Genomic DNA, 41,042 nt, shown 5'->3' with positions numbered 1-41,042 from the left:
CTCTTGATAAGATGTAACACCTTCAAATGAAGATATTAAAACCACCGAAAGACTTAGAGAATGTGGACAACTTTTAGGTATTGATTTATTAGACCATGTCATTATAGGAGACCATGAATATTTAAGTATGGTAGAAGAAGGATATTTTGATTAAACTATGTTAGTTTAAATGGAGTTAATATTGCTGATGATATTGAATGGCTCTGTCATTATATACTAAATAGTTATTTTATATCCGAGACATCAAATTAGCTGGTTAAGCAGTAGGCAATATACTTTTAGTTGCGCTATTATTACCTGTGATTTATTAAATGCAAATGATTATAATGCATTTATATAGTACTATTTTGATTTTGACAGTTGGCGGTATAGTTTCATCAACGCGTCTTAATTTTTGAAAGATTAGGCTTATTCATTTTTAGTACGGTCGTCGTTAGATTAATTTGGGTGTTATTATTGTGTGCTTGTTATTAATGTAAGCGTGTAATTGCGAAAAACAGTCATATGAATAAAAAAAGGCGCTTATTGGACATCAATGTCTATAAGCGCTAAAATTTTAATTTATAAAACTGAAAAATTGATTATAATTTTCCATTAACCAAAGAATGCCTTGGTATCCTAGGTAAATACATAATACAATTATGCCAACATAGATTAAAAATCTTAAAATAGATAAACCTACTCTAAATAATAAGATAACTAAGAGTGCAAGCAGGATTATAGATAAAATACTCATTGTCTATTCACTCCTTTTAATATAGTTTAATATTAATGCATGAAACATACATCGGTCTATAGTTAAAATATAAATACACCTATAGTCTGATGATAAACTTTATTAAACATACTATAATTTTGATGAATAAAATAGGAGGATGGTTCATGCGTTTCATATTTAGCATTATAAAGAATATTATAGCTATTATTGCCATTATAGTAATTGTATTTTTCGCACTCAAATACGCGCCTTTTTTAAAAGACCAAGATTGGAATCCAATGCACAATGATGAATCATCCTTAAATAATAGCGCAAATAAAGGGCACCTAACAGGTGGACAAAGATATTCAGTGGAAGATAATGATATTTTAAATAACGTTCCACTTAGTCAAACGAAGAATATGTTTAATTGGATTGATAAACGAGAGTTTATGTCAGTAACTGGTATTGAAAGAATGGGATATAACGACTCTTATTTGGCTGGGCAACGTGGCGATGAATTTATTATATATAAATTTGGTTCTGAATCTATGAGAGTTTATAAAACTGAAATAGAGATGAATCAAGACCTTAATCAATTAGGTGAACATATAGAATTAAAGCCAGCATCAAATTATGAGTAATGGATTTGAATTCTTTTAATAAATAAGTTAGCCTTATATAAGTAATAAGAAAAGGTTGGTGTTTATAATGAGTGAAAAATCTAATGAAAAAAAAGCAGACGAACAAGCAAAAGCACAAAATTTATTTGCACGTTGGCGTAAAGAAGAAACGCTTTATAAAGAAGATGAAAAAGAATCTAGTAAGTCTAACGACTCTAAAACATCATCAGATGAAGAAAAAAATTAGATTTATTTAATCAAGTACTAAAAGTTAATCGAATGTGTATGTAAGAGCAGTTTACACTGCTTCTAAGCATTTCTTAGATTTTTAAAAATAAATAGGATAAATAAGCAGGACGAGTTTTAAAGTCGATTTGGATATGATTGATTTTGACTCGTTCTTTTTTATGCGGTTGGATATTTATTGAAATGAATAATGGGTTACCTTGACGTTATTTTTAGTTGCCTATTATAAAAATTAATTGATGTGTTAAAATCAATACTAAATAATACACTATTCTATATAATTACTGCTATAATACAAGTTATCACAATGTTTGAATATAAAATATAATAAACTTATCTTCATATTTAAATCCGTAAATAAATTTTGTTCTATATTCTTTATGTTCGTGCTTTATTTCGTTTTAGTAGTAATATAAAATGATAAGAAGAAGATAAAATAGTTGGTTAATAGAGGTGTTTAGGTTGTCAAAGTTTTTTAGAAACAACAAATTGATTGTTATATTATGTGCAATCATTGTGTTTATAGCCTTGATTGGTGTGTCATTACGCTCACAATCACAATCACATGTTGAACAATATGTGGGAGATACGGTTGCTTTTGGCCAAAAAGCTGTGAGTTATCCAGTCCACTTTGTTACTGGATCTATCAATAGTATTTTTTCTAATGGCGACTCCAAAAAGCAATCAAGTGAAATAAAACAGTTAGAAGCAGAAAATCAAAGGTTAAAATCAGAAAATAAAAAGTATAAAAAAGAATTAGATATTGAAGATATATCTAAATTTGATCCAATTTCAAGCACAGTTCTTTCAAGAAATCCTGATCAGTGGATGAATACATTAGTGATTAATCAGGGTGCAAAAGATGGCATCAAAAATAATATGGCAGTAATGACTTCTGATGGATTAGTTGGACGTATCTCTAAAGTGAATCAATTCTCTTCACAAGTAGATTTAATATCAACAAATACAAGGGCGAATCGCTTATCTGTCAATATTCAACATGATGACAAAAATGTGTTTGGTCTCATAGACCATTATGATGCTAAAACTGAAGAGCTAGTAATATCTGATATAAACAATAAAGACAGTATTAAAAAAGGAGATAAAGTAGTTACAAGTGGATTAGCTGATCAGCTTCCAACAGGGTTATACATAGGTGAAGTAGCAAAAGTTGAAAATGATGAGTATGGCTTATCTAAAGAAGTTAGAGTGAAAACTGGTACTGATTTAGCTGATTTAAGCCATGTTTATGTTGCTAAAAGAGACCCTAATACGGTGCCTGATACTGAAAGTGGTGATAATTAATGCGTACGTTTTACTACTTTCTTATTGGTATCATTCTTTTTTATATTGATACTGCAATTGCACTAGTGATACCTATGCAAATTTCTGGAAACGAAATCATCTTCGTGCCTCATTTAACGATAATGTACATCTTAATCATGAGTGTCTATAGAGGTTTTGGTGTAGCAATGGTTTTCTCAATTGTCTTAGGATTAATTACGGATTTATATTATGGAAGTTTTTACGGACTATATTTATTTGGTTATATTTTATTAGTTGTCATCATGGATTTTTTCTTCAAAGTATTTTATCGAGATCATTCGATGTTATTTACAATCGTATTGTTGAGTACACTCGTGTTAGAGATTTATGTAGCAATTATATATAGTGCTTTAGGATTAGTTCAATTTAATTTATTTGAATTTGTGATTTTTAGAATGTTACCGACGTTTATACTAAACTTTATTTTATTAATTATTTTGTATCCGCTAATAACAAAATTTCTCAAAAAAATCCAATTGAAGATTGACAGTAAAAGATTGTAATGCTAAAATGCAGTAGTTGAGTAGTTTCTAGCTACATACAACCGCTCAAATTCAGGTTCAAGTACAGTGATGTCACCTGATTTTGGCGTGACTTAAATTATAGGAGGTGCAAAGTATGTTTGCTATTATTGAAACAGGTGGAAAACAAGTAAAAGTTGAAGAAGGACAAGAAATTTTCGTTGAAAGATTAGACGTAAATGAAGGTGATTCTTTCACTTTTGATAAAGTATTATTTGTAGGTGGAGATTCAGTTAAAGTTGGTGCGCCAACAGTTGAAGGTGCAACAGTTACTGCTACTGTAAACAAACAAGGTCGCGGTAAAAAAATTACTGTATTCACTTATAGACGTCGTAAAGACTCTAAACGTAAAAAAGGTCATCGTCAACCATACACTAAATTAACAATCGACAAAATCAACGCATAATTATGATTAAAGTAGATGTTACATTAAATGATTCGGGCCAAGTAACAGACGTTGTCATGGATGGTCATGCCGAACATGGTGAGTATGGTTATGACATTGTATGTGCAGGAGCATCTGCAGTTATTTTCGGTAGTGTTAATGCTATAATGGGATTAACAACCGAGAAACCCGACATTGATTATAGTGATGACGGTGGATACTTCCATGTTAGAAGTGTCGATACACATAACGAAAAAGCGCAATTAATTCTTCAGGCAATGTTAGTCTCTTTGCAGACAATTGAAGAAGAATACAAAGAAAATATTAGATTAAATTATAAGTGAGGTGCAACCAAATGTTAAAATTAAACTTACAGTTCTTCGCATCTAAAAAAGGGGTAAGTTCTACTAAAAACGGACGTGACTCTGAATCAAAACGTTTAGGTGCTAAGCGTGCGGATGGTCAATTCGTTACTGGCGGTTCTATTTTGTTCCGTCAACGTGGTACTAAAATTTATCCTGGTGAAAATGTTGGTCGTGGTGGCGACGATACATTATTCGCTAAAATCGACGGCGTTGTAAAATTCGAACGTAAAGGTCGAGACAAAAAACAAGTATCTGTATACGCAGCTGCTGAGTAATTTTTGTTAATGTTAACACCAGAAGTGATGACTTCTGGTGTTTATTTTTGTCTTTATTTTCTAGTTATCTAGAAAATGCTATAATATACAAGATATGTAAATTAAATTTAGTAAAAAAGAGGTGAAATCATGTTTGTTGATCAAGTTAAAATATCACTTAAAGCTGGTGATGGTGGTAATGGCATAACTGCATACAGAAGAGAAAAATACGTACCATTTGGTGGACCAGCTGGTGGTGATGGTGGTAACGGAGCTTCAATTGTGTTCGAAGTAGATGAAGGTCTAAGAACGTTATTAGATTTCAGATATCAAACACATTTCAAAGCTAAAAGAGGTGAAGGTGGCCAAAGTAGTAATATGCACGGGAAAAACGCTGAGCATTTAGTATTAAAAGTGCCACCAGGTACAATCATTAAAAGTGTTGAAACTGAAGAAGTATTAGCAGATTTAGTAGAGAATGGACAGCGTGCTACAGTTGCTAGAGGCGGTCGTGGTGGTCGTGGGAATTCACGCTTTGCTTCTCCACGAAACCCTGCACCAGATTTTAGTGAAAATGGTGAACCAGGTGAAGAAATTGAGGTTACTTTGGAATTAAAACTACTTGCAGATGTTGGTTTAGTCGGTTTCCCAAGTGTTGGGAAATCTACATTACTATCAACAGTTTCTAAAGCAAAACCAAAGATTGGAGCTTATCATTTTACGACTATTAAACCTAACTTAGGTGTTGTCTCTACCAAAGATCATCGAAGTTTTGTGATGGCGGATTTACCTGGTCTTATACAAGGCGCTTCTGAAGGTATCGGATTAGGTCATCAGTTTTTAAGACACGTTGAGAGAACCAAAGTAATTGTGCATATGATTGATATGAGTGGTTCAGAAGGTCGAGATCCTTACGAAGATTATCAAATTATTAATGAAGAATTAAAAGCTTATGAACATAGATTAGAAGATCGACCACAAATAGTTGTTGCTAATAAAATGGATATCCCCGATGCAGAAGATAATCTAACTATTTTTAAAGAACAATTAAATGATACCAGTGTACGTATTATTCCGTTGTCTACAGTAATGCACGACAATATTGATGAATTATTATATGCTATTGCTGATACACTAGAAGAAGTTAAAGATGTAGATTTTAATAAGGAAGAAGAAGATTTGGGTGTTAATAGAGTTGTCTATAAACACACGCCTAGCCAGGATGCATTTACGATTACAAGAGACGATGATGCTGCTTACGTAGTGAGTGGTAAAGCCATAGAAAGAATGTTCAAAATGACTGACTTTAATAGTGATCCAGCCGTTAGACGTTTTGCGCGTCAAATGCGTTCAATGGGTATTGACGATGCACTACGTGAACGTGGTTGTGAAAATGGAGATATTGTAAGAATACTTGGTGGAGAATTTGAATTTGTTGAATAGGAGTGCTTGATATGGACAAAAATGAAAATAAAAAGTTTTATTTAATTCGTGAAGATGTTTTACCTGAATCAGTGGTTAAAACTTTACAAATCAAAGAAGTTTTGAAAAATGACCCATCATTGTCCATATTTGAAGCAGTGAAGCAATTCGATTTATCCCGCAGTGCGTTTTATAAATATCGAGACACGATATTTCCAGTTGACGAAAAATTAGAGGAAACAAGAGAATTTACATTGATATTGTATGTAAATGACATCATAGGTATGTTAGCTAAAGTTTTAAATACACTTTCTAAATTAGATTTGTCAGTGCTGACGATTCATCAAAGTATACCTATGGACGGTAGAGCTACCATTACACTATCATTAGATGGTAAAGACACAGATTTAGAAATAGATGAAGTTATAAATTCATTGAAAAAGATTGAACATATTTCTAATGTTGAACTCATTAGTATGACTATATAAGGAAGTGTGACTGTGTACGCATATATTAAAGGAACTTTAACTGTTTTAAATCCTACTCATGTAGTGTTAGAAGCTTCAGGTGTAGGTTATGAGATTCAAACGCCAAACTCATATCGATTTCAAAAATATAAAGATCAAGAGATTTTGATCCATACTTCATTGATTGTAAGAGAAGATGCACAGCTGCTTTATGGCTTTATTAATCAAGAGGAAAAAGACATGTTCTTAAGTTTAATTAAAGTGACAGGCATCGGTCCTAAATCAGCATTAGCAATTTTAGCTAGTAGCTCACCAAATGAAGTGAAAGTTGCAATTGAGAATGAAAATGATGCTTATTTAACAAAATTCCCAGGTATAGGTAAAAAAACAGCGCGTCAAATTGTTTTAGATCTTAAAGGTAAAGTACAAATAACTGAGGAAGATAGCAGTCACTTATTTAATGTAGAACATGATGATCAGCAAAATTCTGCTATTGTTAAAGAAGCGTTACTAGCTTTAGAAGCGCTAGGTTATTCTAAGAGAGAGTTAAATAAAGTTGAAAAAACTTTAAATAAAGAATCTTTTGACTCAATAGACGATGCAGTGAAGCGTGGTTTACAATTGCTCATAGCTTAAGTTTGTTGAAATTTTAAGAAGGGGGAATTACAAATGGATGATAGAATGGTAGATCAATCTATGCATGAAGATGAATCATCATTTGAGTTATCTTTAAGACCAGAAAGATTACGCCAATATATAGGACAGTCAACGATTAAATCAAATTTAGAAGTTTTTATCAAAGCAGCTAAAATTAGGAAAGAACCGTTAGATCATGTGCTATTATTTGGCCCCCCTGGATTAGGCAAGACAACTTTATCCAATATCATCGCGAATGAAATGGAAGTTAATATTAGAACCATATCTGGCCCATCTATTGAAAGACCGGGTGACTTAGCAGCCATTCTGTCTAGTTTACAACCTGGAGACGTGTTGTTTATCGATGAAATACACAGGTTAAGTAGTGTTGTGGAAGAAGTTTTATATCCAGCAATGGAAGATTTCTTTCTTGATATTGTAATAGGTAAGGGAGAAGAAGCGCGAAGTATACGTATAGACTTGCCGCCTTTTACATTGATAGGTGCTACAACCAGAGCAGGAAGCTTAACTGCGCCTTTACGTGATCGATTTGGTGTTCATCTGAGATTAGAATATTATAGAGAAGATGAATTAAAAGAAATTATAATACGCACCGCAGAAGTATTAGGTACGACTATTGATGATGAAAGTGCAATTGAACTTGCGAAAAGAAGTAGAGGTACACCGAGAGTTGCGAACAGACTGTTAAAACGCGTAAGAGATTTTCAACAAGTTAAAGAAGATGAATTGATTAGTATTGATACGACAAAACAATCACTAGCATTGTTACAAGTAGATGATGAAGGATTAGATTATATTGATCATAAGATGATGAACTGCATCCTAGAACAATATAAAGGTGGCCCAGTAGGTTTAGATACAATTGCTGTTTCTATTGGAGAAGAACGTGTCACAATAGAAGATGTTTATGAACCATTTTTAATACAAAAAGGTTTTATTGAACGTACACCAAGAGGGCGTAGAGCGACAGCTTATGCTTATGAACATTTTAGTAAGAATGGAAAGAAGGAATAGTTTTGGATATTGAAGCATTTGATTATCATTTGCCAGAATCATTAATCGCTCAAACGCCTCTAAAAACTAGAGATGAGAGTAGATTGCTTGTGCTTGGTAGAAAAACTGGAAATATTGTGCATAAACACTTTAAAAATATCATTGATTATTTAGAAGCAGGAGATACATTAGTACTTAATGACACAAAAGTCATGCCTGCACGCTTATTTGGTTTGAAAGAAGAAACAGGTGCAAAAGTGGAAATGCTGATGCTAACGCAACTCGAAGATAATGACTGGGAAGTCTTATTGAAACCAGCAAAAAGAATTAAAGTAGGAGACAAATTGTCTTTTGGTGAAGGCAAAATAGTAGCTGAATGTATCGAAACATTAGATCAAGGCGGAAGAATCATGCGTTTAAACTATGAAGGTATATTACAAGAGCGCTTGGATGAATTAGGCGAAATGCCCTTACCTCCTTACATTAAAGAGCGTTTGGATGACCCAGATCGTTATCAAACCGTTTATGCAAAAGCATCCGGATCGGCGGCGGCTCCTACAGCTGGACTTCACTTCACCGATAAACTACTTGAGCAATTGCAAGCTAAAGGTGTTAATATCGCATTCATTACTTTGCATGTTGGATTAGGTACATTTAGACCTGTGAGTGTTGAAAATATAGATGATCACGAAATGCATAGTGAATATTATCAGATGGATCAAGATACGGCAGATTTACTAAACCATACAAAATCAAATGGGCATCGTATCATTTCAGTAGGTACGACTTCTACTAGAACATTGGAAACAATCATGCAATCACGTAACAATTTTGTAGCAGACAGTGGATGGACTGATATTTTTATCTATCCTGGCTTTAAATTTAAAGCGATAGATGGATTAATTACCAACTTTCACTTGCCGAAATCCACATTAGTTATGTTAGTTTCTGCATTTAGTTCAAGAGATTACATACTGAACGCCTATCAACAGGCAGTCAAATTGGAATATAGATTTTTTAGTTTCGGCGATGCAATGTTAATTTTATAGGAATGAAACGAAAGGAGTTTTTGTATGCCAGCTGTAACGTATGAACATATAAAAACATGTAAACAATCTGGAGCAAGATTAGGAATCGTGCATACACCTCATGGATCGTTTGAAACACCAATGTTTATGCCTGTTGGAACCAAAGCCACAGTGAAAACGATGAGTCCTGAAGAATTGCATCAGATGGAAGCAAAAATAATATTAGGAAATACATATCATTTGTGGTTGCAACCAGGAAATGATATTATCAAAAAGAGTGGGGGATTACATCAGTTCATGAACTGGAATGGTCCAATACTGACAGATTCAGGTGGTTTTCAAGTATTTAGTTTAAGTAATTTAAGAAAAATTACTGAAGAAGGTGTTGAATTCCGTCATCATACTAATGGTTCGAAATTATTCTTGAGTCCTGAAAAATCAATGCAGATTCAAAATGACCTTGGTTCAGATATTATGATGGCATTTGATGAATGTCCACCTATGCCAGCTGAATATAAATATGTAAAAGATTCAATCGAAAGAACAAGTAGATGGGCTGCTAGATGTTTACAAGCGCATCAAAGACCCGAAGATCAAGCTTTATTTGGTATTATCCAAGGTGGAGAATATAAAGATTTACGTCAACAAAGCGCTGAAGAGTTAGTGGCGTTGGATTTTCCTGGATATGCAATTGGAGGTTTATCTGTTGGAGAACCAAAGCCAGTAATGTATGATATGGTCTCGCATACACAACAATTTATGCCTAAAGACAAACCGCGCTATTTAATGGGTGTGGGTTCGCCAGATGCATTAATAGAATGTAGCATTCGAGGTATGGATATGTTTGATTGTGTATTACCTACGCGTATTGCACGTAATGGTACATGTATGACTTCACATGGCCGTGTTACTATAAAAAATGCTAAATATGCTGAAGATTTAGGTCCACTTGATGATAATTGTGACTGCTATACTTGTAAAAATTATAGTAGAGCATACATAAGGCATTTAATAAAAGCAGAAGAAACTTTTGGTATCCGTCTTACTACTTATCATAATTTACATTTCTTGCTGAAATTAATGGAAAACATCCGACAAGCTATTCGTGATGATCGTTTACTTGATTTTAAAGAAGAATTTTTTGAACAGTATGGACTAAATGTAGAAAACCCAAAAAACTTTTAAAAGGGAGCAATAACTATATGCAATTTACTTCATTGATATTACCGATATTATTATTAGTATTAATGTGGTTCTTCTTAATTAGACCACAACAGAAAAAGGCTAAAGAGCATCGTGAAATGATTAGTCAGATTTCATCTGGACAACACGTTACGACTATAGGTGGCATTAAAGGAACTGTACGTAGCGTTGACGAAACTACAGTTGTATTAACTTTAAATGGCAACGGTACAGAAATTACTCTAGAAAAGCCAGCTATTAAACAAGTTGATCCTTCATAAATCACGTTATAATTACGAACTGATATATACTATCAGTTCGTTTTTTGTTTAACAAAACCTAAAGATATTGGACTTTAAAGATATAGTTGGTGTTATAATGAAAGATAGACAAAAGCAAATATTTTATATAGCTTAAGTAATCATTACAATTGATAACACTTACATTTAAAAAGAAGTTACAAATAAGTTAAGTTTGTTTTTACACTACATGTAATGTGTTAAAATATGTAAGGTTATTGAGAAAAAGTTTAATCGTCGAGTAAATGATAAAGATGGCGATTGAATTCTGAAAAAATTATAACATAAGCTTACAATGAGGTGTTCAAGTGAAGAAGAGTAGTAGAATAGTTGCATTTATATTACTTGTGGTTCTATTGTTAGGCGGGATAGGACTTACATATAAAAATGTAGTTAAAAATGTCAGCCTCGGATTAGATTTACAAGGTGGTTTTGAGGTTTTATATCAAGTTGATCCTTTACAAAAAGGAGATAAAATTGATGATAAAGCTGTCAAAGCCACAGCAAAAACACTTGAAAACCGTGTGAACGTTTTAGGGGTTTCTGAACCTAAAATTCAAGTGGAAGATAAAAATAGAATCCGTGTACAATTAGCAGGTATAAAAAATCAATCTCAAGCTAGAGAAATTTTATCATCACAAGCTAATTTAACGATTCGTGATGCTGATGACAATATCAAACTTACGGGTAAAGATATACAACAGGGTTCAGCGAAACAAGAATTCAAACAAAATACGAATCAGCCCGCGGTTACTTTTAAATTAAAAGATAGTGATAAATTTAAAAAAGTAACAGAAGAAATTTCAAAAAAAGATGAAAATGTCATGGTTGTATGGCTAGATCACGAAAAAGGTGATACTTACCATAAAGAAATGAATAAAAAAGATCCAAAATACGTGTCTGCTGCTTCAGTTGACAAACCTATCAATTCAGATAGTGTGGAAATTTCTGGTGGATTTAAAGGTGAAAAAGGGATTGAAGAAGCAAAACAAATTGCTGATTTATTAAATTCCGGGTCATTACCTGTAGATTTAAATGAAATTTACTCAAATTCAGTAGGTGCACAATTTGGACAAGATGCATTAGATAAAACCATATTTGCTGCGGCAATTGGTATTGCAGTTATTTATTTATTTATGTTAGGTTTCTATCGTTTACCAGGATTAGTAGCTGTTATTGCACTTACTGTTTATATTTACTTAACATTAGTAGCATTTAATTTCATTTCTGGTGTCTTAACGTTACCAGGCCTTGCAGCTTTAGTGCTGGGTGTCGGTATGGCAGTCGATGCGAATATTATCATGTATGAACGGATTAAAGATGAACTGAAAATTGGACGAACACTTAAACAAGCTTACAAAAAAGCGAATAAAAGTTCATTCTTAACCATAGTAGATGCGCAGCTTACAACTGTGATTGCTGCTGCTGTATTGTTCTTCTTTGGTGAAAGTTCTGTTAAAGGTTTCGCAACGATGTTGTTACTTGGCATATTAATGATTTTTGTAACAGCAGTATTTTTATCCAGATGGTTGCTATCATTGCTTGTTTCTTCAAATTTCTTCAAAAAATCATCTTGGTTGTTTGGTGTGAACAAGCATCATATTGCAGATATAAATGAAGGTAAGGAAGTTCATGATTTAAAAACCCCTTATGAGCGTTGGGATTTCATGAAGTTAGCCAAGCCATTGTTGTCACTAAGCGTACTAATTTTAATTGTCGGTGCAGTGATACTGTTTATTTTCAAACTAAACTTAGGTATTGATTTTACAAGTGGTACAAGAGTTGACTTTGAATCAAAAGATAAAATATCTGAAGCGAAAGTGACAAAAACACTTGAAGATCAAGATTTTAAACCTACACAAGTTTCTTTAGGTGAAAATGGTAAAAATGCAACAGTACAATTTAAAAATGATTTATCTAAAGATGAAGTTTCAAAAATTAAGAACACAATTGATAAATCATTTGGCAATGATCCAACGGTAAATACTGTTTCACCAGTTATAGGTCAAGAATTGGCTAAAAATGCGATGATGGCATTATTATATGCTGCCATTGGTATCATTATTTATATCACTTTCAGATTTGAATGGCGTATGGGACTGTCTTCAGTACTAGCATTATTACACGATGCATTTATGATTGTGGCAGTTTTCAGTCTATTTAGATTAGAAGTTGATATTACATTTATTGCAGCCGTGCTAACTATCATTGGTTACTCAATTAATGATACGATTGTAACGTTTGACAGGGTGCGTGAGAACTTGCATAAAATAAAAGTGATTACGAAACCTGAACAAATCGATGATATTGTCAATAGATCGATTCGTCAAACAATGACGCGTTCTATCAATACAGTACTGACAGTTATCATTGTTGTAGTTGCGCTACTAGCATTCGGTGCACCAAGTATTTTCAATTTCTCATTAGCGTTGTTAATTGGTTTAATATCTGGTGTGTTCTCATCAGTATTTATAGCTGTTCCTTTATGGGGAATTATGAAAAAACGTCAGCTTAAAAAATCAGACGACAATAAACTTATTGTATATAAAGAGAAAAAATCAAATGATGAAAAAATATTAGTTTAATTAATATCTAATAGGTACTAACTTAAAAATCAAACATAAATCAGTATGGGAGAAAAAGCCCGTTTCTAAAATAGATGACTAATCCGTGGTAAAAGCGGATTAGTCATTTTTTATATTGAATGTATTGTAATTTTTGACTATGCATGTACTCATAGATAAATGATTTATTTATGTCATAAACTATTCAACTATTAAGAATAGGAGTTTTAAGTTATGGTTGAATTAAAGGTTACTACTTTTTATTTTTTGGATTCTTTTGTATAATTGCTTGTGGAAATGAGGGAGAATAGTATGATTAAATCAAAATATAATTGGGACGTTAAATTACCTGAAGTTGAAATATCAGATCATATTTCAGCAGATTTAAAGCTAACTCCTATTGTAAAAAAAGTTTTGGAAAGTAAAGGTATTACAGATGAAACCGATATTCGTAATCTTTTAGAAGGAGTCCAAATGACACATGATCCTTGGAAGATGAGCGATATGGAAAAAGCTATTGAACGTATCAATGTGGCGATAGATCAAAATCAAAAGATTTTAGTATATGGTGACTATGACGCGGATGGTGTTACTTCAACGACTATATTGGTCACTACATTGAAAGAACTTGGTGCCCATGTAGGTTGGTATATACCAAATCGTTTTTCTGAAGGTTATGGTCCTAATGAATTGGCTTTTAAGAATGCCTATGATGAGGGGATATCTTTAATCATAACCGTAGATAATGGTATTCAAGGACATGATGAAATACAAATGGTTCAAGACTTGGGTGTTGATGTTATTGTCACAGACCACCATGAAATTGGTGAAACGATGCCTAATGCATACGCTATTGTCCATCCAATGCATCCTGAGTTTGAATATCCTTTTAAATATTTATGTGGTGCGGGCGTTGCTTATAAGCTAGCTCAATGTTTATTGGAAGAACCACCTGTTTATTTTTTAGGTTTGGTTGCAATTGGAACAATCGCTGATTTAGTATCTTTAACGGATGAAAATAGAACATTGGTTCAAAACGGTTTAGCATCATTAAATAAATATTGTCCTCCATCAATAAAAGCTATACTTAACCAAGCAGGTTATAATGATGAAATCAACGAGGAGACCGTCGGGTTTATTATAGGGCCTCGATTAAATGCTGTTGGTCGATTAGAAGATGCTGCACTTGCTGCAGAGCTACTAATGACTGAAACAGAAGATGAAGCGATGTTTTTAGCCGAACAAGTTGAATTTTTTAACCAAGAGCGTAAAGACATCGTGTCTCAAATTACCGAAGAAGCACTTGTAATGGCAGAAGAACAAGTACAGCAAGGCTCAAAATTTTTATTGTTAGCCAAAGCAGATTGGCATGAGGGTGTACTTGGTATTGTAGCATCAAAAATTGTGGAAACATACAGTCTACCAACATTAATTTTAAATATAGATGAAGTTCAAAATCACGCAAAAGGTTCAGCTCGAAGCATCGATCAAGTGTCGATGTTTGAAATTTTAAGTGATTATTCTCAGTTAATTACAAAATTCGGTGGTCACCATATGGCAGCTGGGATCACAATGCCTATAGAAAATATTCAACAACTACAAAACAGTTTAAATGAGTGGATGGCACAATTAGCCAAAACAACTTCACTTGAACCACGTAAAAAAGTTGATGTATTGATTTCAGAAAGTGACATTACGATACAAAACATCAAAGATATTCAGAGATTACGACCATTTGGCACAGATTTCACTAGCCCGTGTTTTGAATTACAAGACGTTCTTGTACAACAAGTTAAAGGCATTGGTCAGGAGAAAAAACATTTGAAACTCGTTATCGGTGAAAGTCAATTACAAGCAATTTTTTGGCAAAAAGGTGCTTTAGTAAAAGAATTGGGTGTACAACAACCTATTAATGTCATTGGCACATTACAAATTAATGAATGGAATGGATTTCAATCGCCTCAATTTATGATTGAAGATTTAGCGAGTCATAATTTACAGATTTTAGACTATAGAAGTAAAAACAAAGTAAATGATTTAAATGCTGATGCTAAGGATGTTGCTTATTTAATTCATCAAAGAAGTGAAAAGTTAGGTGAAAATTATCATTATTATGGTGATGAAATTAGTAATAACTATGAAAAATACGTCTTTAGAGATCTGCCAACGTCTATAAATGATTTAAAAACAACATTAAAAACTGTTGATATATCCCAAATATATCTCGTGTTAAATCATGATAGATCAATATACTTTGAAGGTATGCCAAAAATGGAAACATTTAAACAATGTTTTAAGGCACTTGCTACTAAAAAAGAAACAAATTTAGCTAATGAAGGCGTACAACTATGTAAATTTTTAAATATTCAACCAAACATGCTTAAATTTATCTTGAAAGTTTTCTTGGATTTAGAGTTTATTCAAGTTGAAGATGGTATAATCAAATTAAAAGATGTTTCAACGAAACGTGACATTGCTTCGAGTAAATATTATCAAAGTCGTATTGATAGAATTGAAGTTGAAAAGTTATTGCTTTATGAAGATTTTAATCGCTTAAAGCAATGGATAAAAGATGAATTGGTACAATAATAGGAGGAAGTTTGTATGGATTTAAAACAATATGTATCGGAAGTTTCAGACTGGCCACAACCAGGGGTTAACTTCAAAGATATCACAACAATAATGGACAACGGTGAAGCTTATGGATATGCAACGGATCAAATTGTTAAATATGCAAAACAACGAGATGTTGATGTCGTTGTAGGACCAGAGGCTAGAGGTTTTATCATTGGCTGTCCTGTCGCATATTCAATGGGTATTGGCTTTGCACCAGTGCGAAAAGAAGGCAAACTTCCTAGAGAAGTCATTCGGTATGAGTATAATTTAGAGTATGGCACAAATGTATTGACTATGCACAAAGATGCAATTAAACCAGGGCAACGTGTGTTGATTACGGATGATTTACTAGCTACAGGTGGTACGATTGAAGCGGCAATTAAGTTGGTTGAACAATTAGGTGGTATAGTTGTAGGTATCGCTTTCATTATAGAATTAAAATATTTAAAAGGTATTGAAAAAATTAAAGCGTATGATGTAATGAGTTTAATCTCATATGATGAATAATAATATTTATAATTGACGAAATATTAAAGCCAAATGAAAACATTTAAGATGATTTCATTTGGCTCTTTATATTTATTAAAATAGTATTTATGATTAATTAACTGAAACATCTTTTATGTGTATTAAAAAAATTAAAATTCAACTACATTTTGCCAATTGTCAAAGGTACGCATTTATTTATTTAATAACATGTAGTATTATATAACTATTATACATAATTTGACCTAATAGCGTAAAAATACGTTACAATCGATATAAAATAATACTGGGTATCTAATCATGATTAATATTTAGTATAGGGGTGTCTTAAGTGAACAATGAATATCCATACAGTGTGGACGAAGTATTATCTAAAGCAAAATCATATTTGTCAAAAGAAGATTATGAATATGTATTGAAAAGTTACCATCTAGCTTATGAGGCACACGAAGGTCAATTTCGTAAAAATGGCTTGCCATATATTATGCATCCTATACAAGTAGCTGGGATTTTAACCGAAATGCATTTAGATGGTCCAACCATTGTTGCAGGTTTTTTACATGACGTGATTGAGGACACACCTTATACGTTTGATGATGTAAAAGGCATGTTTAATGAAGAAATTGCCATAATCGTAGAAGGCGTGACGAAGTTAAAAAAAGTAAAATATCGTTCTAAAGAAGAACAGCAAGCAGAGAACCATCGCAAGCTATTTATTGCTATCGCTAAAGATGTCCGCGTTATTCTTGTTAAATTAGCGGATCGGTTACATAATATGAGAACATTGAAAGCAATGCCACGAGAGAAACAAATAAGGATTTCAAAAGAAACCTTAGAAATCTATGCCCCTTTAGCACATAGATTAGGGATTAATACGATTAAATGGGAATTAGAAGATACAGCACTTAGATATATTGATAGTGTGCAATATTTCAGAATCGTTAATCTCATGAAGAAAAAACGTAGTGAACGAGAAGAATATATACAAAATGCTATCAATCGCATAGATACAGAAATGGGAAAAATGAATATAATCGGCGATATTAATGGTAGACCTAAACATATATATAGTATTTATAGAAAAATGGTTAAACAAAAGAAACAATTTGATCAAATATTTGATTTATTAGCTATTAGAATCATCGTTAATTCAATCAACGATTGCTATGCTGTATTGGGTCTTGTGCATACACTATGGAAACCTATGCCTGGTAGATTTAAAGATTATATTGCTATGCCGAAGCAAAATATGTATCAATCTCTACATACTACGGTCGTTGGACCCAATGGCGATCCTTTAGAAATTCAGATAAGAACTTATGAAATGCATGAAATTGCAGAACATGGGGTTGCAGCACATTGGGCATATAAAGAAGGTAAAAAAGTTACTGAGAAAACACAAAATTTCAATAAAAAATTAAATTGGATCAAAGAACTTGCTGAAACGGATAGTACTACGACCGATGCAGAAGAGTTTATGGAAACTTTAAAATTTGATTTACAAAGCGATAAAGTATATGCCTTTACACCAGAAAGTGATGTAATAGAGTTACCTTATGGTGCTGTGCCAATCGATTTTGCATATGCTGTACATAGCGAGGTAGGAAATAAGATGATTGGTGCTAAGGTTAATGGAAAAATTGAACCAATAGATTATGTGCTAAAAACCGGTGATATCGTTGAAATCAGAACAAGTAAGCACTCTTACGGTCCAAGTCGTGATTGGCTGAAAATTGTTAAATCTTCTAGTGCCAAAAGTAAGATACGCAGCTTCTTTAAAAAACAAGATCGGTCTTCTAATATTGAAAAAGGTAAGTTTATGGTCGAAGCAGAAATAAAAGATCAGGGTTACCGAGTAGATGCAGTCTTAACGGATGACAATATAGAAGTTGTAAAAGATAAATATAATTTTTCTAACGAAGAAGATTTATTTGCTGCAGTAGGATTTGGTGGCGTGACTGCTTTACAAATCGTAAATAAGTTAACTGAAAAACAACGGATTCAAGACAAACAAAAAGCCTTGAATTCAGTACAAGAAGTACAAAAATCTGTGCCCATTAAGGACGACATTACAACAGATAGTGGCGTTTACGTTGAAGGAATTGAAAATGTACTGATTAAATTATCAAAATGTTGTAATCCAATCCCTGGTGATGATATTGTTGGATATATCACTAAAGGTCATGGTATTAAAGTGCATCGAACGGATTGCCCTAATATCAAAAATGAAAAAGACAGATTAATTAGTGTCGAATGGGTACGCTCTAAAGATGCGACACAACGATATCAGGTTGACTTAGAAGTTACAGCTTATGACCGCAATGGTTTATTAAATGAAGTTTTACAAGCCGTTAATTCCACTAAAAGTAACTTAGTTAAAGTTTCTGGTCGTTCAGATATTGATAAAAATGCAATCATTAATATTGGTGTTATGGTGAAAAATGTAAATGAAGTCTATCAAGTTGTTGATAAAATAAAACAGCTTGGTGATGTTTACACAGTAACAAGAGTTTGGAATTAGAGGTGAAACATACATGAAGATTATAGTTCAAAGAGTGAAAGAAGCATCTGTTTCTAATGGTTCAATAGATAATAAAATTAATAAAGGCTATTGTTTGTTTGTTGGAGTAGGTAAATCATCTACAGAAGCTGATATTGATACATTAGTAAGAAAAATCGTGAATGCCCGATTGTTTGAAGATGATAATGGCAAACTTAATTTGAATTTGCAGCAAGTACAAGGCGAGATTCTTTCTATCTCACAGTTCACGCTATATGCAGATGTAAGAAAAGGCAATAGACCTGGGTTTTCCAATTCAATGCAGCCTGATAAAGCAAATGAACTTTATGAAAAATTTAATGATGCTTTACGCGATTATGACATAAATGTATTAACAGGTGAATTTGGTACAGATATGCTTGTAAATATTGCTAACGATGGACCAGTGACGATTATTTATGAAAGTCAGGATGGCAAAATCGTATGAAAACAATCAATACTTGGCTAGATAAACATGATTTTAAAAATTTTCCAACGCTAATTGTTGCGTTAGCATTTGTCATATTTATTTTTATGCTCATCGCTTTTCTAAATCATAATGATGAAGATTCGAATACGATATATATCACTGAAGATACTGATTTGAGAACAGGTCCTAATGCTGTATATCCAACTATTAAGCCGGCAAACCAAGGTCAAAGTTATAATAAAATTGGTAAGTCTGGTAAATGGATAGAAGTTGAGTCAAGTAATCATAAAGATAAAGGATGGGTGGCTGGTTGGCATACAAATCTAAATATTCAGGCAGATGCGAACGCAAACGAGAAACCACTAAAAGATAAAACAATTGTACTTGATCCTGGTCATGGAGGAAGTGACCAGGGTGCTTCAAGTAATACAAAAAAGAAAAGTACTGAAAAAGTTTACACACTGAAGACAGCTAAAGAAATGAAAAAAATGCTTGAAAAAGAAGGTGCTACCGTAAATATGACGAGAAGTTCAGATAGTTATGTGAGCTTGGACGATCGTAATATTAAAGGTGACGCTTTTATCAGTATACATAACGATTCACTCAAATCTTCTAAAGCTAATGGAACGACAGTTTATTGGCTTAAAAACAACCAAGAGGCACTTGCAGAAACATTAAATATGTACATACAAAAGAAAGCCTTACTGACAAATAAAGGCGCTAGACAAGAAAACTTCCAAGTATTGAGACAGACGAATGTACCCGCTGTTTTATTAGAGTTAGGTTATATTAGCAACCCAACCGATGAAAATATGATAACAAATCAATTACATCGCCATATTGTTGAACAAGCAGTTGTCGATGGTTTACGTGCATATTTTTCAGAATAAAAAGGTTGCATATTAATCAATAACTCGTTATTATTAAATATGAATTCTATATTAAAACCGTTATTATTCTTGACTATGCTAAATGAAACGTCAACATTTTTAAATGTGTAGAGACATAATTCGTGGCTGGAAAATTATGCTTAGTAGTTTAGTTATAAAAACACAAGAAGAGGTGCTTTATGAAATTAAAGCCGTGTGACGAACGTTATCCGTATGAAGTGGGTTAGAAAAAATTCATTGATAACTTTTTCTAACCAATTAGGGTGGCAACACGGATATTCGTCCCTTGTATAACTGAATAGTTATGCAAGGGACTTTTTATTGTATAAAAGGAGAGGTTTTATGATAAATATTCCTAGAGGAACACAAGATATTTTACCAAGTGAAACAAAAAAATGGCGATATATTGAAGCAAAATTAGATGAATTGATGGAATTATATAATTATGAAGAAATCCGTACACCGATATTTGAAAGTACTGAATTATTTGCACGTGGTGTTGGTGATTCAACGGATGTCGTACAAAAAGAAATGTATACATTCAAAGATAAAGGTGATCGCAGTATCACTCTGAGACCTGAAGGTACTGCTGCAGTCGTACGTTCATATATTGAAAATAAAATGCAAGGGTTACCTAATCAACCAATAAAATTGTACTACAATGGGCCAATGTTCCGGTATGAACGAAAACAAAAAGGTCGTTATCGTCAATTTACACAATTTGGTGTAGAAGCCATAGGTGCAGAAAATCCAAGTATCGATGCTGAAATTTTGGCAATGGTCATGCATATCTATCAGTCATTTGGTCTTAAACATTTAAAATTAGTCATTAATAGTATTGGAGATATTGATTCTCGTAAAGAATATAATGAAGCTTTGGTTAAACATTTTGAACCAGTAATTGGCGATTTTTGTAAAGATTGCCAAGCACGCCTGCACACGAATCCAATGAGAATTTTAGATTGTAAGATTGATAAAGATAAAGAATCAGTTAAAACCGCACCACGAATTACGGAATATTTAAATGCTAATTCAAAGACTTATTTTGAGGAAGTAAAACAACATTTAAATGATTTAGACATTGAATATGAAGAAGATCCTAACTTAGTAAGAGGTCTAGATTATTATACACACACAGCATTTGAACTTATGATTGATAATCCGAATTATGAAGGTGCAATTACGACATTATGTGGGGGTGGCCGTTATAATGGTTTACTTGAATTGTTAGATGGTCCAAGTCAAACTGGTATTGGTTTTGCACTTAGTATTGAGAGATTATTAATGGCCTTAGAAGAAGAAGGCATTGAATTAGACGTAGACCACGACTTTGATTTATTTATCGTTACGATGGGTCAAGAAGCAGACCGTTATGCAGTAAAATTATTAAATGATTTACGTCAAAATGGTGTGAAAGCGGACAAAGATTATATGGAACGTAAAGTGAAAGGGCAAATGAAACAAGCTGATAGATTAAATGCCAAATATACTGTTGTGATTGGCGATCAAGAGTTAGCAGAAAAAAATATTAATGTAAAAAATATGGAGACCGGGGAATCAGAACGTATTGATTTGAACGAACTTGTTAACTATTTTAGAAATTAAGGAGAAGATATCATGAGTAAGCGTACAACATATTGTGGTTTAGTGACTGAATCACTATTAGAACAAGAAGTTATATTAAAAGGTTGGGTACACAATCGTAGAGATTTAGGTGGACTGATCTTTGTAGATTTACGTGACCGCGAAGGTTATGTACAAATTGTGTTTAATCCAGATTTTTCTGAAGAAGCATTACGTATAGCTGAAACAATTAGATCTGAGTATGTAGTTGAAGTAAAAGGTATTGTAAAAAAACGTGACCCAGAAACAGTAAATCCCAAAATTGCTACAGGTCAAGTTGAAGTACAAGTATCAGATATTGAGATTATTAATAAAGCTGAAACACCACCTTTTGCCTTAAATGAGGATAATCAAAATGTGGATGAAAATATAAGACTAAAATATAGATATTTAGATTTAAGACGTCAAGAATTAGCACAAACGTTTAAGATGAGACATCAAACGACACGTTCAATTAGACAATATTTAGATGGTGAAGGTTTTTATGATATTGAAACACCAGTGTTAACTAAGTCAACACCAGAAGGTGCGCGAGATTATTTAGTACCATCTCGTGTTCATGAAGGTGAATTTTATGCATTACCTCAATCACCACAAATATTTAAACAATTGTTAATGATTAGTGGTTTTGATAAATATTATCAAATTGTTAAATGTTTCCGTGATGAAGATTTACGTGCAGACCGTCAACCAGAATTTACGCAAGTTGATATTGAAATGAGCTTTGTTGATCAAGAAGATGTCATGGACATGGGTGAAGAAATGTTACAAAAAGTTGTAAAAGATGTAAAAGAAGTGGAAGTGCCTCGTCCATTCCCAAGAATGACTTATGATGAAGCAATGGCGCGTTTTGGTTCTGATAAACCAGATACACGATTTGGTATGGAATTAATGAATGTTTCAGAACTTGGTGAAATCATGGACTTTAAAGTCTTCAAAGATGCAGTAAATAACGATGGACAAGTGAAGGCAATTGTAGCTAAAGGTGCGTCTGATAATTATACTAGAAAAGATATTGATGCTTTAACTGAATTTGTTAATATATATGGTGCCAAAGGTTTGGCATGGGTTAAAGTAGTTGATGAAGGTTTAAATGGCCCTATAGCTAAATTCTTTGAAGCAGACCATGTTGAAAAATTAAAAGCCTTGACTGGTGCGCAATCTGGAGATTTAGTCTTATTTGTAGCTGACAAGCCTAATGTTGTAGCTCAAAGCTTAGGTGCACTTAGATTAAAATTGGCTAAAGAACTAGATTTAATCGACGAAAGTAAGTTGAATTTCTTGTGGGTAACAGATTGGCCATTACTTGAATACGATGAAGAGTTAAAACGTTATACTGCTGCACACCATCCATTTACAGCACCGAAACAAGAAGATATTAGCAAATTAGATACTGAACCTGAAAATGCTCAAGCTAATGCATATGATATTGTTTTAAATGGTTATGAACTTGGTGGCGGTTCAATTAGAATTCACAATGAAGATTTACAATCAAAAATGTTTGAAGTATTAGGATTTACTGAAGAACAAGCTAGAGAACAGTTTGGTTTCTTATTAGATGCATTTAAATATGGTGCGCCACCACATGGCGGTATTGCTTTAGGCTTAGACCGCTTAGTTATGTTGTTAACTGGACGTACAAACTTACGTGACACAATTGCATTCCCTAAAACTGCATCTGCAACTTGTTTATTAACAAATGCACCTAGTGAAGTATCAGAAAATCAATTGGAAGAACTCTCATTAAGAATTAGACATTAATTTTTATTAAGTCTTTATTCTTGCTAAATTCTAATAATGTGTTATTATACTTGCATAAGGTAGTCATCTGTAGTGTTCGTAAGTTTGCTTCATATTTGGGCCTAACACTCTTTGATCCGGGAGCCCAATAGGTTTTCTTGCAGCGCACACGCCTCTTAAGGAGGACTTGCAAAACAAGAAACAGGGCACCCACCTGTTAATAGCAGGCCGAATGATCAAGCAATTTATAACTACGGCACGCACGGACTCTATCGGTACGCAAGACTTCGGTCTTGCGTATTTTTTTTATCGTTATAATTTATTGTTTTACAATTAATCGGATCGTAAAAATGTTATGATTATAGTATTCGCTAAATAAGGAGTTTAAAAATGAAACATCAATTTTCAAGAAATGAATTGGCATACGGCAAAGAGGGTTTAGAATTATTAAAACAAAAAACCGTTGTTGTTTTAGGGGTAGGAGGCGTTGGCTCATTTGCAGCTGAAGCATTAGCGCGTACGAATATAGGTCATATTATATTAATAGACAAAGACGATGTTGATATAACGAACGTCAATCGACAGTTACATGCTTTAACATCTACAATAGGTCAAAGTAAAGTCACATTAATGGAAGAGCGCATCAAATTAATCAATCCTGAATGTGAAGTTACATCACTCCATATGTTTTATACAGAAGAAACATACGAAGCCTTGTTTAATAACTATGATATCGATTATTTTATAGATGCAAGTGATACACTGATATATAAAGTTCATCTTATGAAAGAATGTCTTGAAAGAGGTATTTCTGTAATTTCGAGTATGGGTGCCGCAAATAAAACAGATCCGACACGTTTCCAAATTGCAGATATTTCTAAAACTTATATGGATCCAATGGCTAAATTGATACGTCGTAAATTGAAAAAATTAGGTATATACAAAGGGATACCTGTAGTATTTTCAGATGAAAGTCCAATCGTTATAAGAGAAGATGTCAAAGAAACAGTTGGCGATGCAAATGCACCAACTAGGAAAGGGCAAATGCCACCCTCATCAAATGCATTTGTACCCAGTGTTGTGGGGTTGATATGTGCAAGCTATGTGGTTAATGACATACTCAAAGATATACCTGTAACAAGAATCAAAGATAAATAAAGATATCAACGAACTGTGTTAACGCGGTTCGTTGATATAACCTTAAACTAATGATTATTTTGTTGTGCCTTGTTGATATTGTCAAAAATAGATTTAAGCTGTTGTTCTGTTTTTGATGTTGTTTTAGGTGTATAGTAAATTTTGTTTTTTAATTTATCAGGCAAATATTGTTGTGCGATAAATCCATTATCATAATTATGAGGATACTTATAACCTATTGCTCTACCCAAAGCTTTGGCACCTGAGTAATGACCATCTTTTAAATGGTCGGGAATTTGTCCTACATGACCTTTTCGAATATCTGACAGTGCTGCGTCGATAGCAGTGATTCCAGAATTAGATTTAGGAGACAGACATAATTCAATTACCGCTTGACTCAAAGGAATTCTTGCTTCTGGAAATCCTAGTCTTTCAGCAGATTCAATTGCTGCTAAAGTTCGTTGGCCTGCACCAGGTGAAGCTAAACCTATGTCTTCATAACTAATCACTAATAATCTTCTGACAATGGTGGGTAGGTCTCCAGCTTCTATTAAACGTGCTAAATAATGCAATGCTGCATTTACATCACTTCCTCGAATTGACTTTTGAAATGCACTCATCACATCGTAATGCATATCACCATCCTTATCACTGACAAAAGCACCTTTTTGCAAGCAATCTTTAGCATCTTCTAATGTAATATGTCTTTGATTTTCTTTAACTTCAGCACTGAGCACAGCTAATTCTAAAGCATTCAGTGCACTTCTAACGTCACCTTGGCTTTGTGTAGTGAAATAATTCATCGCATCTTCATCAATGACTGGATTGTATGAAGCTAATCCACGTGATTCATCGTGGAGAGCCCTTTCTAAAGAAATTTTTATATCATTGTCATCTAATGGATATAATTCGAAAATTTGCGCTCTTGATCGAATTGCAGGATTAATTGCGTGATATGGATTTGATGTTGTAGCACCAATCAACACAATTTTTCCACTTTCGAGATGCGGTAGTAAAAAATCTTGTTTAGCTTTATCTAAACGGTGTATCTCATCTAATAATAAAATGACTTGTCCAGACATTTTTGCTTCTTCAACAATGAGTTGCATATCTTTTTTAGTATTTGTAACAGCATTTAGCTGACGGAATTTAAATTGAGTACTACCTGAAATTGCTTTAGCAATACTCGTTTTACCAATTCCAGGTGGACCATAAAAAATCATGGATGATAGTCGTTTGGTATTGACCATTCTACGTATAATACCTTTATCACCAACTAAGTGATCTTGTGAAATAATTTCATCAATATTATTTGGTCGCATTCTTGAAGCGAGTGGTTCGTTCGTCACAATCTTTCACACCTTTCTAATATTATCTTAACGTAAAAAATGATAGAATGTTAATATATAGTATTCGAATTAAGTGAGGTTATATAATGAAAATATCAACAAAAGGCAGATATGGCTTAACACTAATGATATCTTTAGCCAAAAAGCAAGGGCAAGGATGTGTTTCGTTAAAATCTATAGCTGAAGAAAATAATTTAAGTGATCTTTATCTAGAACAACTCGTAGGTCCATTAAGAAATGCTGGTTTAATCCGAAGTGTTCGTGGAGCAAAAGGTGGTTATCAATTGAGAGTATCAGCTGAAGAAATTACTGCTGGTGACATTATTCGTTTGTTAGAAGGACCAATTACATTTGTAGAAAGTATTGATTCTGAACCTCCTGCGCAAAAACAACTTTGGATTAGAATGAGAGATGCAGTTAGAGAAGTATTAGATAATACAACTTTAAAATATTTAGCAGATTATAATGAAACTAATAATTTAGATGGATATATGTTCTATATATAAGATGTAAAATTGTTATTTATTAAAACGTTTCTTTGTCATTAACTGAAAATATTTAAAAAAATTTGTTTTAAATGTTTACGTCTTAAGTATTGTGGTATTTAATAAATACATTGCTAAGGAGGTATTATTTATGGCAGATGAAAATAAATTCGAACAAGCAAAAGGAAACGTTAAAGAAACAGTTGGTAATGTTGCCGACAATAAAGACTTAGAAAAAGAAGGCAAAGAAGATAAAACTTCTGGTAAAGCCAAAGAAGTAGTAGAAAATGCAAAAGATAAAGCAAATGAAGTTATCGATAAATTTAAAAAATAATAATCGGTAACTAATACTAAAAAGGTGGTTTTATTATGTCTGATTTCTTGAATAAAGCAAAAGAAACTGCAAAAAATGTTTCTGATAAATTAAAAGATACGGATAACGAAAAAGCAAAGCAAGCATCTGAACAAATCGATAATTTCACTGGTGGCAGTGACGATAAAAAAGATGACAAAGATAAAAAAGACGACAAAAAATAAAATTGTCTTTAAAGTTTAAGTTTATTCGCTTAAATATAGAAAAGCCCAGGTTTCTAACTAGAAACTGGGCTTTTCTATATTTAATTAAAAAGTTGAAATAATATTTTTAAGTTTACGATACGATTCAAGTTGTGCTTCTTGATCATAGATGTAACTAATTGCCATTAATTCATCTATTTCACCATATTCATCAATAAATGATTGTAATTTTTGTTTAACCGTTTCTTCAGAACCGATGAGTGAACTTTGCATACGTTGTTTGGCAATTTCATATTCAGTAGGCGTGAGTAGTCCCTTTAAATCGTCAGTTGGTGGTTGTACAGGTTGCATTCTTCCTCTAGTAATGCTTACCATTACCTGAGCCTGTGTTGTTGCCAGATATTCTGCTTGTGTATCTGTATCAGCAACGATGGCATTTAAGCAAACAATCACATATGGCTTGCTTAATACCTCTGAAGGTTCAAATAGTTCTTTATAAATTTCAATTGCTTCTTTCATTTGTTGTGGTGCAAAATGACCTGCAAAGACATAAGGTAATCCTTTGCGTGCAGCCAAGTGTGCAGAATCAGTTGAAGAACCCAATATATAAAGAGGTACATTTTTACCAACGGCTGGATATGCACGGACATACGTTTGTTGATTACCTGGACCAAAATAAGTTGCAAGTTGTTCTACTTCTTCAGGGAATTCATAAACGCCATTGTGTTGATCTCTACGTAACGCACTTGCAGTCATCATATCAGTACCTGGCGCACGCCCTAAACCTAAATCAACGCGATTTGGAAATACAGTTTCCATTGTCCCAAATTGTTCTGCAACAATGAGAGGTGCATGATTAGGTAACATGATGCCACCAGAGCCTACCCTTATTTTAGAAGTATGTTCTAATGTATGTTGTATTAATAACGCAGTGGCTGAACTGACAAGGTTAGGTGCGTTATGATGTTCTGCAATCCAATATCTTTCATAATCCAGTTCTTCTAAATTTTGTGCTAATTTAACCATATCACTAATTGCATCTTGGTCGGATTGACCTTCTCTAATTGGAACTAGATTAAGTGCAGATAATTTAATATCGCTCATTTCACTATGTCCTCCTTAAATATATTAATATATTGCAGTATAACAGTCTAAATAAAACTTGCGTAAGAAATTGCTCACTGTTATACTATATGAAATTAAAAAGTTAGGTGGCCTTATTAAGACAATGGATAAATCTCATGAAAACAAACAATATCAATTATTTAATCAAAAAAGTAATATATGGGATAAGACCATGTCTTAATGCAAAATCATCACTCAAGTACCTAACATAAATAATGTTCGGATTGTTAAGGCATGTCGTATCCCTTAAGAAAGAGGGAATTTGGTATGTCTTTTTATTTTGTTCAAAAACCATTTGAAAAATTTGGTAAAAATTTAATTAACTCTGTAGAAATTCAAATTGATAAAGGCGAACATATTGCAATGATAGGTAACAATGGCGTAGGCAAAACGACTTTGTTAGAAGCGATAAAATCGAAATATAAAGATGAAACTTATTTAATGTACCAAAATATGTTAGCTTATGAACACTTAACAGGGTTAGATTATGTAATGGAAATAAACCCCGAAATATTGCAGATAAAGCAAAAACTTGAAGACAATTATGAATATATTGCAGACTATAGTGCATTAAATGGTTACGAATTTGAACAGAGTATTATTACGCAAGCGAATCAAATGAATTTAACAGAAAAAGATTTAGAAAAACAAATTCAAGATTTAAGTGGTGGTCAACAAACACGACTGGCGTTATTAAAAGCATTCATGTCAAACAAACCACTGATCTTACTGGATGAACCCACGAATCATTTAGATTTAGAAATGTTGGAACAACTGATTAGAAAAATTCAAAAATCAAAACGTACGATTGTTTATGTATCACACCAGCGTGATTTTATCGATCAAACAGCGACTCATGTCATTGAAGTAACATCTGAAAAAACGAATAAATATAATGGTAATTATTCCAAGTACCGTGAAATTAAAGATTTAACGTTACAAACACAACAAAATATGTACGAAAAGCAACAAAAAGAAATAGCAGAACTTAATCGCACGATACAACGAATCCAAACATGGCATCATTCAGCACGACAAAAAGCAAGTGTTCGTAGCCCTATTGAGCAGAAGAAGCTTAGTAAGTTAGCTCAAAAGGCTAAAGTAAAAGAAAAACAAATGACCGAAAAATTAAATGAGAAGACCATAAACCAGCCAGATAACGAACAAAAACATTATCATTTTAATCATGAAGCCCAATTACGTAAGCGTTTTTTAATTCATTTTGAAGACTTCAATGTTGTTATAAGTGAACATCATGTATTTGAACATGCGCATTTCGAAATGAAACAAAAAGAAAACGTATTAATAACGGGACCAAATGGAAGCGGAAAATCTCTTTTAATTGCGATGATCAGACAAAAGATATTTGCTAATCAAGGACATTTAAAAATCACACCTTCACTAAAAATTGGATATTTCGATCAGACGAACAAAAATTTGAATGAAGCAGAATCTCCACTGATGATGCTATTAAGTACGAATAAAATATCAAGAAGCGAAGCGCAAACTATATTAGCTTCATTTGGTTTTAAAGAGGAAAAAATTAATGCACCAATTGGTCAATTATCTATGGGAGAGAAAAGTAGATTTCAATTTGTACTGCTATATTGCTCTGGTGCCAATTTATTAATTTTAGATGAGCCAACTAATTATTTTGATATTTCAACACAGGACTTAATTTTAAATATGATAAAAAGTTTTAACGGTCAAGTATTAGTTGTGAGCCATGATGAGTATTTTCAAGCTAGGTTTAAAGCGACACACTGGGAAATTAGAAATAAAAAATTATATAACTTAACCCAAAATAAAAAGACAAAATCAAATGTAAACGAAACATTAACATTGTTAGATGAATATGAAATGATAGATGAAAATGGTCATTTTGAAACAGACAACTAGAAAAATTAATTAGATGGTGCTATCATTGGAACATTGATAAATTTGTAAGGAGTGTCAAACATGGAAGTATATGCAGATTATGCTGCTACAACGCCTGTTAAACAACAAGTAATAGATAAAATGATGGAAATCTATACAACACATTACGGTAATCCGTCTTCTATACATAGTATAGGTAGAGATGCACGTAAATATTTAGATGAGTCTCGTCGTTTTGTAGCTAAACAACTCAATGCGAAGCCTAGTGAAGTAATTTTTACTAGTGGCGCAACAGAATCTAATAATACAGCGATTAAAGGTATTGCGTATGCAAACCAAGATAAGGGTAAGCATATTATAACAACTAAAATAGAACATCATTCTGTACTCCATGTTTTTGAACAATTAGCAAAAGAAGGTTTTGATGTAACATACCTTGATGTAGATGAAGAAGGTCTGATATCGTTAGAACAATTGAAAAGTGCAATGACTGATGAGACAATCCTTGTTTCAATCATGTTTGTTAATAACGAAATTGGCACAGTGCAACCAATGTACGATATTGATGAAATTGTTAGTCATTCAAATGCTTTATTTCACGTAGATGCTGTACAAGCTATAGGGCACTTAGACATAGATTTTCATGAATTTGATATCGATGCAATGAGTATTACGGCACATAAATTTGGTGGACCAAAGGGTGTCGGTGTATTACTAATAAAATCAGGTACAAACATTAAGTTTCCACAATTAGGTGGAGAACAAGAAGTGAAAAGAAGAGCAGGTACAGAAAACGTACCTCAAATTGTCGGATTGGCTGAAGCTTTAAAACTAGCAAACCAATATAGAGATGAAAACAATGTCCATTTGATGAATTTAAAAAACCAATTTCTTGTATCTTTACAAGAACGTTCAGTGCCTTTTGAATTAAATGGTTCAATGACTGATACTACTGGTCATATTGTTAATTTGTATTTTCCATTTATTGATGTGGAAACTATGTTAACATTGTTAGATTTAGCTAATATATATGTAGCTTCTGGTTCAGCATGTACTGCAGGTTCTACATCACCTTCACATGTTTTAGTAGCAATGTATGATGACGATACAAGAGCGAATCATTCTGTGCGATTTAGTTTTAATGAACAAACGACCGAACAAGAAATTAAATATTTAGTTACCGAAATTCACAAAATTTATCATAAATTCAAGGAGGAAGTTTAGTTGTCAAATAAAGATACACGTGTTGTAGTAGGCATGTCAGGTGGCGTAGACAGTTCCGTAACAGCACATATATTAAAAGAGCAAGGTTATGATGTCATTGGTATTTTTATGAAAAATTGGGATGATACGGATGAAAATGGTGTTTGTACAGCTACAGAAGATTATAATGATGTTATAGCTGTATGTAATCAAATAGGTATACCATATTATGCAGTTAATTTTGAAAAAGAATATTGGGATAAAGTGTTTACTTATTTCTTAGATGAATATAAAAAAGGCCGTACACCAAATCCTGATGTGATGTGTAATAAAGAAATTAAATTCAAAGCATTTTTAGAGCATGCGCTTAAGTTAGGTGCAGATTATGTAGCAACTGGACATTATGCTCGTGTACGACGTCATGAAGATGGACATGTTGAAATGTTGAGGGGCGTTGACAATAATAAAGATCAAACTTATTTCTTAAATCAATTATCACAATCACAATTATCTAGAGTGATGTTCCCAATTGGCGATATTGATAAAAAAGAAGTGCGTAGAATTGCAGAAGCACAAGATTTAGCTACAGCTAAGAAAAAAGATTCAACTGGTATTTGTTTTATCGGTGAACGTAACTTCAAAACATTTTTATCTCAATATCTACCCGCACAGTCAGGTGAAATGAAAACTTTAACTGGTAAGAAAATAGGTACACATGCAGGATTAATGTACTATACTATCGGTCAACGTCACGGTCTAGGTATAGGTGGAGATGGAGACCCTTGGTTTGTAGTAGGCAAAAATTTAAATGATAATGTCTTATATGTAGAACAAGGTTTTCATCATGAAGCGCTTTACAGTGACTATTTGATTGCTTCAGATATTTCATTTGTTAACCCTGTTGATTTAGAAAATGGATTTGAATGTACAGCGAAATTTAGATATCGTCAAAAAGATACTAAAGTTTTTGTTCAAAAAGAGCATGATAATGCAATTCGAGTAACATTTGACGAACCTGTTCGCGCAATTACGCCAGGTCAATCAGTCGTTTTATATGATGGCGATGTTTGTCTAGGTGGCGCTACTATAGATGATGTATATAAAACATCAGGTCAATTAAGTTATGTTGTTTAAACAAATTAATTAAATGCTTCGTAATGATTAAAATAGCAAAATGACATTGCTATATTGTTAATTAAATATAAAGTTTCATAGTTTAATCGTATTTTGAGGAGTAAGCATACAATATCAAATTTTAAATTTTTGATTTGTGACTTACTCCTTTTTACTGTTTTTTCATTCTTAAATGTTATAATAAGATGTTGAGAGAGAGGGATAGCATGAATCAAGAACAAATTTATACATTGATTAAACAAGGTAATTTTGAGCAAGCTTTAACAGCATTATTCGAAAATATAGAAGCAAACCCGAATGAAGTCGAAAATTATATCAATGCAGGTATATTAATCGCTGAAGCGGGTGAAATAGATAAAGCGGAAAATTTTTTCCAAAAAGCACTAACCATTGACCCAAAAAATGGGGCTGTTTATTACAATTTAGCTAATGTTTATTATAATGAAGGGCGATATAAAGAAGCGGTTAAATTATACCAACAAGCATTACAATATAAAGTTGACGAAATCGACACCAATTATATGATAGGTATGTCGTTTAACCAGTTAGAAGCATTTACAGAAGCACTTCCCTTTTTAATGACTGCTGCTGAAAAAGATAATCGTAAGGATGTAGAGGTACAATTTCAATATGGATTGGTATTATGTCACTTAGAAATGTACGAACAGGCTGTTTCACAATTACAGTATGTAGTCTCATTAGATGACAAACATACAGACGCTTTATATAACTTAGGTCTAGCAACTTATATGTTAACAGAGGATACTGAATGTGCTATCGAATATTTTGAACGTGCAGTTGCTATCAACCCAGAACATTTGATGAGTCAACATGCCATCAAAACGTTTAAATCCATCGCAGAGGAGGAGTAATTAAATGGACAACCCTACATTATTCAATAATTCAATGATTAAAGGTACTGTAGATGCTATCTTGTTTCAAAACAAAGACAATTTTTATACTGTTTTAAAAGTAGATACGATAGAATCTAATGAAGATTTTGATTCTATGCCTACAGTTGTAGGGTTCTTTCCAGAAATTACTGAAGGCGATGTTTATACTTTTAAAGGTCAAGTCGTTTCACATCCTAAATATGGTAAACAGTTAAAAGCTGAAACGTTTGAAAAAGAGCTGCCTCAAACCAAAGAGGCTATTATTAGCTATTTATCTAGTGATTTATTTAAAGGAATAGGTAAAAAAACAGCTCAAAATATTGTGAATACACTTGGAGAAAATGCTATTTCAGACATTTTAAATGACCCATCTGTTTTAGAAAAAGTACCTAGTTTACCTGGGAAAAAACAAAAGCAAATTGCTGAACAAATTGCGAGTAATCAAGAAACAGAACAAATTATTATTCGATTACATGATTTAGGATTTGGGCCTAAACTCGCTATGGCAATCTATCAGGTTTATTTAGGTGATACACTTAATATTGTAGAAAATAAACCCTATCAATTAGTTTACGACGTGAAAGGAATCGGTTTTAACAAAGCGGATACTTTAGCACGAAATGTGGGTATTCAATTTAATGATGATGAGCGTTTAAAAGCGGGTTTATTATATGTATTAGAAGAAGAATGTATTAAGCAAGGGCATACATACTTACCAACACAAAATGTATTAGAAATGACACAAGATATGTTATCACAATCACCAAATGAAGTGATTGAACTTCAACAATTAGAAAATATGATTCAAATCTTAGTTGAAGATACCAAATTAGTAAAACAGGAACACGAATTAGCAATTCCTAGTTTATACTATTCGGAACTTAAAAGTGTTCAAAACTTATATCGTAATTACACCTATACGAATAAATTAAAAGAAATTGAGCAGTCTGAATTATTATTAGAAATTGGTGAAATCGAACAACGCAATCAAGTCACTTATGCTAATTCCCAAAGAGATGCGCTACAGACTGCAATCAATAGTAAAGTTATGCTGCTAACTGGCGGGCCAGGAACAGGAAAAACTACTGTGATTAAAGGTATTGTCGAATTATATGCAGAAATACATGGTTTATCTTTAGATTATGATGATTATCAAAACGATGATTATCCAGTTGTATTAGCAGCACCTACAGGTAGAGCTTCAAAACGATTGGCTGAATCTACAGGGTTGGAAGCCATGACTATACATCGATTGATAGGTTGGAATCAAGACACACAGCCAGAAGATATTTTAGATAATGAGATTTCAGCTAAACTAATCATTATTGATGAAATGTCAATGGTCGACACCTGGCTGTTTCATCAATTTCTTAGCGCGGTACCTATTGATGCCCAAGTGATATTAGTAGGTGATGAAGATCAGTTGCCTTCCGTAGGCCCAGGACAAGTGTTTAAAGATCTCATTGATTCTAAAGTTATACCTAGAGTGAATCTGACTGAAGTTTACCGACAACAAGATGGGTCTAGTATCATAGAATTAGCGCATAGAATGAAATTGGGAGAACCGATTGATATCACACAAAGATTTCATGATCGTAACTTTATTAATTGTTCAACTGAACAAATACCTTCAGTTGTTGAAAAGGTTGTTTCAAGTGCTGTTAAAAAAGGTTATGATATGAGTGATATACAAGTATTAGCCCCTATGTATAAAGGTTCTGCAGGTATAAAAAAATTAAATGCTGTATTGCAAACAATCTTAAACCCTAAAGAAAAGGATACGCGTGAAATTGAATTCGGTGATGTTGTCTTTAGAAAAGGGGATAAGGTGCTACAGCTAGTAAATAGGCCGAGTGATAATATATTTAATGGCGATATTGGTGTGATTGTTGGCATATTTTGGGCAAAAGAAAATGCCTTAAATAAAGATGTATTGGTCGTTGATTTTGACGGAAATGAAATTACTTTTGTAAGACAAGATTTGTTAGAATTAACACATGCATATTGTACGTCTATTCACAAATCACAAGGTTCTGAATTTCCAATTGTAATTATGCCTATGGTTAAGCAATATTTTAGAATGTTACAAAAACCTATATTATATACAGGATTAACAAGAGCTAAGCAATCACTAGTATTTCTGGGTGATCCACAAGCTTTTGAAATCGGTTTAAATACACATGGTCAAGTGAGAATGACTCAGCTCTGTTCATTCTTAAAAACGTATTTTAATAATGATGATCGTAAAGATGAGGTTGCAGTTGAAGATACGTTTGATGCCACGACTATTTTAACAGAAGAAAATATATATAAAATTAATCCTATGATTAATATGGGAGATATTTCGCCATATGATTTTGTTGAACATTGACAACGTAGGTTAAAGTAAATACAATATAATTGATTGTGCATAAAGATGAGTAAATTATGGTAGTCGACAAGAGATGTACTGGCTGGTGAAAAGTACAGATAGCATAGTTGAAAGCTACTTTATGTTAAATAATAAATATACTTATTTTAAGTGATAAGCGGAATTATTAATTATGATTAATGCTTATAACTAGGGTGGTACCGCGAAACGTTCGTCCCTTTTGATAGGATGGACGTTTTTTATTTTCATTTTTATCAAATAACTGATATAACTTGAGTTGAGATGGAGGAATTTTAAGTATGAAAAACTTAAAAGCAAGTGAAATTAGACAGAATTTTATTGATTACTTTGTTGAACAAGGACATATGGTTGAACCTTCTGCACCTTTAGTACCTATAGATGATGATTCTTTACTATGGATTAACTCTGGTGTTGCGACATTGAAAAAATATTTTGATGGCAGAGAAACACCGAAAAAGCCTCGTATTGTCAATTCTCAAAAAGCCATAAGAACAAATGATATTGAGAATGTTGGCTTTACAGCTAGACATCATACTTTTTTTGAAATGTTAGGTAACTTTTCAATTGGTGATTATTTCAAAAAAGAAGCCATTGAATTTGCTTGGACATTTTTAACGAATGAAAAATGGATGGCTATGGATCCAAAACGATTGTATGTAACCATACATCCTGAGGATACAGAAGCTTATAAAATATGGAATGAAGACATAGGCTTAGAAGAGAGTAGGATTATTCGTATAGAAGGTAATTTCTGGGATATCGGTGAGGGACCATCAGGCCCTAATACAGAGATATTCTATGATCGAGGGGATCAATTTGGACAAGATGATCCTGCTGAAGAAATGTATCCAGGCGGTGAAAATGAAAGATTTTTAGAAGTTTGGAATTTAGTATTTAGTGAATTTAATCATAATAAAGACCATACGTACACACCATTACCAAATAAAAATATTGATACTGGAATGGGTCTCGAAAGAATGGCATCTATCGCACAAAATGTTCGTACAAACTACGAAACGGATTTGTTCATGCCTATCATTAATGAAGTTGAAAATGTTTCGGGTAAAAAATATCTTGAAACAGATTCTTATGATGTCGCATTTAAAGTTATCGCTGACCATATTCGCACAATTTCATTTGCAATTGCTGATGGCGCGTTACCTGCAAATGAAGGAAGAGGTTATGTGCTACGCAGACTTTTACGTCGTGCTGTAAGATTTAGCCAATCCTTAGACATTAATGAGCCGTTTATGTATAAATTAGTTGATATTGTTGCAGATATAATGGAACCATACTATCCAAACGTTAAAGAAAAATCAGATTTCATCAAACGTGTGATTAAATCTGAAGAAGAACGTTTCCATGAAACATTAGAAGAAGGCCTAGCGATATTAAATAATTTAATTACAAAAGCAAAGTCGACGACAAATGAAATTAGTGGTAAAGATGCATTTAAATTATATGACACATATGGTTTTCCAGTTGAACTTACTAAAGAAATTGCAACTCAAGAAAATCTTACCGTTGATATGAATACTTTTGAAGAAGAAATGCAAAAACAACGTGACAGAGCTAGACAAGCACGTCAAAACTCACAATCTATGCAAGTACAAAGTGACATATTAAAAAAAATAACAACAGATAGTCAATTTGTAGGTTATGATGTCATGGACCAAAAAACGATTATTACGGACATCATATATAATGGTGAATTAGTAAATGAAGCTGAAGCAGGAGAAACTATTTACTTTATTTTAAAAGAAACACCATTTTATGCAGTGAGTGGTGGACAAGTTGCAGACGAAGGTACTATAAGTAATGAACAGTTCGAAATCAATGTTACTGAAGTTACCAAAGCGCCCAATGGACAAAGCTTACACAAAGGTGAAATTCAATTTGGCACTGTTAAAAAGAATGACGAAGTGTTTGCTAGTGTAAACCATATTGAACGTAGAGATATTAAAAAGAATCACAGTGCTACACACTTATTACATGCAGCATTAAAAGAAGTGCTAGGAGACCATGTCAATCAAGCAGGATCACTCGTTGAAGCAGAGAGATTAAGATTTGATTTCACGCACTTTGGACCTTTAAATCAAGCAGAAATTGATCAAGTTGAACGAAGAGTTAATGAAGAAATTTGGAATAGTATAGATGTGGATATTCAAGAAATGCCTATTGCTGAAGCTAAAAAGTTAGGCGCGATGGCATTGTTTGGTGAAAAGTATGGTGAGGTTGTTCGAGTAGTGAATATGTCTCCTTTCTCTATTGAATTATGTGGAGGTATCCATGTTAATAATACTTCTGAAATAGGTTTGTTTAAAATAGTAAGTGAATCAGGTACTGGTGCTGGTGTGAGACGTATAGAAGCATTTACCGGAAAATCAGCATTCCTATATTTAGAAACAATTCAAGAACAATTTAATGCAGTGAAAGCACAAATTAAAGTGAAATCAGATGATCAAGTTTTGGATAAAGTCATCCAAATGCAAGCGGATGAAAAAGAATTAACTAAACAACTTGAGCAAAAAAATAAAGAAATCACTACACTAAAAATGGGTGATATTACAAATCAAGTGGAACAAATTAATGGATTTAAAGTCCTTGCAACTGAGGTTGAAGTCGCAAATGCAAAAGCGATTCGTGAGACAATGGATGACTTTAAATCTAAATTGCAAGATGCTATTATAATTTTAATTAGTAATATAGATGGTAAAGTGTCATTAGTAGCAACAGTGCCAAAAGCTTTAACAGACAGTGTAAAAGCTGGTGATATTATTAAAAACATGGCACCTATTGTAGGTGGTAAAGGTGGTGGCCGTCCAGACATGGCTCAAGGTGGAGGCACTCAACCTGAAAACATAACAGAATCATTACGTTTCATTAAAGATTACATTAAATCTCTATAAGTTCTAACTATTGTCATGTAGAATTAACAATAAGTACTTTTTACTCGATATGAAGGAGTGTTACAAAATGGAAAACTTTGATAAAACAATGAAATTTAATTATGATGAAATTCCAAAAGAAGATGTCAAAACAGTACTTCAAAATGTCTATAACACATTGAAAGAACGTGGCTATAATCCTGTTAATCAAATCGTTGGTTACTTATTATCAGGAGATCCTGCGTATATTCCACGTAATAATGAAGCTAGAAACCAAATTCGTCGTATTGATCGTGACGATATCATGGAAGAATTAGTTTCAAATTATTTACAAGAGAATTCAAAGTAATTAATGCTAAAACATAAAATTTTAGGTTTAGATGTAGGAAGTAAAACTGTTGGCATTGCTATAAGCGATCTCATGGGTTGGACAGCCCAGGGATTAGATACACTCCATATAAACGAAGATAAGAATGAACTAGGTATAGACAGACTAGTAACAATCATAGAGAAAGAAAAAGTTGGTACTGTTGTCATTGGTTTGCCAAAGAATATGAATAATTCTATTGGATTTCGAGGCGAAGCTTCGTTACAATACAAGGAGCAACTTCAAGAAGCATTGCCATCTGTAGAGATAATCATGTGGGATGAGCGTTTAAGTACCATGGCTGCAGAACGTTCTTTACTTGAAGCAGATGTTTCTAGACAAAAACGAAAAAAAGTAATAGATAAAATGGCTGCAGTATTTATATTACAAGGCTATTTAGATTCTATACAATAAAAAGGAGCGTTTTATAATGACTGAACACAACCATGAATCTGAATTAGAAATTAATAATCAAGAGGAACTATTAACTTTATATGATGAAGATGGAAACGAAGTACTTTACCGTAAAGTATTAGAATTTTTCCATCCTGAATTTAAAAAAGAATATGTGATTCTTGCTGAAGAAGGTGCAGAATCAGATGATGATGATTTAATCGAATTAGTACCAATGATTAATGAGCCTGATGAAGATGGTGAAGGCGGAAAATTCTTACCGGTTGAAACAGATGAAGAATGGGATATGATTGAAGAAGTCGTTAATACTGAAATGGACGATCATGATCATAACCATGAATAACCTCTAATCTGAACAACTCAAATAATTTGCACCACTAATTAAAACATGAACCTGAACGACACATTGATTTAATAATGTTTATGTTTTTCTTTGGTGACAAAGCTTGTTAGTCAAATCTTGTACAACCGTTAAGGGATAAAATATGAGATACAAAGTGCTTATTTCAAATTATCAAGCCGAGACTTAAAAGTCTCAACTCAGACTGTCAACAAAGTTTCCAGCTTTGTTGACAGTCTTTTTGTGTTTGAATTCTACTGGCGCTAATTTACTCTGTCTCTACCGGCTTTTATTTTATTACAGATGCCAGTTTAGTTTTCATATTCGAATAAGTCGAAGAAAAATATCGATTTAATAATGTCAAACTATTTTTAGATTCTGTTGTTTTAATAAAAGTATCGTTTATTTTGAACATTATTGATATCAAATCAAAAAGAAATTTTTCAAAAATACACACAAATGTAGCTTATCGTAACTGAGACTTTTAAGTCCCAATTTTTATATTTAAGAATAAAAGTACTCAATCAGCTACAGTTATATTAACTAGTTAATTATCACAATTTACACTTATAAAATATATGGGTTTGTGGTAAAATATATAAAGTTAAATTTTAAATTTATGAGATATTTTCAAAGAATTATATAAAGTAGTTCGAAAATAACAACTTATAGACGTCATTATTAACCATAATACAATCAGTCACGATTATTGGCTGATTTATTTTATTTGTCAAAAATGCTTTGAAATATCTACATTGAAGGAAGTTTTAAAATGGAAAATAATCAATCATATTTATTAGAATTGCACAAAGAGAATGATATTGCTATTGAACAACTTAGACCGTATGCGTTGGAACACCATGTTCCAATCGTTGATAGACTAACATTAGATATGATTAAACAACTGATCAGAATACATAAACCCAAGCGCATTTTAGAAATAGGTACAGCGATTGGTTATAGTAGTATGCAATTTGCTTCTGTTTCTGATGAAATAAAAGTGGTTACCATCGAGCGTGATGATGATATGCAATTAAAAGCCAAAGAAAATTTTGCGAAATTTGGATTTGAAACTCAAATTGAGTTAATTGAAAAGGATGCGTTAGAAGCTTTAGAAAATATCAAACATGAATCTTTTGATATGATATTTATTGATGCTGCAAAGGCACAATCAAAAAAGTTTTTTTCTTTGTACGCGCCTTTATTGAATGAAGGTGGGATAATAGTTACAGATAACGTTTTGTATCATGGTTTTGTTTCTGATATTTCCGAAGTGAGAAGTAGAAATGTTAGACAAATGGTAAAAAAAGTACAAGAATATAATGAATGGCTTATGGCTCAACCTCATTTCACAACTAATTTCCTTAATATGGATGATGGTCTAGCTATTTCGATTAAAGGAGAATCAAAATGACAGAATTATTAGTAACACCAAAATCTGTTAAACATATTGAGACACTAATTGAAAAAGGTGCAGATGCTTTTGTAATTGGTGAGCAAAGATTCGGCTTAAGATTAGCAGGAGAATTTAAAAGAGAAGCATTGATAGAAGCAGTGGAATTAATACA

The 41,042-nt window shown here is 32.8% G+C and carries 40 protein-coding genes, 1 other RNA gene, 1 pseudogene and 1 other annotated feature (1 of these 43 cut by a window edge); of the genes and pseudogenes, 39 read left to right on the top strand and 3 right to left on the bottom strand.

Going from position 1 to position 41,042, the window contains the following annotated elements:
• Positions 1–10: 10 nt before the first annotated feature.
• Positions 11–154, top strand: a pseudogene (locus KA830_RS09600) (JAB domain-containing protein); the annotation flags it as partial.
• A gap of 402 nt (positions 155–556) precedes the next feature.
• Here the strand turns inward: KA830_RS09600 and KA830_RS09595 are convergent.
• Positions 557–736, bottom strand: a complete 180-nt coding sequence (locus KA830_RS09595) for a hypothetical protein (protein WP_019468500.1) — start codon at positions 734–736, stop codon at positions 557–559.
• Between the two features lie 146 nt (positions 737–882).
• On the opposite strand from KA830_RS09595, the gene KA830_RS09590 reads away from it, so the two are divergent.
• From KA830_RS09590 to KA830_RS09475, 24 genes are all read left to right on the top strand, one after another.
• A complete protein-coding gene (locus KA830_RS09590; RefSeq protein WP_046207927.1) occupies positions 883–1,341 on the top strand; it encodes a DUF4930 family protein in 459 nt (152 codons plus the stop codon).
• 67 nt (positions 1,342–1,408) lie between these two features.
• Entirely contained in the window at positions 1,409–1,567 is a 159-nt protein-coding gene (locus tag KA830_RS09585; protein ID WP_164987239.1) for a hypothetical protein, read from the top strand.
• A 461-nt stretch (positions 1,568–2,028) separates the two neighbouring features.
• The gene (gene mreC, locus KA830_RS09580) at positions 2,029–2,871 is read left to right on the top strand and encodes a rod shape-determining protein MreC (RefSeq protein WP_046207926.1); all 843 of its coding nucleotides are present in this window, start codon (positions 2,029–2,031) and stop codon (positions 2,869–2,871) included.
• Positions 2,871–3,395: a rod shape-determining protein MreD gene (gene mreD, locus KA830_RS09575; protein ID WP_046207925.1), complete on the top strand. Its 525-nt coding sequence runs from the start codon at positions 2,871–2,873 to the stop codon at positions 3,393–3,395. The genes mreC and mreD overlap by 1 nt, the downstream gene beginning before the upstream one ends.
• A 29-nt stretch (positions 3,396–3,424) precedes the next feature.
• Positions 3,425–3,498: a sequence feature (ribosomal protein L21 leader region), on the top strand.
• 12 nt (positions 3,499–3,510) lie between these two features.
• On the top strand, positions 3,511–3,819 hold the full coding sequence (gene rplU / locus KA830_RS09570) for a 50S ribosomal protein L21 (RefSeq protein WP_046207924.1): 309 nt from the start codon (positions 3,511–3,513) through the stop codon (positions 3,817–3,819).
• A 2-nt stretch (positions 3,820–3,821) separates the two neighbouring features.
• On the top strand, positions 3,822–4,142 hold the full coding sequence (locus KA830_RS09565) for a ribosomal-processing cysteine protease Prp (protein WP_064208869.1): 321 nt from the start codon (positions 3,822–3,824) through the stop codon (positions 4,140–4,142).
• Between the two features lie 11 nt (positions 4,143–4,153).
• Positions 4,154–4,438 carry a 50S ribosomal protein L27 gene (gene rpmA, locus KA830_RS09560; protein WP_019468507.1) on the top strand — a complete coding sequence of 95 codons (285 nt, stop codon included), beginning with the start codon at positions 4,154–4,156 and terminating at the stop codon, positions 4,436–4,438.
• A 129-nt stretch (positions 4,439–4,567) separates the two neighbouring features.
• Entirely contained in the window at positions 4,568–5,860 is a 1,293-nt protein-coding gene (gene obgE / locus KA830_RS09555) for a GTPase ObgE (protein WP_064208870.1), read from the top strand.
• Between the two features lie 11 nt (positions 5,861–5,871).
• Positions 5,872–6,327, top strand: coding sequence for an ACT domain-containing protein (locus tag KA830_RS09550; protein WP_046207921.1), 456 nt, complete (start codon positions 5,872–5,874; stop codon positions 6,325–6,327).
• A gap of 12 nt (positions 6,328–6,339) precedes the next feature.
• Positions 6,340–6,942, top strand: coding sequence for a Holliday junction branch migration protein RuvA (ruvA, locus tag KA830_RS09545; RefSeq protein WP_070658660.1), 603 nt, complete (start codon positions 6,340–6,342; stop codon positions 6,940–6,942).
• Between the two features lie 33 nt (positions 6,943–6,975).
• Positions 6,976–7,977, top strand: a complete 1,002-nt coding sequence (ruvB, locus tag KA830_RS09540) for a Holliday junction branch migration DNA helicase RuvB (protein WP_046207919.1) — start codon at positions 6,976–6,978, stop codon at positions 7,975–7,977.
• 2 nt (positions 7,978–7,979) lie between these two features.
• Entirely contained in the window at positions 7,980–9,005 is a 1,026-nt protein-coding gene (gene queA, locus KA830_RS09535; protein ID WP_070039355.1) for a tRNA preQ1(34) S-adenosylmethionine ribosyltransferase-isomerase QueA, read from the top strand.
• Positions 9,006–9,029: 24 nt separating this feature from the next.
• Positions 9,030–10,169, top strand: coding sequence for a tRNA guanosine(34) transglycosylase Tgt (gene tgt, locus KA830_RS09530; RefSeq protein ID WP_019468513.1), 1,140 nt, complete (start codon positions 9,030–9,032; stop codon positions 10,167–10,169).
• A gap of 17 nt (positions 10,170–10,186) precedes the next feature.
• A complete protein-coding gene (gene yajC, locus KA830_RS09525) occupies positions 10,187–10,447 on the top strand; it encodes a preprotein translocase subunit YajC (RefSeq protein ID WP_019468514.1) in 261 nt (86 codons plus the stop codon).
• Positions 10,448–10,773: 326 nt separating this feature from the next.
• Positions 10,774–13,050 (top strand): protein translocase subunit SecDF, encoded by a 2,277-nt coding sequence (secDF, locus tag KA830_RS09520; protein ID WP_046207916.1) that lies wholly within the window; start codon positions 10,774–10,776, stop codon positions 13,048–13,050.
• A 291-nt stretch (positions 13,051–13,341) separates the two neighbouring features.
• The gene (recJ, locus tag KA830_RS09515; RefSeq protein WP_204180456.1) at positions 13,342–15,618 is read left to right on the top strand and encodes a single-stranded-DNA-specific exonuclease RecJ; all 2,277 of its coding nucleotides are present in this window, start codon (positions 13,342–13,344) and stop codon (positions 15,616–15,618) included.
• A gap of 15 nt (positions 15,619–15,633) precedes the next feature.
• The gene (locus tag KA830_RS09510) at positions 15,634–16,152 is read left to right on the top strand and encodes an adenine phosphoribosyltransferase (protein ID WP_046208094.1); all 519 of its coding nucleotides are present in this window, start codon (positions 15,634–15,636) and stop codon (positions 16,150–16,152) included.
• A gap of 310 nt (positions 16,153–16,462) precedes the next feature.
• Positions 16,463–18,652, top strand: coding sequence for a RelA/SpoT family protein (locus KA830_RS09505; protein WP_046208095.1), 2,190 nt, complete (start codon positions 16,463–16,465; stop codon positions 18,650–18,652).
• Positions 18,653–18,665: 13 nt separating this feature from the next.
• On the top strand, positions 18,666–19,118 hold the full coding sequence (gene dtd / locus KA830_RS09500) for a D-aminoacyl-tRNA deacylase (RefSeq protein WP_064208876.1): 453 nt from the start codon (positions 18,666–18,668) through the stop codon (positions 19,116–19,118).
• Positions 19,115–19,990, top strand: a complete 876-nt coding sequence (locus tag KA830_RS09495; protein ID WP_145381207.1) for an N-acetylmuramoyl-L-alanine amidase family protein — start codon at positions 19,115–19,117, stop codon at positions 19,988–19,990. The genes dtd and KA830_RS09495 overlap by 4 nt, the downstream gene beginning before the upstream one ends.
• A 342-nt stretch (positions 19,991–20,332) precedes the next feature.
• A complete protein-coding gene (hisS, locus tag KA830_RS09490; protein WP_046208098.1) occupies positions 20,333–21,595 on the top strand; it encodes a histidine--tRNA ligase in 1,263 nt (420 codons plus the stop codon).
• 12 nt (positions 21,596–21,607) lie between these two features.
• Positions 21,608–23,374: an aspartate--tRNA ligase gene (aspS, locus tag KA830_RS09485; RefSeq protein ID WP_046208099.1), complete on the top strand. Its 1,767-nt coding sequence runs from the start codon at positions 21,608–21,610 to the stop codon at positions 23,372–23,374.
• A gap of 61 nt (positions 23,375–23,435) precedes the next feature.
• Positions 23,436–23,626: non-coding RNA, 6S RNA (gene ssrS, locus KA830_RS09480), on the top strand.
• A 117-nt stretch (positions 23,627–23,743) separates the two neighbouring features.
• Entirely contained in the window at positions 23,744–24,511 is a 768-nt protein-coding gene (locus KA830_RS09475) for a tRNA threonylcarbamoyladenosine dehydratase (RefSeq protein ID WP_046208100.1), read from the top strand.
• 47 nt (positions 24,512–24,558) lie between these two features.
• On the opposite strand, the gene KA830_RS09470 is transcribed toward KA830_RS09475, so the two are convergent.
• Positions 24,559–25,839 carry a replication-associated recombination protein A gene (locus KA830_RS09470; protein WP_046208101.1) on the bottom strand — a complete coding sequence of 427 codons (1,281 nt, stop codon included), beginning with the start codon at positions 25,837–25,839 and terminating at the stop codon, positions 24,559–24,561.
• Between the two features lie 86 nt (positions 25,840–25,925).
• On the opposite strand from KA830_RS09470, the gene cymR reads away from it, so the two are divergent.
• From cymR to KA830_RS09455, 3 genes are all read left to right on the top strand, one after another.
• A complete protein-coding gene (cymR, locus tag KA830_RS09465; RefSeq protein WP_019469423.1) occupies positions 25,926–26,345 on the top strand; it encodes a cysteine metabolism transcriptional regulator CymR in 420 nt (139 codons plus the stop codon).
• 130 nt (positions 26,346–26,475) lie between these two features.
• Positions 26,476–26,658 carry a CsbD family protein gene (locus KA830_RS09460; RefSeq protein WP_046208102.1) on the top strand — a complete coding sequence of 61 codons (183 nt, stop codon included), beginning with the start codon at positions 26,476–26,478 and terminating at the stop codon, positions 26,656–26,658.
• Between the two features lie 35 nt (positions 26,659–26,693).
• On the top strand, positions 26,694–26,861 hold the full coding sequence (locus tag KA830_RS09455) for a hypothetical protein (RefSeq protein ID WP_157947928.1): 168 nt from the start codon (positions 26,694–26,696) through the stop codon (positions 26,859–26,861).
• 84 nt (positions 26,862–26,945) lie between these two features.
• On the opposite strand, the gene KA830_RS09450 is transcribed toward KA830_RS09455, so the two are convergent.
• Positions 26,946–27,944, bottom strand: coding sequence for an LLM class flavin-dependent oxidoreductase (locus KA830_RS09450; RefSeq protein ID WP_064208878.1), 999 nt, complete (start codon positions 27,942–27,944; stop codon positions 26,946–26,948).
• 288 nt (positions 27,945–28,232) lie between these two features.
• Here KA830_RS09450 and sal point away from each other — a divergent pair, with 288 nt between their 5' ends.
• The 11 genes from sal to KA830_RS09395 all read left to right on the top strand — a co-directional run.
• Positions 28,233–29,864: a Sal family ABC-F type ribosomal protection protein gene (gene sal, locus KA830_RS09445; RefSeq protein ID WP_204180109.1), complete on the top strand. Its 1,632-nt coding sequence runs from the start codon at positions 28,233–28,235 to the stop codon at positions 29,862–29,864.
• Between the two features lie 60 nt (positions 29,865–29,924).
• Positions 29,925–31,067, top strand: a complete 1,143-nt coding sequence (locus tag KA830_RS09440) for a cysteine desulfurase family protein (protein ID WP_046208104.1) — start codon at positions 29,925–29,927, stop codon at positions 31,065–31,067.
• Complete coding sequence (gene mnmA, locus KA830_RS09435) at positions 31,068–32,180, top strand: tRNA 2-thiouridine(34) synthase MnmA (RefSeq protein ID WP_046208105.1); 1,113 nt, start codon at positions 31,068–31,070, stop codon at positions 32,178–32,180.
• Between the two features lie 185 nt (positions 32,181–32,365).
• Positions 32,366–33,052 carry a tetratricopeptide repeat protein gene (locus KA830_RS09430; RefSeq protein WP_481906238.1) on the top strand — a complete coding sequence of 229 codons (687 nt, stop codon included), beginning with the start codon at positions 32,366–32,368 and terminating at the stop codon, positions 33,050–33,052.
• Positions 33,053–33,056: 4 nt separating this feature from the next.
• Entirely contained in the window at positions 33,057–35,444 is a 2,388-nt protein-coding gene (gene recD2 / locus KA830_RS09425; RefSeq protein ID WP_204180111.1) for an SF1B family DNA helicase RecD2, read from the top strand.
• 299 nt (positions 35,445–35,743) lie between these two features.
• Entirely contained in the window at positions 35,744–38,374 is a 2,631-nt protein-coding gene (gene alaS / locus KA830_RS09420) for an alanine--tRNA ligase (protein WP_204180112.1), read from the top strand.
• A 67-nt stretch (positions 38,375–38,441) separates the two neighbouring features.
• Positions 38,442–38,702, top strand: a complete 261-nt coding sequence (locus KA830_RS09415) for an IreB family regulatory phosphoprotein (protein WP_046208109.1) — start codon at positions 38,442–38,444, stop codon at positions 38,700–38,702.
• Between the two features lie 3 nt (positions 38,703–38,705).
• A complete protein-coding gene (ruvX, locus tag KA830_RS09410; protein WP_019469412.1) occupies positions 38,706–39,134 on the top strand; it encodes a Holliday junction resolvase RuvX in 429 nt (142 codons plus the stop codon).
• Positions 39,135–39,150: 16 nt separating this feature from the next.
• Entirely contained in the window at positions 39,151–39,477 is a 327-nt protein-coding gene (locus KA830_RS09405; protein WP_046208110.1) for a DUF1292 domain-containing protein, read from the top strand.
• 769 nt (positions 39,478–40,246) lie between these two features.
• The gene (locus KA830_RS09400; RefSeq protein WP_046208111.1) at positions 40,247–40,888 is read left to right on the top strand and encodes an O-methyltransferase; all 642 of its coding nucleotides are present in this window, start codon (positions 40,247–40,249) and stop codon (positions 40,886–40,888) included.
• A protein-coding gene (locus KA830_RS09395; protein ID WP_210134198.1) for a peptidase U32 family protein crosses the window boundary here: on the top strand, positions 40,885–41,042 show its start. Its footprint extends 766 nt past the window's final position; only the first 158 of its 924 coding nucleotides appear in the window; the start codon lies at positions 40,885–40,887; its stop codon lies beyond the right edge, outside the window. The genes KA830_RS09400 and KA830_RS09395 overlap by 4 nt, the downstream gene beginning before the upstream one ends.

This window comes from Staphylococcus sp. GDY8P119P (assembly GCF_017892075.1).
Classification (GTDB): domain Bacteria; phylum Bacillota; class Bacilli; order Staphylococcales; family Staphylococcaceae; genus Staphylococcus; species Staphylococcus ureilyticus.
Note: the sequence above shows the minus strand (reverse complement) of the source record. Positions and strands in the feature narration are given on the sequence as shown.

Coding starts and splice junctions, on each gene's coding strand:
- hisS (WP_046208098.1), top strand. CDS start 20,333: ATGATAAATATTCCTAGAGGAACACAAGATATTTTACCAAGTGAAACA.
- dtd (WP_064208876.1), top strand. CDS start 18,666: ATGAAGATTATAGTTCAAAGAGTGAAAGAAGCATCTGTTTCTAATGGT.
- sal (WP_204180109.1), top strand. CDS start 28,233: ATGTCTTTTTATTTTGTTCAAAAACCATTTGAAAAATTTGGTAAAAAT.
- yajC (WP_019468514.1), top strand. CDS start 10,187: ATGCAATTTACTTCATTGATATTACCGATATTATTATTAGTATTAATG.
- obgE (WP_064208870.1), top strand. CDS start 4,568: ATGTTTGTTGATCAAGTTAAAATATCACTTAAAGCTGGTGATGGTGGT.
- KA830_RS09550 (WP_046207921.1), top strand. CDS start 5,872: ATGGACAAAAATGAAAATAAAAAGTTTTATTTAATTCGTGAAGATGTT.
- KA830_RS09440 (WP_046208104.1), top strand. CDS start 29,925: ATGGAAGTATATGCAGATTATGCTGCTACAACGCCTGTTAAACAACAA.
- KA830_RS09565 (WP_064208869.1), top strand. CDS start 3,822: ATGATTAAAGTAGATGTTACATTAAATGATTCGGGCCAAGTAACAGAC.
- KA830_RS09475 (WP_046208100.1), top strand. CDS start 23,744: ATGAAACATCAATTTTCAAGAAATGAATTGGCATACGGCAAAGAGGGT.
- recJ (WP_204180456.1), top strand. CDS start 13,342: ATGATTAAATCAAAATATAATTGGGACGTTAAATTACCTGAAGTTGAA.
- ruvB (WP_046207919.1), top strand. CDS start 6,976: ATGGATGATAGAATGGTAGATCAATCTATGCATGAAGATGAATCATCA.
- alaS (WP_204180112.1), top strand. CDS start 35,744: ATGAAAAACTTAAAAGCAAGTGAAATTAGACAGAATTTTATTGATTAC.
- tgt (WP_019468513.1), top strand. CDS start 9,030: ATGCCAGCTGTAACGTATGAACATATAAAAACATGTAAACAATCTGGA.
- ruvX (WP_019469412.1), top strand. CDS start 38,706: ATGCTAAAACATAAAATTTTAGGTTTAGATGTAGGAAGTAAAACTGTT.
- recD2 (WP_204180111.1), top strand. CDS start 33,057: ATGGACAACCCTACATTATTCAATAATTCAATGATTAAAGGTACTGTA.
- KA830_RS09455 (WP_157947928.1), top strand. CDS start 26,694: ATGTCTGATTTCTTGAATAAAGCAAAAGAAACTGCAAAAAATGTTTCT.
- KA830_RS09450 (WP_064208878.1), bottom strand. CDS start 27,944: ATGAGCGATATTAAATTATCTGCACTTAATCTAGTTCCAATTAGAGAA.
- KA830_RS09430 (WP_481906238.1), top strand. CDS start 32,366: ATGTTGAGAGAGAGGGATAGCATGAATCAAGAACAAATTTATACATTG.
- KA830_RS09595 (WP_019468500.1), bottom strand. CDS start 736: ATGAGTATTTTATCTATAATCCTGCTTGCACTCTTAGTTATCTTATTA.
- KA830_RS09495 (WP_145381207.1), top strand. CDS start 19,115: ATGAAAACAATCAATACTTGGCTAGATAAACATGATTTTAAAAATTTT.
- KA830_RS09400 (WP_046208111.1), top strand. CDS start 40,247: ATGGAAAATAATCAATCATATTTATTAGAATTGCACAAAGAGAATGAT.
- mreD (WP_046207925.1), top strand. CDS start 2,871: ATGCGTACGTTTTACTACTTTCTTATTGGTATCATTCTTTTTTATATT.
- KA830_RS09510 (WP_046208094.1), top strand. CDS start 15,634: ATGGATTTAAAACAATATGTATCGGAAGTTTCAGACTGGCCACAACCA.
- KA830_RS09590 (WP_046207927.1), top strand. CDS start 883: ATGCGTTTCATATTTAGCATTATAAAGAATATTATAGCTATTATTGCC.
- rpmA (WP_019468507.1), top strand. CDS start 4,154: ATGTTAAAATTAAACTTACAGTTCTTCGCATCTAAAAAAGGGGTAAGT.
- cymR (WP_019469423.1), top strand. CDS start 25,926: ATGAAAATATCAACAAAAGGCAGATATGGCTTAACACTAATGATATCT.
- KA830_RS09585 (WP_164987239.1), top strand. CDS start 1,409: ATGAGTGAAAAATCTAATGAAAAAAAAGCAGACGAACAAGCAAAAGCA.
- aspS (WP_046208099.1), top strand. CDS start 21,608: ATGAGTAAGCGTACAACATATTGTGGTTTAGTGACTGAATCACTATTA.
- KA830_RS09405 (WP_046208110.1), top strand. CDS start 39,151: ATGACTGAACACAACCATGAATCTGAATTAGAAATTAATAATCAAGAG.
- rplU (WP_046207924.1), top strand. CDS start 3,511: ATGTTTGCTATTATTGAAACAGGTGGAAAACAAGTAAAAGTTGAAGAA.
- KA830_RS09415 (WP_046208109.1), top strand. CDS start 38,442: ATGGAAAACTTTGATAAAACAATGAAATTTAATTATGATGAAATTCCA.
- KA830_RS09460 (WP_046208102.1), top strand. CDS start 26,476: ATGGCAGATGAAAATAAATTCGAACAAGCAAAAGGAAACGTTAAAGAA.